Origin of the sequence: Salinisphaera japonica YTM-1, from assembly GCF_003788585.1 — a bacterium.
Taxonomy (GTDB): Bacteria; Pseudomonadota; Gammaproteobacteria; order Nevskiales; family Salinisphaeraceae; genus Salinisphaera; species Salinisphaera japonica.
On record NZ_AYKG01000068.1, the window covers coordinates 1 to 56,527 of the forward strand.

Here is a 56,527-nt window from a genome sequence, read left to right on the forward strand (position 1 = left end):
GCGACAATTCTTTCCGAAACGTCGCTCGCTCGACCCGGTTCATCAATCTGAACTCGACAAAGCCGTCGAATTACTCAATCATCGACCTAGAAAACGGCTCAGCTATCGAACGCCCCACGAAGTGCTCACGCAGAATGGCCGCGTTGCGATTGGAACCTGAATCCACCCTCAGGGACAGAACCCTCAGGGACAGACCACGGTATTGGTCGTAGCAACCATGTTGCCGCCCGACTATCGGTTTTCAAAAAGATACTCCTCGGGCGTCAACGCCGGCGTCGGCGATTCACGAAAGTCACGAATATTCCGAGTGACAATATGGGTGCAGGCTAAAGACTCAGCCGTCGCGGCAACGACAGCGTCTTCGAAATCCGGCCAGTCCAACTTTCTAGCCGCTTCCAACTCGCGTCGAGTGGTACCTGCGACCTCAAAATATTTGAGCAGCCAGTCCACGACGCGATTTGCCGTGGCATCGGATTGGTGTCGCGACACCAGATAGTGAAGTGTGGTGAATGCGTGGGCAGACAGGCTTGCAGGTACATGCCCCTCGGTCACCCGGCCGATAACGGCGGCCGACGCCCCGTAGTGCGGCTCTCTTTTCTGCACGACATCGAGAACAACGTTTAGATCAATGAGAATCACCGGCTGTGCTTCGTGAGGCGACGCTCGTGCATCTCGGCATCGACGTCCATATCGGGCGGTAGCAGACCCGTTATTTCATCTAGCGCTGTCGGCCGCGCTTCGCTATCCAGTAGCCGCATGCGACGAAGATAGCGATCGATAACTTCAGTCACGCTCAGACCGTTCGCTTTCGCATAGCGTTTGACGAATTTTACGTCTTCAACCGGCAAACGAATCGTCAGCTTGGATGTTTCTATGGCCATTACAGTCTCGTACGGCTCGGATCAATAAACTGTACGGCATGTCTGGCTTCGCTGAAAGCCGCGCCTCTTTCCTGGCTACTAAAAAAGCCGCCTCGGTCTCAAGGCGCCTTTTAGATCAACCAACTAACTTGATAATCGCCCTACTCCCACTCAATCGTCCCCGGAGGCTTCCCGGTCACGTCGTAGACCACCCGCGAAATACCGCTCACCTCGTTCACGATTCTTGACGAGACGTGTTCGAGCAGGTCGTACGGCAGATGCGCCCAGCGGGCGGTCATGAAGTCGATGGTTTCGACGGCACGCAGTGCGATGACGTGCTCGTACCGGCGGCCGTCGCCGGTCACACCCACGCTGGAGACGGGCAAGTAGACGGCGAAGGCCTGGCTGACTTTGTCGTACCAGCCAGAGTTGCGCAGTTCTTCGATGAAGATGGCGTCGGCCTTGCGGAGCTTGTCGGCGTATTCCTTTTTCACTTCGCCAAGGATGCGCACGCCCAGCCCCGGGCCGGGAAAGGGATGGCGCATGAGCATGTCGCGCGGCAGGCCCAGCGCCAGGCCGAGTTCGCGGACTTCGTCCTTGAACAGCTCGCGCAGGGGCTCGACGAGGCCGAGTTTCATGTCTTCGGGTAGGCCGCCGACGTTATGGTGGCTTTTGATGACGTGGGCCTTGCCGGTGGCCGAGCCGGCGGATTCGATGACGTCGGGGTAGATGGTGCCCTGGGCGAGCCAGTCGATGTTGGTGAGTTCGGCAGCGTGGGCATCGAAGACTTCGATGAAGGTGTTGCCAATGATCTTGCGTTTGGCTTCCGGGTCCGCCTCGCCTTCGAGCTTGGTTATGAACTGGTCTTCGGCGTCGGCGCGGATGACGTTCAGGCCCTTGTGCTCGGCGAAGGTGGCCATGACTTCGTCGCCTTCATTGAGACGCAGCAGGCCGTTGTCGACGAAGACACAGATGAGGTTGTCGCCGATCGCCTCGTGGATGAGGGCGGCCGTTACCGAGCTGTCCACCCCGCCGGACAGGCCCAGCAGCACGCGCTGGTCGCCGACCTGCTCACGAATACGAGCAACGAGATCGTCGATGATATGCGCGCTGGTCCAGAGCTGGCCACAGCCACAAATCTCGTGCACGAAGCGCGCGAGGATGCGCTTGCCCTGGTGGGTATGGGTGACTTCCGGATGGAACTGGATGCCGTAGTAACCGCGTTCTTCATCGGCCATGCCGGCCAGCGGCGCGCTATCGGTGTTGGCGATGCGCTTGAAGCCGTCGGGCATGGCCTTGACGCGGTCGCCGTGGCTCATCCAGACGTCGAGCAGGCCGTGACCTTCGTCGTTGACGTGATCCTGGATGTCGGCGAATAGCTTGGAATGCCCGCGGGCGCGCACGCGGGCATAGCCGAATTCCTTGACCTCGGAAGTTTCGACCTCACCGCCGAGCTGGGCGGCCATGGTCTGCATGCCGTAGCAGATACCCAACACCGGCACGCCCAGCGCCCAGACCGCTTCGGGCGCCCGCGGGCCGTTTTCGGCGGTGACCGACTCTGGCCCGCCGGAAAGAATGATGCCGTTGGGCACGAACGCCTCGACGTAGCGATCGGCCACGTCCCAGGCATAGATCTCGCAGTAGACGTTGGCCTCACGCACGCGCCGGGCGATGAGCTGGGTGTACTGGCTGCCGAAATCCAGAATGAGGATCTTTTCGGCGTGGATGTCCTGGGTCATCGTGGTTTCCAAGCTCGGTGGTGATTCTTTAGGGCATTCATCCGCAGATTTCGCAGATTGCACAGATTCTGTCTCGGCGTTGAAATTCTTCGCCGGGCTGCTTCTATTTGAAGACATTTATCCGCAGATGGACGCAGACGAACGCAGATGGCGGTTGGGCTGTCGTGCCGATGCGCGTTTCGTGGCGCCTTGCGTGACGGGCTGCGCTTGGGCTTTTCGAAACAGCACTATGTTTTATATCGCCCTATTTCATCTTGTTTCATGATCGAGTGCCAAGTTCAGCCGAGCGCGTACGGGCCTGTGCATTGGCGTTCGACGTATCCTTCTGCTGACTTATTCGCGTTTATTCGTGTTCATTCGCGTACAAGATTTACTTTGAGTCGTGGTGACTAAGTCTCGTACACAATCAAGCCTTGTCTTCAATCTGCGGCCATCGGCGTTCATCAGCGGATAAAAACCGCATCTCCAAACCAGAAAAAGCGCAGAACGAGAGCCGAGCTGCGCTTTTTTCGGGTTCGTGAACAACAGCGCGGATCAGTCCACGCGGTAGTTCGGCGCTTCCTTGGTGATGTTCACGTCGTGGACATGGGATTCTTTCATGCCGGCAGAGGTGATCTGCACGAAGGTGGGCTGGGTACGCATCTCGGTGATGTCATGACAACCGGTGTAGCCCATGGCCGCGCGCAGGCCGCCGATCAGCTGGTGCACGATGCCGCCGAGCGGGCCCTTGTAGGGCACCCGGCCTTCAATGCCTTCGGGGACCAGTTTCTGGATCTCTTCGGACGGGTCCTGGAAGTAACGATCCGCACTGCCCTGATTGCCGCTCATGGCACCCAGCGAGCCCATGCCACGGTAAGCCTTGAACGAGCGCCCCTGGTAAAGCTCGATCTCGCCCGGGGCCTCTTCGGTGCCGGCGAACATGCCGCCGATCATCACCGCGTGCGCGCCGGCAACCAGCGCCTTGGCCAGATCGCCGGAAAAACGAATACCGCCGTCGGCGATGACCGGCACGTCGCTATCGGCGAGCGCGGCCGTGACGTTGGCCACGGCAGAAATCTGGGGCACGCCCACGCCGGCCACGATACGGGTGGTGCAGATCGAGCCCGGCCCGATGCCAACCTTCACGCCATCCACGCCGGCCGCGACCAGCGCCTTGGCGCCTTCGGCCGTGCCCACGTTGCCGCCGATGATCTGTAGCTGCGGATGCGTCTTTTTGAGTTCGCCGATCGTGTTCAGCACGCCGGAGGAATGCCCGTGCGCGGTATCGACCACGACCACATCCACACCGGCCTCAACGAGTGCGGCCACGCGCTCGAAGGCATCCGGGCCGGGGCCGACGGCGGCCCCCACGCGAAGCGAGCCGTTGCCGTCCTTGCAGGCGTTGGGAAAGTCGCTGGATTTCTGGATGTCCTTGACCGTGATCATCCCGCGCAGCTCGAACGCGTCGTTGACCACCAGCACTTTCTCGATGCGATGGGTATGGAACAACGACAGGATCTCGTCGCGGTCCGCGCCTTCCTGCACGGTGACCAGCTTGTCGCGCGGGGTCATCACCTGGGTGACCTCGGCATCGAAGCGCGTCTCGAAGCGCAGATCCCGGCTGGTGACGATGCCGATCGGCTGGCCATTATCGACCACCGGCACACCGGAGATACCGTGCGAGCGAGTCAGCTCGAGCACTTCGCGGATCGTGGCGTTCGAGCGCACGGTGATCGGGTCAGAGATAACGCCGGATTCGTATTTCTTGACCATGCGCACATGGCGGGCCTGTGCCTCGGCCGACATCGACTTGTGAATGATGCCGATCCCGCCTTCCTGAGCGATGGCGATAGCCAGGCTGGCTTCGGTGACCGTATCCATGGCCGCCGACACCAGTGGTATGTTCAGCGTGATACCGCGCGTCAGCCGGGTCGACAGATCGACCTGGCGCGGCAAGACATCGGAATACGCGGGCTGGAGCAGAACGTCGTCGAACGTCAGGGCTTGCTCGTTGATTCTCAGGGTCATAGGCTCACGCAGTGTGCGCGGTGACCGGGGGCGTTATCGTGCCCGTGCCGCCGCAAAGACCGCGGATTATACAGGCAAGATCGCACGCGATCACGCCCGGCCGTTCCCTATCAGCGAGAGCCCATGCGCCCAGGCGATCCGTCTACCGTCTTCACCGTCAGCGAGCTCAACAACGCCGCGCGCGACCTGCTGGAGCACAGCTTCGGCCTGCTCTGGGTCGAGGGCGAGATTTCCAATCTGGCCCGCCCGCGCTCGGGCCACGTGTATTTCTCGCTCAAGGACGGCACCGCACAGATTCGCTGTGCGCTGTTCAAATCCAAGGCGCGACTGCTGCGCGTGGCACTTGAAAACGGCGTGCAGGTGCGCCTGCGCGCACGAGTGAGCCTGTACCCGGCCCGCGGTGATTTCCAGCTCATCGTCGAACACGCCGAGGATGCCGGCGCCGGCGCGTTGCAGCGCGCCTTCGAAGAATTACGCGATCGGCTGGACGCCGAAGGCCTGTTCGCTGCCGCCCGCAAGCGCGCCCTGCCGGTCTCGCCCAAGCGTATCGGCGTGATCACCTCGGCCACCGGCGCGGCCATTCGCGATGTGTTGTCGGTGGCCGCGCGGCGCTACCCGCTGGGGGCGATACGTATTTACCCCGTGCCGGTTCAGGGCCAGGCCGCCCCCGCGGCCATCGTCAAGGCGCTTGCCCTGGCCAATAAACGAGCCGATTGCGACGTGCTGCTGGTGGTGCGCGGCGGGGGCGCGCTGGAAGACCTCATGGGCTTCAACGATGAAGCCGTTGCCCGGGCCATCGTGGCCTCGGCGCTTCCGGTGGTTTCAGGCGTGGGCCACGAAGTCGATGTGACCATTGCCGATCTGGCCGCCGACGTGCGCGCGGCCACGCCTTCAGCGGCCGCCGAGTTGGTCTGTCCGGATCTGAGTGCCGCCACCGAGCGTCTGCCGGCGCTGGAAGCCCGGCTTCGCCAGCGGCTGATTGGCCAGCTGGTTGCCGAGCAGCGGAGCCTGGTGCGTCTGAACGCCCGGCTGGAACGTCAGGCGCCACGTCGCCGCGTACAGATTGCCGCCCAACGATTGGATGAAGCCGAGCAGCGCCTCGCGCGAGTCGTTACCAGCCGGCTGCGCATGCATCGTCAGACTCTACAATTAGTCGAAGACCGGCTGGCGCGCACCCGCCCGGAACAGCGCATTGTGGCCGCCCGTCAGCGGGTGGCGGGCCTGCGGCAACGTCTTGATCGCGTGGGTGTTTCAAGGCTGGACAATGCCCAGCGCCGCCTGGCCGTGGCCATGCGCACACTGCACGGCGTCTCCCCTTTGCAAACGCTGGCGCGCGGGTATGCTATAGCTCGTGATGCCAACGATCAGGTGATTCGCGATGCCCATAGCGCATCGCCGGGTGACCGGATCGCCATCGACCTGGCCCGAGGGCGACTGGACTGCACGGTCGAGGCCAGCCGATCAGACCGAACGACACCGCAACAAACCGAATACCAATAATCGCAGCGTGCCGCGGGTGCGGCGCGTCCAAGTTCAAGGGGTTCAAACGTCAAATCATGACCACTTCGCTACAAGTTCTCACGACGCGCCGGGCGCTGGCGGCCTGTGCTATCGCGCTATCTCTGGGCATGGCCGGCTGTGCGACCGGTCCGCGACTGGTCACGCCGGAACCGCCGCCGATTCCCGAGGGCGGCCCGGCCGTACCGAGCGCCAATGCCTCGGTGCTCGACGCCGGCCAACAGGTGGTTGCCAGCACTGCCGCCGGCAAGATGAAGATCGAGGCGGGGCCCGGTCTTCGCCGCGTGTTCGCCTGGGACAGCCTGCGCCGCGGGGCGATCGTCAACGCGCGCAGCGACGGCTTTGCCAATGCACAAAATCCGGGCCTGACCTTCGACGGCACGCCGAAAGTCTGGGAAGCCGCCAACGGCGTGACCAAGCTGCGTTATGAAGAAGGCGTGCGCAATTACGACAACATCGACGATGCCACGATCTGGATGCAGATCCGTCGGCTGTACTTCGTTTACAACGACGACGGCCTGGTCCTGGGCTGGAACCGTGAAGGCGATGCCCTGCACGTCGAGCTCTGGCAGTTCCTGATCAACGGCGAAAAGCCCACCAGCATGCCGGATTCGCACAGCGATCGAATCACCCGCGGCCCGCTGGTCGTCGAGCCCCAGAAGATGTACCCGCATCTGGTGTTCAAGGACGGCCATACCGAAGAATACGACGCCGCAGCACGCGACAAGTACAACCCGGCCAGCGGTGCGGCGGCCAGTACCTGCAACGGCTTCCAGCAGACACTCAACGGCTGGTTCGGCTGGTTCAAGCAGTGCGATGTCCCCGCCCCGACCGACGAGGCCGACGACACGGCTGGCGTGGCGCCGGCACCTGCCGAGCCGGCACCGGCCCCCGAGCCCAAACCCGAGCCGGAACCGCAGAACGAGCGTGCCAGCATCAAGGGCAACGTGGTCAATATTCGTAGCGGCGCCAGCACGAATAACTACGTCAAGTTCCAGGCCAAGAAAGGCGATGGCGTCGAGATCCTCAAGAAACAGAACGACTGGCGCTATGTGAAGTTCGACGACGGGCGTACCGGCTGGGTCGCCGACTTCCTGCTCACCCAATAGGCCGTATCTTGACGCGGCGCGGCAAACCGCCGACGCCGCGTCATCGACGCTAGATATCATTTCGGCCAGACAAAAAAAGCGGCGCTCATGGAGCGCCGCTTTTTTTATGCGGATTACATGGCCCGCACGCTCAACGACGCGGCTTGCCTCGATCGCGGTCCTTGCCGCGGTTGTTCGAGCGCCCGGCATACGGGTTGTCGCTGTTTTTGAACACCAGCTGGATCGGCACACCGTAGAGATCGAACGCTTTACGGAATTGATGCGTCAGATAGCGCTTGTACTCGGCCGACAGACGCTGGGTCTGGTTGCCGTGGATGACGATTGTCGGCGGGTTCTGCCCGCCCTGGTGAGCAAAGCGCAGCTTGATGCGCCGGCCGTGGATGGCCGGCGGCGCGTGGCCTTCAACCGCGGCCTCCAACGCTCGCGAGAGCCGCGGCGTGGACAGTTCGGCAAACAGCGCGCGATGTGAATCACCCACCGCGCCCAGCAGATCATCCAGGCCGGTGCCGTGCAGGGCCGAGATGAACACCAGCGGCAGGAAATCGAACGAGCCCATGCGCTCGACCAGTTGGGCATGGAGCGTGAGCCGCTCTTTTTCGCTCAAGCCGTCCCATTTGTTGACCGCGATGACCGCGGCCCGGCCGCGCTCGACGGCCAGATTGAGCAGACGAATATCCTGGGCCGACAGGCCGTTCACGCCGTCGATGATCAACAGCACGATCTGGGCCTGCTCCGCGGCCTGCATGGCCTTGACCACGCTGATCTTCTCGATGTGATCGTCCACGCGCGCCCGTCGGCGCACCCCAGCAGTATCGACAATCACATAGGGCTTGTCCTTGAACATGAACTCGCTGGCCACGGCATCGCGCGTGGTGCCGGGCGCGTCCTGGGTCAGCATGCGATCGTCACCCACCAGCCGGTTGACCAGGGTCGATTTTCCGGCGTTGGGCCGGCCGAGCACGGCCAGGCGAATTGCATCGGCCCGATGGGCGGTGACCGTGGCCCGCGGGGGCGGTAGATCGGTGAAGACCTGCTCCAGCAGCAGACGGATCCGATCGCCGTGCTCGGCCGATATCGCCCACGGATCACCCAGGCCCAGCGCATGAAACTCGGCCGCCGCCGACACGCTGGTCTGGCCCTCGCTCTTGTTCACCGCCACGAAGACATGCGCACCGCGCCGGCGCAGCTGTTCGGCGATCGCTTCATCGCCGGCCATGATGCCCTGGCGGAAATCCACCACTAGCAGCACGACATCGGCCTCGGCGAGCGCGGCTTCGGTCTGTGCCAGCGCGCGGGCATCGATATCTTCATCGTCCTGGCCGATACCGCCGGTATCGACCACGATGAAGCGCTGCCCGGCATGGGCACCGTAGCCATACTGGCGGTCACGTGTGACGCCGGGCTGATCGGCCACCAGCGCATCGCGCGAGCGCGTGAGTCGGTTGAACAACGTGGATTTGCCGACGTTCGGCCGGCCGACGAGGGCCACCACGGGCAGCGCTGCCCCGGTTTCGGACATAAGAGAACTCTTGGATTGGCCGGGCTATGAACGAACAAACCCGGCAGACGCGACCGCGCATGCCGGGTGTGTATTATCGACGAGCTGTCGCGCGGCGTCACGCCGCGCATGGCCCGCGCTATCCGTTATTGGGCACGAAGCGTACCAGTGCCAGCTCGCCCTCGGCGCCCAGAATAAGCGCGCGGTTGTCATCGAGAACCACGGGCTGTGCGTTGATGGCCTCGCCGATCGGATGCCCGCGGGCGATCTCGTCGCCGTTGTCGGCTGACAGCCAGTGGACATAGCCCTCGTAATCACCCACGACGACATTGCCATTCATCACCGCCGGCGCCGATACCGAGCGATAGCCCAGCGTGTCGGTCTTCCATTCGGTGTCACCGGAGTCACGAAACAACGACCACACACCGCCGTTTAGATCCGTGGCGTAGACATGGCGGCCATCGATGGCCAGATTGCCCTCGGAGGCGATGTCTTCTTTCCAGCGCAGCTGCCCGCCCTCGCGTTGCAGGGCCACGAGCGCGCCGCCGGCGCTTGCGACATAGATCGTATCGCCCGTGATCAGCGCGTTGCCATCGACATCCACGATCCGCTCGAGCTCCGAGCGCCCGCTGGGCAGCGCGACCGTCTGCAGCCAGCGCTGCTCGCCGGTCGACAGATCAAGTGCGAGCAGCTTGCCGCCGTCGGTGCCGACATAAACCGTCTGATCCACGATGACCGGCGTGGCCGTGCCCCGCAGCGTCAGGTTCGGCACGTTGGATTCGATGGTCCACAGCCGCTCACCCGTCGCCAGATCCAGCGCGGCCACACGGCCATCCACCGTACGCGCCACCGCGATATTGCCGGCGGCTGTCGGGGCAGAAAGCACCTCACTGGCCAGACTGGTCTGCCACAGCGTCTTGCCGTTGGCGGCCGATACGGCCACCACGTCGCCGTCGCGCGTGCCAATCAACAGCGTATCGCCGGCCAGGCCGGGCCCGGCTACGAACTGGTTGTCGGTGTTTTCGTGCCAGACGCGTTTGCCGTTTTCCAGCCGGAACGCGGCCACTTCGCCGTCACGGTTGGCGGTGTATACCAGCCCGCCCCCGGTCGCGGGAACGAATCCGCTTTCAAACTTGCCGCTGCCCTCGCCCGAGTTGCGATGCCAGAGAACCTGCATGTGATAGGCAGGCGCGTTGAGCTCGGTCAGCGGCTTGGGCTGGGCGATGCTCGAGCCCCCGCCACAGCCCGTGAGAAACAACGCACTCGCGGCCACAGCCAGGGCGGCGGGCCAGACGGTTTTAGACAAATACTTCATGACGGGGTCTTGTCCGACGGGGTCAAGGGTTGCGTATCGGCCGTATCAAGCGGTGCCGCGGCACTGGCTTTTTCGACCAGCGGCTGGCGCGCCACGTCCTGCGGTAGCGTGTCCAGCGCGCTCTGGTACGCCTTGTGGGCGGCACGGCGATCGCCCTGGGCCATATGGATATCTCCGGCCAGCTCGTTGTACAACGCATCAAATGAGCCCGGATGGTCATCATCCAGAAGCGCAAGTGCTGCCTTGGCATTATTCTGTGCCCATTCGACGCGGGCCGCACGAACGCCGGCGATCGCGCGGATACCGGCATCGTTGGCGTTTTCGTGTGCCCAGGTCAGCCGCTCGCGGGCTTTGTCGAACGCATCCTGCTGCACATAATAACGCGCCAACGACATCGCGCCGGCCGCGGCATAGGGCGTGCCGCTGTAATCATCCTGCAGCCGGTCGACCTCGTTGACCAGGCCGCCGGTGACGTTATCAGCTTGGATGCCGGTGGCCACCTGGGCATACAGTTTGGCGGCCTCGGTGCTTTGACGGGTTTGGTACCAGTCGTAGCCGTACCAGCCGCCGATCAGCACGATGCCCACGATGATGCCGACAATGGCCGGGCCGGCGTTGTTCTGCCACCAGCGTCTGGCGGTGGCCAGCTCTGCGTTGTCGTAATCGGCCATGCAATCCCCTTGTTGGACTCGAGTCGGCGCGTGCTACGCGCGATTCCTTGTTTTAAGCGTCGAGTAACGACGCGATACGCTCGGCCACGCGATCCAGAGCGACGACTTCCTGATCGCGATCATCCTTGAGCGGCTTGATCTGAATGGTATCGCCTTCGGCTTCATCGTCGGCGAACACCAGCGCCAGACGGGCGCCGCTTCGATCCGCTTTCTTGAACTGTGACTTGAAACTGCCGCCCCCGGCATGCACCCGCAGCCGCAACCACGGCAGACCGTCGCGCAGCGATTCGGCCAATGCCGGTACCGCAGCACTCGCCCGCTCGCCCTGATAGACCAGATACGCGTGCGGGGCGATGTCGTCGACCGGCACATCCTGGGCCTCCATGAGCGCGACCACACGCTCGATGCCCAGCGCGAAACCGGTGGCCGGGGTGGCACTGCCCCCCAACTGCTCGACAAGACCATCGAAACGCCCGCCCGAGCAGACCGCATTCTGGGCGCCCAGGTCATCGGTCAGCCATTCGAAGACCGTGCGCGTGTAATAATCCAGCCCGCGCACCAGCCGCGGGTTGATCGTGTAGTCGATCCCCAGCGCCGCGATACCGTCACAAAGCCCTTTGAAATGCGCGGCCGATTCCTCGCCCAGATAATCGGTCAACGTGGGCGCGCCGGCGATCAGCTCGGCCAGGTCAGGGTTCTTGCTATCGAGTATCCGTAGCGGGTTGCGATCGAGCCGGCGCTGGCTATCGGCGTCCAGCGTTTCATGGTGCGCCGAAAAATAAGCGTGCAGCGCATCGCGATAGATCTGGCGTTCGGCCGGCGTGCCCAGCGTGTTGATCTCGAGCCGCAGGCCGGTGATGCCCAGTTTCTTGAACAGACGCGCGGAAATCGCGATCTGTTCGATATCCACATCCGGGCCGGTCTGACCGAAGGCCTCGACGCCAAACTGATGAAACTGACGCTGGCGGCCTTTCTGTGGCCGTTCATAGCGGAACATCGGCCCGGCGTACCACAGCCGCTGTGTCGCGTTATGCAACAGACCGTGCTGGATACCCGCGCGTACCGCACTGGCCGTGCCCTCCGGGCGCAGCGACATGCGTTCGCCGCCGCGATCCTCGAAGGTATAGAGCTCTTTTTCCACGATATCGGTGGTATCACCGACGCCGCGCTCAAACAGCCCGGTATGTTCCATGATCGGCAAGCGGATCTGTTCGTAGCCATAGGCTGCAAACGTTTCGCCGGCGATACGCTCCAGCGTCTGCCATCGTGCGTTTTCGGCCGGCAACACATCGTGCATGCCGCGGATCGACTGGATACGCTGACTCATCGCGAGAGAGGTCCTTGAGCTATTGGTCTTGTGGGGCGCCGGTGTCGCTGCCGTCATCTCGCGCGGCGACCTCGATATTGGCCACGCTCGAGCCGTTGGTCAGGGCCGCTACATCGACCGGGGTGCCACCGATGGATACGTTCACACCGGGGGCAAAGCCCAGGCGGATCTGATACGGCGCCTTGCCTTCATAGGTCTCGGTCTGGCCGGCCTCGATGATGCCCGAGGCCAGACGATTGCCATTGGCGTCGGTCACACGCACCCAGGAGCGCTTGTCGAACGACAGCTCGAGCCGATTGGCCGGCACGTCTGGCGTGTTTTTGTTGCCCGGCCTGTCGCCCTGGCCGTTCTCACCCGCCTGATTCGGCGGCTGAATACCAAGCGATTGATTGACGTTGCGCCCGCTGGTGGTTTCACCCGTGCGGGCCACTGGGGCCTCATCACCCGGGCCGGCGGCACCGGCCGTGTTCGAGGCCGACTCGCCGGTCACCGGTGGCGTCTGGCCGGCCGTATCGCTTGAACTGTCGGCGGACTCGTCGGCGGTCGGTGCCGCCGTGGTGGCCGTGGTGGCCGTGGCGACCGGCTGGTCGTTATCGTCGGCTGTATCGCTACCCGGCGAAACGAGCAGCATGATGGCCACCGCGGCCACGACGATAACCAGAACGAGCAGCAGCCAGCCGAAGCGCGAGCCGCCCGGTGTGACGTCCGAGGTGATGATATTGACGTTGCTGACCGAGCCGGGTGAAGTCTTTTCCGGCTCACCTGCCCAGGCCGAGTAAGCCTTGGAGATCCGGTCCGGGTCGATATCCAGCACCTTGGCACACTGGCGATAATAGCCACGCGCGAAGACCGGCTGCGACAGCGCCTGGAAATCGTTGTCTTCCAGTGCGTTGATGCTTTTTGGGCCCAGCTTGGTCTGGGCACAGAGATCTTCCACGCTGTAGTCGTGGGCAAGGCGTGCCTCGCGCAACATCTCGCCCGGTGAGACCGAGCTGGCCTTGTTTTCGGACAAACCCGTGGTGGCCGGTGTTTCCGGGCCCACGGGCTGGCTCTGTTCGTCTTCGGGTGCCGTCATGGGCGCGCTTGCTCCAGTTCGCTGCTCGATCGCGGGGCTGCAGATACTGCGTCGTCATAGCGCGTCATGTAGGCGCTGGCAGCAGCCGGATCACCGAGCGCCTTTTCGATACGTGCCGCCAACCTTAGCTGATCGGGTGCCAGTGGCGTGGCGCTGTCGGCCCTCTCAGTAAAGGCCCGCGCTCTCATGTAATCGCGCTCATGGTATGCGATCTTGGCCATCTGCGTCAGGGCCGTGGTCTGATCGGCATTGGCTTCAAGAGCACGCCGAAAATAGTCCGCGGCGCGCTTACGCTTGTTGGCACGCGCCAGGCACAACCCGGCATTGGCTAACGTATCGGCGCGATCCACCGCGTTATCGGAGGCCAGCGCACGGCGAAACATCTCGATACCGCGCTCGGGCTGGTCATGACGGCACAGGAACGCGGCATAGCTGTTATAGACCGCCGGCACGTCACGAACCGCCAGCGCATGCTCGAAGTATCGCTGGGCCGAATGCACGGCGTTGGTACGGTCGCTGATCACCGCCATGCCCCAGTTCGCCGTGAAGTTATCGTCGTCGTAGGACAACGCCCGCTTGAAGGCGGTTCGTGCCCGATCATTATCGCCGCGTCGCAAGTGCTCGGCACCGATATCGGCCGTGGCCTCCGCAGCATTCGCGCGATCCACCGAAGGTCCGGCCGCGCAGCCCGCCAGCCCGACGCCTGCGAGGAGAACCGAGACCAGTGTTAGCGCAACAGGCAGACCGGCTGATCGGCTCATGCACGCTCGGCCGGCTTGCCCTCAACACGAATCGGCACGTCACGAAAATGACGTTTCTGCCGGCTTTTGACACGGCCGACCAGTTGGCCACACGCGGCATCGATATCGTCACCGCGGGTGCGGCGCACCGTTGTGCGCAAGCCGCCGGCATGCAGGCGGTCCTGGAACGCTTTGATATCTGCTTCGGCCGGACGCTCGTAGCCCGAGCCATCAAACGGATTAAACGGAATTAGATTGATTTTTGCGCGGCGATTGGACAACAGCTTGACCAACGCCTTGGCATGCTCTGGCCGGTCGTTAACGCCGGCCAACAACACGTATTCATAGACCACGTGGGCGCGGCGTTCCTTGTTCTCGACGTAGCGATCACAGGCGCCCATCAGCGCTTCGAGCGGGTACTTGCGATTGATCGGCACCAGCTCATCGCGCAGGGCGTCGGTCGGCGCGTGCAACGAGACGGCCAGCGCAACATCGACTTCTTCGCGCAGCCGGTCCATGAACGGCACCATGCCGCTGGTCGACACGGTGACCCGTCGCTTGGACAGGCCAAAGCCATAGTCGTCCAACAGGATACGAATCGCCGGAATGACCTCGCGGTAATTGGCCAGCGGCTCGCCCATGCCCATGAACACGATATTCGACAGCGCCCGATTGCCGTGCACCTGGCCCTGTGCACGGAGGTCGTGCTCGGCCATCCAGACCTGACCGATGATCTCGGCCGTGGTCAGATTGCGGTTGAGACCCTGCTTGCCGGTTGCACAGAACGAACAATCCAGCGCACAGCCGATCTGTGAGGAGATACACAGCGTGGCGCGATCAGCCTCGGGAATATAGACCGCCTCGATCGCGTTATCGGGATCAAGGTCTTCGGTGACCGCCAGCAACCACTTGCGGGTGCCGTCACGGCTGGCCTGCTCACGGATACGTGTGGGCGGCTGGATCGTGGCGATTTCGGGCAGACGCTCGCGCAGTTTTTTCGACAGATCGGTCATCTGGTCGAACTGCGTCACGCCGCGGGCATAGATCCATTGCATGACCTGCTTGGCCCGGAACGCGGATTCGCCATGCGCCTTGAAGAAGGACGACATGGCGTCGCGATCCAGCCCGAACAGGTTCGTGCGCGTGCCCGCCTTGGGCTCGACGTGCTGTCGGGTGTCTGGCTCTACGACATCACTCATGACGTCCTCCTGGGTTGGCGCGCCGGTCGGCGCGCCTTAGCGCGGGCAGACGCCGTCGTCGCCGAAGAAGAATTCGATCTCGTTGGCCGCGGTCTCGGCGGCGTCCGAGCCGTGCACGGCGTTGGCGTCGATGGATTCGGCGAAGTCAGCACGGATGGTGCCGGCTTCGGCTTCGGCGGGGTTGGTGGCCCCCATCAGATCACGGTTCTTGGTAATCGCGTTCTCGCCTTCCAGCACCTGAACCATCACCGGGCCGGAGATCATGAACGACACCAGTTCGTTGAAGAAACCGCGCTCGGAGTGCACGGCATAGAACTGCTCGGCCTGCTCGCGCGACAGATGCATCATGCGAGCACCGACGATCTGCAGGCCAGCGTCTTCGAAACGACGATAGATCTCGCCGATCTTGTTCTTGGCGACGGCATCGGGCTTGATGATGGAAAGAGTGCGCTCGGCCATGGTTACTCCAGACAACAATAAACAGACGGCCACGACGATCGTGACCAAACCGCTATTGTATCTTGACGGGCAACCCCGTGGGTAGCCGAGGGGCTGTTGCCGTTTCGTACGAGCGCCGCGTTGGAGCCCAAAATCCGGCCAGGCAAGGCGCAAGCCGCGGCTCTGGCTGTGCCACGATCAAGGTGAGCCAGCGGCATGGCCAGATTTCGGGCCCAACCCTTCGGGACAAGCGCCCGTAGATTAACGACACGTTGGCAATACAGCGTTCTAGCCCACTGCGCGACAGTGACTGCGCGGCGCGGGCTACGCCTCGTCTTGCCACAAAACAGCGCTTGGCGCGGACTCGCACAGAACGGCAACAGCCCCTCGGGCCTGCAATCAGACCGTGAACGACTCGCCACAGCCGCAGGCGTTCTTGGCCTTGGGGTTGTCGAAACGAAACATACGGTTCAGCCCTTCCGAGCGGAAATCCACCGTGGTGCCGGCCAGAACGTCCATATGCTTGCGGGCCACAATCACCTTGGCGCCGTGGCCTTCGTACACATCGTCTTCGTCGTGCACCTCGTCGGCATAGTCCATGGTGTACATATAGCCCGAACAGCCGGATTTACGAACGCCGACCCGCAGGCCGAGCCCGTGGCCGCGTTTGTCCAGCTGATGCTTGATTCGCTCAGCCGCTGCTTCGGTCACCGATAGCAAGGGCGTGTCGCTCATCGCGGTTTCGCTTGTCTGACTCATAACACTATCGTCCCAGATTCGACGCGGCCGTGGCCAACGCATCGATTACGAGTATGCCGATATGACGCTCGCTGGCCGCCAGATCAAGCGCTGCGGCGACGTCGCCCGGTTTGATCCGGGCCGTGACCTCGATACCGTCTCGCTCGACCTGCTCGCACAGCCAGTCGGCTGCCGCGATCACGGCCGGTGGCCCGTAGGCCCAAAATCGTGCCCTGTAACTGTGGGCGCACACGGGTTGTACAAGGAGCCGACACCAGGCGTCGGCCCCAGGTGTCTGCTGCACGCTCTCATTGTGCCATTGATCGATGTCACTATCGGCCGCGGCATGGGCCGGCGTCAAGAATCGATCGATGACAGCATTGCGGCTACTCATGCCGGCCTGCCGGCCAGGGCGCGCAGCCGCGCTGTTTCTTCGGCCACACGAACCACCACCCGATCGACAGTGGCCTCGTCGATACCGGGCCCGAGCGTCAATCGCAGGCTGGCCGCCGCGGCGTCAACGCGACGCCCCATCGCGCGCAGCACGTAGGATGAGGCACCACGGGCCGCGCTACAGGCCGAGCCACCGGATAGCGCGATATTCGGCTGGCCATGGGCCAGGCCCGTGCGAATCGCCTCGCCGTGGACACCGGCGATGCTCACGTTCACGAACGGGGCCGCACCGATGGCGGCCGGCGGATGATTACGCGTCACCCCGTCGATACACGACAATCCGTGCCAGAGCCGCTCGCCCAGTCGGCGATAGCTGGCCTGCGTGGTTTCACGCTCGGCATCGGCGCCGGCAGCTGCCGCGCCAAAGGCGGCGATCTGGTGGGTGGGCAATGTGCCGGCGCGTCGGCCTTGTTGCTGGCCGCCGCCGATGATCTGCGGCGCCAGCCCCACGCGGGGGCGGCGCCGCACGTACAACGCGCCAATACCCGGCGGGCCACCGATCTTGTGTGCCGACATTGACACCAAGGCGATCGGCGTTGTCGATACATCAATGGCAAGCCGCGTGAGCGACTGGGCCGCATCGATATGCAGTGCCACGTCGTGTGCCTGACAAAGCGCGGCGATACGCGCCACGTCGTGCACAAGTCCGGTCTCGTTGTTGACGTGCATCAACGAGACCAGATCACAGGGCTGGGCCAGCGCCGCCTCGAGCGCGTCGAGATCGATACGTCCCTGCGTATCGACGGCCAGCCAGAACACATCGACGCCCTGCTGTTCCAGCGCCTTGAGCGTATCGCGCGTTGCCGAATGCTCGGTGACACAGCTGATGATTCGTACCGGCCGGCCGGTCGAGGCGCCCCGCTCGGCGAAGGCGGCCACGCCGCGCAGCGCGAGATTGGTGGCCTCGGTCGCCCCGGACGTCCAGACGATCTCATCCGCCTGTGCGCCGACGACATCGGCCAGCTGCGCCGCCGCCGTGGTGATCCGGGCGGCAGCCGCCTGACCTGGACCGTGCGGCGACGACGGGTTACCCAGCGGCGCGGCCAGACAAGCCTGAAGACAGTCGCGGGCGTCGGCTCGCATGGGCGTGGTCGCCGCATGATCGAGATAGATCGCTGTCGTATCGGCGCTCATTACGCGTCTTCGGTTTCGCGCTCGGCCCCCTGCTCGATCCCGGCGGCGCGCACCAGACGTTCCAACTCGTCCTGGCGGCGCTCCAGGGTATCGATATGGTCGAGCATGGCATCGATACCACGGGCGACCGGATCGGGCATGTTCTCGGCCACGCCGTACGTGGCAAACCCGATCCGATCAGCGGTTTCGCGCCGACGATCCTCGGGCTTGCCGTCCTTGCACTTGACCAGCTTGGCCGGCACACCAACCGCCGTGCAGCCGGCCGGCACCTCCTTGACCACCACGGCGTTCGAGCCGACCCGCGCGCCCTGGCCCACCGTAAACGGGCCCAGCACCTTGGCGCCCGCGCCAACGACCACATCATCAGCCAGCGTGGGGTGACGTTTGCCGGGGTTCCAGCTGGTGCCGCCGAGTGTCACACCTTGATAGATCGTGCAGTCGTCGCCGATCACCGTGGTTTCGCCGATGGTCACGCCAAAGCCGTGATCGATGAAAAAACGCCGCCCGATACGGGCCCCGGGATGGATCTCGATACCGGTCACCCAGCGCGAGAAATGCGAAATCACCCGGGCCAGCCACTTCAGCCGGGTGTTCCAGCAGCGATGCGCCAGGCGATGCCACCAGATGGCGTGTAGCCCGGGATAGGTGAATATGACTTCCCAAACGCTCCGCGCAGCCGGATCGCGTTCGAAGATGGCGTGCAGGTCTTCCTTGAGCCGAGCGAACATGCAGGTCCCCAGCGCACCGTCTTGCAGTGCCGTGGCGGCCGGGCCGTGGCCGGGCCGATGATGAAACATTGATCGTCTATGTCAGGCCGAAAACATCACGATCAAGATACCAGCCGCAACACGACCGGCGTGCGCCCGCGCCGGGCCTCAATCATCCGACGCCTGGCGGGCCCGCCGATTGGCGCTACCGCGCGGATCCAGCGAGCGCAGCGCGCCGCGCAGGATATTGGTCTCGACACGATCGGGTGCCGCCCGGTAAAACAGCCGGCGCAGGCGCGTCATCAGCAGCATCGGCTCGTTCGGGTCGAGAAAGCCAGAGGCCTCGAGCACGCCCTGGAGCTGGCCGAACAGGCCTTCCATATCCGCGCCGGTGACCGGCTCATGGCTCGGCGTGGGCGCGATCGCAGCACCCGCCGCCACGCGCAGCTCGTAAGCGACCACCTGAACCGCCGCGGCCAGGTTCAACGAGCTGTAATCCGGATTGGCCGGAATCTGCAGATGCAACTGGCAACGCTCCAGCTCGGCGTTGTTCAGGCCCGCGCGCTCGCGCCCGAACACGATCGCCGCCGGGCCGTCGACGCTTGCCGCCACCGCTCGCCCCGCCGCTGCACGCACGTCGACTAGCGGCCATTCGGTGCGCCGCGAGCGCGCACTGGTGGCAATAGCCAGCACCGTATCGGCCAGCGCCTCCTCCAGTGTCGCCACCACGCGGGCGCCGCTTAGAATATCCTCCGCGCCCGAAGCACGTGACGTGGCCTCGGGATCGGGATAGCGCTCGGGGGCGACCAGCACCAGATCGGCCAGCCCCATCACCTTCATCGCCCGAGCGGCCGCCCCGATATTGCCGGGGTGTTGCGCCCCGACCAGCACGATACGCAGGCGGGCCAGACGATCGGGCCCGCAATCCTCGGGAAGCAGATGAGACGAATCGGCCATGACGGTAACGCACGGATTCGGGAACACGGCCGGCAATGGTAAACTAGCCGTCTTTTAGGCGCTGCCCTGCATGCAACCACTGACCAATATCGCGGTGACCGCCGCGCGCCGTGCCGGCGACGTGATCCTGTCTTATTACCGTCGTGGTGAGACCGGCGAAATTGCGCGCAAGGGCGATAACGATTTCGTCACCGAGGCCGATCACAAGGCCGAGGCCGTCATCATGGACGTGATCGAGCGCAACTACCCCGATCACGCGTTTCTGGCCGAGGAATCGGGCACGATCGGTGAGTCCGATACCGTCTGGATCATCGACCCCATCGACGGCACCACGAACTTCATCCGTGGCATTCCGCATTTCTGTGTCTCGATCGCCTGCCAGGTCAAGGGCGTGGTCGAGCACGCGGTGATCTACGACCCGGTCAAGGACGAGCTGTTCACGGCCGATCGCGGTGCGGGTGCCACACTGGACGGTCGCCGGCTGCGGGTGTCCAAGACCACGCGCCTGCGCGATGCCACGCTCTCCAGCGGCTTTGCCTATCGCCGGCGCGAAGACATCGCGCGTCATATGCCGCTGTACAACCGCCTGGTGTCGGCCTCGGGCGCGATGCGCGGCATGGGCTCGGCCGCGCTTGACCTGGCCTATGTTGCCAGCGGCCGCCTGGACGGTTTCTGGGAATTCGGCCTCGGGCCATGGGACATGGCAGCCGGCGCGCTGATGGTGCGCGCGGCCGGCGGTATCGCCAGCGACGCGCGCGATAACGATATCAACCCGCTGGAGACCGGCAACATCGTGGCCGCCAACCCCAAGATCTACCCGCAGCTGCTGGACAAGATCGCCAAGACGCCAAACGGCGGCTGATAACAAGGCGAGTTTCACCGGCCGACAGAAAGCCGGCACGCTGAATGCTTCGATTCAACCCGGAGCCGTCATGCGCGTCGGCTTTCTTGTTTTTGATGATCTGGAAGAACTCGATCTGCTCGGCGCCTGGGAATTGTTCGGCGTCTGGGCCGATTTCAACGACGGCCCGAGCGAGCGCCTGCTGATCGGCGAACACGCCGGCCCGGTGCGTTGTGCCAAAGGCCTGCAGCTTCTCGCCGACGTGTCACTCGCCGACGGCGGAGCCCTGGACGTGCTCATCGTTCCGGGCGGCTGGGGCACGCGCGCGGCGGCCCTTCGCCCTGCGATCACGGATTTCGTGGCCCACCAGGCCAGGCAGGCCGATGTACTGGCGGTGTGTACCGGCGCATTCGTGCTCGCGGCTGCCGGCCTGCTGTCAGGCCGATCTGCGACCACACATTTCGCATCGCTCGACCGACTCCGCGCGCTTGGCGACGTTGATGTTCTGGAAGCACGCTATGTGCAGGCGGGCAGCATCTGGACGTCCGCCGGGATTTCTGCCGGCATGGATATGACTCTGGCCTATATCGCCCACAAAAGCGGCGACACGCGCGCGGGCGACATACAGCGCTGGGCCGAATATTATCCAGAGACACGACGCTACGGCGGCCAGGCCTTGCACCGCGACATGCCGGCCTATGTCAGCGAGACTAGGGGCTGACTAAAGGCGCCGTAGCGCGGCAAGCCATCGTCTATCGATAACCAGGCAAGCTTTTCGGCCACGAAGGCTTGGCACGTCGGCATGTATCGGTCTGGCGTGCTCATCACGCCAATATAGAAATAAAGCCGATTTGATAGGCGCCGATCCTGGTAGGCCACGGGCGTGCCGCAGTCAGGACAGAACAAGCGTGACACGCTTGGCGTTGCCTGATGCGCGACCGGTCTCGCGCCGTCTGCAAAAGTCAGGCTGGATTCGGCAAAACCGACGAATATCGTCACTGGCGCAGCGGTCGCCCGACGACAATCGTCGCAATGGCAATACGACACGCTCGTCGGGTTCTCTACGCATGTCCAACTGATACGCCCACAACGACACGCCCCGGCGTGTCTTGTTATGGGCGATTCGGGCATCGCGCTTAGCGCGTGACGCGCGCGGCTTTTTCGGCGTCTTCTTCCTTGGGCGGGAAGAGATCGTGGGCATCGATATTCAGCAGCAATGCCAGCGCGCTCGCCACGAAGATAGACGAGTAGGTGCCGGTGACGATCCCCACGAGCAGCGCCGCGGCAAAGCCATGTATCACCGGTCCGCCGAGGAAGAACAGCGCCAGCAGGGTGAGAATCGTGGTGCCCGAGGTCATCAAGGTACGCGACAGCGTCTGGTTGACCGCGGCGTTGACCACTTCCTTGGGTGTGGCCTTGCGCATGCGCCGGAAATTCTCGCGGATACGGTCATAGACCACGATCGTGTCGTTGAGCGAGTAGCCCAGCACGGCCAACAGCGCGGCCAGCACGGTCAGATCGAAGTCCATATGCGTGAACGAGAACACGCCCAGGGTGATGACGATATCGTGTACGAGCGCGGCCACCGCCCCGGCCGAAAGCTTCCAGTGAAAGCGCACGATGACGTAAATCAGAATAGCGATGACGGTATAAAGCAGCGCCAGACCGCCCTTGTTCACGAGGTTCTGGCCGACCTGTGGGCCGATGAACTCCACGCTCTGCAATGCCGCACCCGGCGGCCCAGCGCCGAGTGCGGCCATGACGTTGTCGCCGATGGCTGCACTTTCTTTCTCGCCGTCTGCGGCCGGCAGTCGGATCAGCGCGGTGTCGGCACTGCCGAAATGCTGAACGGTGCGCTCGGTATAGCCGGCGTCATCCAGCGCGCCGCGCACGTCGTTAAGCTCGACCTCCTGCGGATAAGCCACATGAACGACTACGCCGCCGGTGAAATCGATGCCGAAAGTCAGCTTGCCCACCAGCAACGAGCCGATGCTGGCCAGCAGCACGACGGCCGAGACGATCACCGCGTACCGCCCCAGCGCTACGAAATCGATCGAGGTATTGGACTTGATCAGACGCATAGTCGGATATCCCTTAGATCGAGATCTTCTTGAGCCGGGCTTTGCGGCCATAGATCAGGTTGGCCACGGCGCGGGTGCCCATGATGGCGGTAAACATCGAGGTCACGATGCCCAGAGAGAGCGTGATGGCAAAGCCCTTGATCGGCCCACTGCCAAAGCCGAAAAGCATGAGAGCGGCGATCAGGGTGGTGATATTGGCATCGAAGATCGAGGTGAAGGCCTTGTCGTAGCCTTGCTTGATCGCCGATTGGGGCGCACTCCCGGCGTCGAGCTCTTCGCGTATGCGCTCAAAGATGAGCACGTTGGCATCCACCGCCATGCCGATGGTCAGCACGATGCCAGCGATACCGGGCAGCGTGAGCGTGGCCTGAAGCAACGACAGCGCCGCTACCACCAGCACCAGATTCATCAGCAATGCCGCATCGGCAATAATGCCGAATAAGCGGTAATAGATCGCCATGAAAAGCACGACGACCAGAAAGCCGACGATGACCGCGTTACGGCCCTGTGCGATGTTGTCGGCACCCAGGCTCGGCCCGATCGTGCGTTCCTGCACGATATTGACCGGTGCCGCCAGTGCGCCCGCACGGAGCAGCAGCGCCAGGTCATGAGCCTCACCCTGCGCCAGGCCAGTGGTCTGGAACCGTTTGCCGAAAGCGCTCTGAATATTGGCTATACTGATCACGCGCTCGTCAGTCGTCGGGCGGCTGATCTTCTTGCCGTCCTCGTAGCTGGTCTCGTACCGGGTTTCGGTATAGAGCACGGCCATCGGGTCGCCGACGTGCGATGACGTCACGTCGTACATATTGCTGGCGGCCTGGCCGTCCAGCGTGACAAACACCGCCGGCTGGTTACTCTGCTGGTCGAAACCGGCCGAGGCATCGACCAGCTGATCGCCCGAGGCGATGACATCGGCCTGCAAGAGAATCGGCTGGCCGTCATCGGTCTTGAACAGTTCGCTGTCGCTGGGCACGTTACCCGTGCTCTCGGCCTGCTGCGCGTCGTGCGCCTGATCGACCAGGCGGTATTCGAGCGTGGCTGTCTTGCCCAACAGACGCTTGGCCTGGGCGGTGTCCTGCACGCCGGGCAGCTCGACCACGATCTGATCCTGGCCCTGGCGCTGCACCAATGGCTCGGCCACGCCCAACTCGTTGACACGATTACGCAACGTCGTGAGGTTCTGCTCCAGCGCGAAAGCCCGAATCTCTTGCGCACGAGCGTCACTGAGCGTGGCCACCAGCGTATCGGCCTCGGTGCCCGGCTTGAATTCGAGATTGGCAAACTGGCTCGGCAAGGCGTCCTCCGCCGCCGAACGCGCAGCGTCCGTGGGGAAGATCACGCGCACGCTGTCGCCGTCCTGATAGGCCCGGCTATAGCGGATATCGTTATTGCGTAGATAAGCCGGCACATCACGCGCGTAGCGCTCGTAGGTGTTGTCAAACACCGCGTCCATATCGACCTGGAGGAGGAAGTGCACCCCGCCCCGCAGATCCAGGCCCAGCGACATCGGCTCGGCGCCGATGGCCCGCAGCCAGCCCGGCGTGGAGGGCGCCAGGTTCAACGCCACCGTATAGTCGTCGCCGAGCTTGCGCTTGAGCGCGCCGGCCGCCGCCAGCTGTGCTTCGGTGCCGGAAAAACGGGCCAGCAGCCGATTATCCTCCAGACGCACGCTCGTGGCCGCCAGATCGTCGTTGCCGAGAATCGTCTCGACCCGGTCAACGAGCGCTGGGCTCGTGGTCTGATTATCCGCTGCCGAGACCTGCACGGCCGGCTGCTCGCCAAACACGTTGGGCAAGGCATACAACAGCCCGACGACCAGCACGACGAGCAATAACAGATACTTCCACAGCGGATAACGGTTCATGACGCCCCGTTGGGATAACGATGAAACAATGAATCAGACACGACGCGCGACCGGAGCCGGCTTACAGCGCGTCGAGCGTGCCCTTGGGTACGACGCTGGTGACCGAGGATTTCTGTACCCGCACTTCCGTGCCCTGGGCGATCTCGACCACAAGGAAATTCTCGCCGACTTCGCGGATGCGTCCGGCCAGCCCGCCGGCAGTGACGATTTCGCTACCCTTGTCCAGCGATTCCAGCAGCTTCTTGTGCTCTTTCTGACGCTTCATCTGCGGGCGGATGATCATGAAATACATGAACACGAAGAACACAGCGACCATCAGCACGGTTGGGATGATGCTGCCGCCCTGGCCGCCGCCGCCCTGTGCGTAGGCGTTGGAAATCAGAAAATCCATCTTGTCTGCCCTTCAGAATAAATCGTGGCGAGATCCACGAGATTGATCGAAAAAAGACGTCATCGAGTGTCAAGTGGCAACGACCATGCAAGCCATGCTGCTACGGGCCTCGAATCGAGCGCCACAGTATGCCACAGGCCCAAAGCCGGCCCGCTACGCCCAGCCGCCATGTGCTGCCTGAGGCGTGCCCGCGCCCTCGGCGCCGGTGAAGAAATCCCGCTGAAAGCCTGCGTAGTCGCCGGCCTCGATCGCGGCCCGGATACGGGCCATCAAGCGCTGGTAATACGCCAGGTTATGCCAGGTGTTGAGCCGTGCGCCCAGGATCTCGCCGCAGCGATGCAAGTGATGCAGGTAGGCCCGGCTATAGTGCGTACAGGTGTAGCAATCACAGGCCGTATCGAGCGGACCGGTGTCGAACTTGTGTACGGCGTTCTTGATCTTGACGATCCCGGCGTGGGTGAACAGATAGCCGTTGCGGGCGTTACGCGTGGGCATTACGCAGTCGAACATGTCGATGCCATAGCCCACCGCGGCCACCAGGTCGGCTGGCGTGCCCACCCCCATGAGATATCGGGGGGCATCGTTCGGCGTCAACGGCAGGATGTTATCCAGCACCGCGGCCTTGTCGTCCCAGCCTTCGCCGACCGACACGCCGCCGATGGCATAGCCGTCGAAGCCGATATCCACCAGGGCTGCCATCGATTCGGCCCGCAGATCCGGATAAATGCTGCCCTGGTTAATACCGAACAGCTTGTTGCCCGAGTCACCGTGCGCGGCGCGACAGCGCGCGGCCCAGCGCATGGACAGCTGCATGGAGGCCGCGGCCTGGTCCTTGGCAACCGGAAAATCGGTGCACTCGTCCAGGCACATCACGATGTCCGAGTTCAAGGAATGCTGCACCGCGATCGAACGCTCGGGGGTGAGAAACCACTTGGCCCCGTCGAGCGGCGAGGCAAACGCCACGCCTTCTTCGGTGAGCTTTCGCATCTCGGCCAGACTCCAGACCTGAAAACCGCCGGAGTCGGTGAGAATTGGGCCGTGCCACTGCATGAAGTCATGCAGCCCGCCGTGCGCGTCGATGATATCGGTGCCGGGACGCAGCATCAGGTGATACGTATTGCCCAGCACGATCTCCGCGCCCAGACCGGCGACCTCTTCGGGCGTCATGCCCTTCACGGTGCCGTAAGTACCCACGGGCATGAAGGCCGGTGTCTCGACCGTGCCGTGCGGCAGATGCACACGACCGCGCCGCGCATTGCCCGACGCGCGAATGGATTCATAGATCATGGGCGCGGAGTGTAGAGCGTGGCCTGCGCGGCGTCGATGCAAACTCGCACCGTGTGCCCGTACGCTAGACTAAACCCGCCTGCTTATTCGCTGACCAGAGTGATGTTGTCAATGCTCGATCGTGTCGTGTTCGTCTTATCGCGCTCTTTCATGCCCGGCCGCGTTGCGCGCGCGGCCAGCCTGGCCTTGTGTCTGGGCGCCGGTGGTAGCGCGCTGGCCGCACCGATGGCGCTTTCCAACCTGGCCTCGCTGAATCGTCATGCCCAGGTCAGCGCATTCGTGATGAAACTCTCGGATCGCTCGGTGATCGCCGAACTCAACGCCAACCAGCGGCTGCGCCCGGCCTCGGCCAGCAAGCTCTATGCCGCCTCGGCCGCGCTGCAGCAGTTCGGCCCGGATCATCGCTTCACGTCGCGTTTCACCAGTCAGGCGCCCATCGCCGGCAGTACGCTCAACGGGGATCTGGTCTTCGTTGGCGGCGGGGACCCGGCGCTGGATACGCCCGCACTGCGTACGCTCGTCGCACGCCTGTCCGGGCGTGGTATCAGCACGATCACCGGCGATCTGGTCATCGATGACGGCCTGTTCGGCCCGGTGCCCTGTCTGACAACGGATCGATGCTCGGCCCAGCGACGGTCTTCGCATGCCTACAGCGCACCGCTATCGGCGGCCGGCGTGAATTTCGGCACCGTGAACGTCACGCTCTATCCCGGCGAGTCGCCCGACCAGAACAGCCGCGTGGTGTTGCAACCGGCCGAGCTGCCGGGCTATCGCATCGATAACCGCGTGGATACCGTGGCTCGTGGCGGCAATGCCGGCGTATCGGCGTGGCGTACTTATGAGTCCGGCGTGTCGACTCTGCATCTGCGTGGCAACCTGCCGGTCGGCTACGGCGCCTACGATTTCCAGCGGGGTGTGACCGGTCCGGCACAGGAGACCGCCAACATGCTGGCCACGCTGCTGCGCGAGGCCGGTATCCGTGTCCAGGGCGCCGTGCGCACCCAGAGTACGGATTACGACAGCCACGGCGCGCTGCTGGCCCGGATCGAAAGCGATACGCTGGCCGAGCAGCTCATTCCGATGCTGGCCTACTCCAACAACTACATGGCCGATACCTTGACCCTGGATGTCGCGGCGGACAGTGGCTACAACCTCCCGTTGACCCTGCCACGCGCCTCCCAGGCGCTCGAAGCCTTGGCCGATCGGGCCGATGCCTTTGCCTACGGCTCGGCCGGCAACGGCTCGGACGCGGCCTTCACGAGCGGCAGCGGCCTGTCGTTGGACAACAATATATCGGCCCGCGATCTCGTTGCCCTGCTGGACTATATGTATCACCAGGACGCGTTGTTTCCGGCCTTCTACGGTGCGATCCCGGTGCCGCTATCGGCGCCGTCGCGCACGCTCAAACGCGGCAATTTCGACTTCCAGACCCGTATCGTGGCCAAGACCGGCACGCTGTCCGAGCCTGTGACGGTGCGCGCGCTGGCCGGCTATCTGCGCCTGTCCGACGGCGGTTTCGCCGCCTTTGGCATTCTGATCAACGGCACGAAAGATGACCCGGCGTTGACCTATCAACAGACCGTGACCGCTTATCAGCATGATCTGGAGGCTATTCTGGCCGCCTACTGATCGTCTCGGGCAAGCCGTTTCAAGCGTTGCCCCAGGCAAGCCTTGCGACAGCGCGCACGATGGGTATACTGCGCGCTGTCGCGCCCGGGTGGCGGAACTGGTAGACGCGTCGGATTCAAAATCCGATTCTGGTGACAGAGTGCGAGTTCGAGTCTCGCCCCGGGCACCATCAACACCTCCAAGGACGTCCATAATCGTCCAAAATCAAGCCCGAATCCAAGCGATTACGGGCTTTTTTAATGCGCCAAGTTCCAGAGGAGTCTATTGCCATCCGGGGGTATCTGGGGGTATTTTTGGGGGTACCAGATTGAAGACCGCTTAGAGATACCCCCAGCCATGGTCCTCACCGCCGTCCAGGTTAAACAAGCCAAGCCCCGCAAGAAGCAATACAAGCTTTCGGATAGCGGCGGGCTTTATCTGCTCGTCAGACCCAATGGCGGCAGATACTGGCGATTGAAATATCGCTTTCACGGAAGAGAAAAAACACTCGCTTTCGGCACCGCGGAGGACCTCTCGTTAGCCGACGCCCGCTCGAAACGAGACGAGGCGCGCAAGCAGCTCATCGATGGCAACGATCCAATGGAGCTTAAGCGGCGGGCCCAGGAAACAGCCAAGGCCCGTCAGGCAAATGCATTCGAAACGATTGCCCGCGAATGGCACGAGCACAAACGTCCAAGATGGAGTGAAAAACACGCCACGAAGGTTATACGCTCGATCGAGAATGATGTTTTCCCGGCGCTTGGCAGCCGACCTGTGGCCGAGATCACTCCGCCAGAGGTACTGCGGGTAATCCGCACAATCGAGGAACGCGATGCTCTGGATTACTCCCATCGCGTTCTGCAGCGCATCGGCATGGTGTTCCGATATGCCATTGTCACGGGCAAGGCGACCTATAATCCCGCTTCGGATCTCAAGGGTGCATTGAAAACCCGTAAGGCGCGACACCATGCCGCGCTATCTCGCGATGAACTACCTGCATTTCTGCAGGGCCTCGATACCTATGATGGGCATGTAATCACACGATACGGCCTACAGCTCATTGCTTTGACCTTCCTACGTACCGGCGAGCTACGCGCTGCTCGGTGGACAGAGATCGATATCGAGCGCGCTGAATGGCGCATACCGGCCGAACGCATGAAGCTCGGCGATGAACATATCGTGCCGCTGTCCGAGCAGGCCATAAAAGTATTCGAAACGTTAAGCGAAATCACCGGCCGATATGAGTATATCTTTACCGGCCGGAACAGTACGTTGCGCCCCATGAGCGAGAATACGCTGCTCTACGCACTATATCGCATGGGCTATAAGCGCCAAACGACGGTTCACGGCTTTAGAGCGACCGCCTCGACCATTCTTAATGAGAGCGGATTCAACCGAGACGCGATAGAACGCCAACTCGCACATGCGGAGGGCAATAAAGTCCGCGCCGCATACCATAGATCCGAATATCTGGAGGAGCGCCGTCAGATGATGCAGTGGTGGGCTGATTACCTCGACGATTTGAAACAACGCTCCAAGGTCACGCGGCTTCGCGCTTAGCGCATGCTGAGCTAACGCAACAACAGGTCCCTTGGTTAGGAGGATTAGATCAGCCATGACGCCACCATAACGATATTTGAACCGTTCAGCCTGACAGGCAAGCTCGAGCTATTCTCAAAATCCGGATAGGGGGCGCCATAGCGCCCCCTATCCGGATTTGGCGTTGGACTAATATTGACGCCGTTCGATGCCCATCCTTTTATCCGCTCAGCCAAGTCCACAGGTTTGATTTACCTGTCCGGGGAAGCTGAGCTAGCTGTGTAAACCCACCAGATTGTTCACAGACAGCCCGAGTCGGCTAATCGGTGGCTGGTGATCCAAGCTGGCATGCGGTCGGTGCCAGTTGTAGTCGTGCAGCCAGTAGGGCAGAACCGCCGCGCGTTGCGCGGCGTTTTTGTAGGTATGCGCATACGCCCATTCGTGCAGCGCCGTCTGGATCAATCGCTCGGCCTTGCCGTTGGTACGCGGCCGATAGGCACGCGTGCGCCGGTGCTTGAGCCCGAGGCGCCGACAGACTTTGGCAAATCGGCGTGAGTGATAGCAGGCGCCATTGTCGGTCAGCACAGCCGAGAAGCGCACGCCCAAGCCTCGGTAATAGCGCAGCGCGGCGATCAACGCTTGCCTGGCGCTGGTCGCTTTTTCGTTGGGCCAGATCGTGGCGTGTGCGACCCGGCTGTGGTCGTCGATGGCGACGTGGACATAATCCCAGCCCGCATGGCGTGAACGACCGGCCTGCCGGTCGCCGGTGACGCGATGTCCGGGCCGATCAAAGCGTCCGAGTTTCTTGATGTCCAAATGCAACAGGTCGCCCGGCGCGTCGTGCTCGTAGCGGGCAGCCGGCTGGCGGGGCTCGAGCGCCGCCAGGCGGTTGAGTCCGACCGAACGCAGCACGCGTGAAATCGTGCTGACCGGCACGCTGGTGGCCCGGCTGATCTGCGGGTAGATGTGCCGTTGACGCCGCAGCGCGATGATCTGTTCACGCCGATGTGCCGATAACTGATGGGGACAGCGCCGGGGGCGGCAGCTGCGATCAAACAGAGCGGCCTCACCGTCCAAGCGATAGCGGCGCAGCCACTTGTAGGCGGTGCGGGCACTCACGCCCATAGCCTGGGCAGCGTCGATCGGGTGCATGCCCTGATCGAGTACGCGCTCGACAAGCAGCACTCGACCTCGAAACGTGAGTCGCGCATTATTGTGCGTGTTCATCCGGGTCGCTCCTTTGGCTTCAGGATTTGAGCACCCATCAGCTTCAGGGACAGTGGCTCGGATGAACAATCTACTGAGAGGTCACAGCTAGCTGCGGATGTTCCATTCGTATCAACGCACTTCATAGTCCCATTGGGCATGAAACGAGACTGCTCGGGTCTTTATCCGGCCAGCAGGCTAGATCAATACTGCTGAATTATCGTTTCAAGTTATAGCCGAGCGGTCTTATGCGGGCTGGACTTCTTCACTAACCGGCAAACAAGGCTTTTTCATGACAAATGGCGTACAGCTCCATTTGCCCCTCCGATGTCCTTGCTCACATCTCGCTTCTTTAAGTAGATATGGGCTCAACGACATCGACTTCCGCCGCACTGTACGGAGCACAAAACCACTAAGACCCGTCGGCATGGGGAAGATGAGTCATGCCCACGACACCCGAAGAGCCAAGCACCGGACACAAGGTGTTTTACCGTCCAATCGAAGCCGCGCTCCGGTGGAGCGGACTACTGCAATACGAGCAACGGATTCTCGAGCGCATCGGCACGCGGCATCGACCGAAACCCGAGGACTTTCCCGAATGGCCGACCTTGCACCTGAACGCCGAACGCATCGTCGACGCCCTCGCCAACGGTGATCTAGCCTATGGGAAAAACGGCATCACGTACCACGATCCGACGCTGCTCGACTCGCCCGACCTGACCGTTCGCCACGTGGATCTGAAGGCCTGGATGGCCCATTTCTATCCGGCCGAGAAACCCAGCTTTCTGTTCAACGCCGTTGAACGTCGTTTGTGCCCCACCGTCAGCAAAGACACGGTGCAAACCTTACTCGCCGATCGGGAGGCTTTGAAAATCCGCTTGGCCGACCAAGCGAAAGTCTCGGAACGGCTCCAGATCCAGCTCGATACGCTTCGCCAAGCACATGAAGCCGACGCAAGACAAGCCAAACAGGCTCAGGAGCCCAGCCCGCGTAGTGAGTCGGCCTACCTGAATATCATCGCCGGCTTTCTCACCTTATTACTCGGGAATTCACCGGCCGGCCGACCCTACTCGAGCTTTAACACGCAAGAGGCTGTGATCAGCGCCATGATCGCGCACCACGGCGACCAACTCGGCATATCCCAAAGCACGCTAGAGAACAAATTCGCCCAGGCAAAGCGGCATTTGCGGGCTGATTGAAGCGCACTTACCCCATTTGGGGTCGGCGACACCCCATTTACGGTTTTCTTTGCCGCCGAGATCTATTGAATAGGGATCACGTCCTAACAAGGCCAAGGCGCCTCAAGGAGTGATCTCCATGTCCGAATCAACTGCATCTACCGCTTCTGCCGAGCGTCGCATCCTGCGGCGTCCCGAGGTCGAGGCCAAAACCGGCTTCAAGCGGGCCCATATCTACAACCTCATCAAACAAGGCCGATTTCCCAAGCCCATGCGCCTTGGCGTGCGCGCCGTCGGCTGGGATTCGCTCGAAATCGAGGCGTGGATCGCCGAACGGCTTAACGAGCGCGTCTGATATTGCTCCGTCCGAGAGCTTCGAGAGGCACCGCTATGCATATGATCGCCATCGCCTCCAGCAAAGGCGGGGTCGGCAAGACGACCTTGACCGCCAATCTGGGCGGATTTCTAGCGCTTGCAGGTTATCGCGTCCTCATGGTCGATGCGGATATCCAGCCCACGCTGAGTTCGTATTACCCGTTCGATTATCATGCGGCCAGCGGGCTCTACGATGTCGTCACCGCGGGGACGATAGAGACGGCGATCAGCCGCACGAGCCTACCCAACCTGGATATCGTTATCTCGGACGATCCGGAGGGACGGCTTGAAAACTGGATCCTGCACACCCCCGATGGCCGAATCCGGCTGCGCCGTGCGCTCGCCAATGTCGATTACGACTTTGTCCTGATCGATACGCAAGGCGCGATCGGTCCGTTGCAGGATATCGGTGTACTCGCCGGCGATCTCCTGCTCTCGCCGATTCCGCCGGAAATCCTGAGTGCGCGGGAGTTCGCCCGCGGCACCCTGTCCATGCTGGAGCGTTTGCGGCCCATGCACATGCTGGGTGCGCCCGTCGGGCCCCTGTACGGGCTGTGCTATCGCATGGACCGCACGGTCGATGCCCGCCTGGTGGCGGACACGCTGCGGCAATCGACGTTTGCAGAAAGTCGGGGTGATATCTCGATCCTCGATACCGTGGTACCGGCCACAGTGGCCTACCGCGAAGCCGCCAGTGCCCAAGTCCCAGTCCATGTCTGGGAGCCTCACCGTCGCGCTGGCACCGCACCGGCCGGGCTGGAGACCATGACGGCGCTCGTTCGCGAGCTGCTACCGCGAGTCGGCACGGCATCGGCGGGAGGTCGGCCATGAGTCGCAAGCGCCCCACCGCGGACCAGATGGACCAATTATTGTCACAGCCTCATTTTCGGCGCGACGACCCGAAAGCCAGCACCGATCCGTCCCATGCGCCGGTCACGACGACGCCGATGTTGGTCGACGTCGACCAGATCGTGCCGTACGACCGTAATCCGCGCCGCAGCCCGAACGATAAGCGCGAGAAGCTCAAGGCTTACATCCGAGAAACCGGATTCAACCAGGTTCTGACGATTACGCAACGTCCCGACACCGACCAACCCGGGTTGTACATGATCGGCGTCGGCGGCAACACGCGGTTGCTCATTATCCAGGAACTTTGGCACGAGACGGGCGACGCGCGTTTCGAGCAGGTGTGGTGTCAATTCCAGCCCTGGACCGGCGAGACCCAGACGCTGGTGGCCCATATCCAGGACAACGATCTCCGCGGTGACCTGACCTTCATCGATCGCGCGATCGCGGTCCAGGAATTAAGAGCGATGCTCAAGGCCGAGTCTGGCGAGTCATTGTCGCAGCGGGCCCTACGCGATCGACTCAATGCGCTGGGCTATCAGATCGGCCGGACCATGATCGGCTGGTACGACTATACGGTCGACACCCTGTATCCGCTGATTCCGACCGTACTGCAAGCCGGTATGGGGCGGACGACGATCGCCAAGATCCACGAACTGCAGCGGGCCTTTGCCAAGGCCTGGGCGTCGTTAGAACTCGGCGACGCCGACGAAGCCCATAGTCTGTTCGAGCAAACGCTACAGCGTCATGACGGCGACATGCTGGATCTCGACGCCCTGCGGCGGGATCTCGAGGAAGAACTGTCCATCAGTGCGGACTGCGACATGCAACGCGCCAGTCTCGAGTTTGGGGGCGCCTTGTATGGGCGTTCGGATTCCAAAGTTGAGGCGGCGCCGACGTCGAATGCGACCGATCAACCGACCGAAGGCGAGTCATCGAACGGATCCACGACAGCGCCCGCCAACGAGACTGAGTCAACACCGTCGACAGACACCGGGTCGTCGCCAAATCAAACCGCATCGGCGACGACCCAGTCCACGGATCCCACCGACGCGAACGATCACAAGCGCTCTGCCCCGCCGGCGTCGACAGGGGGTACGGCGGAAAAAAAGCCGGCCGAGGACGCCGCTTCACAGAGCGGCAACGCCGCGACACGTTCGGTGGAAGGGTCATCCGGTACGGATGCTCTGCCCCACGATCTCAAGTCGCTACGCGCCCGGACATGGACGCTGGCCAGCCGTATTGCGCAGGGCTCGCGGCTCGGGGACGTGGTGCAGCCGCTCCAAACGGGTCTCGGATTCCTGGTGGGCCCGATTCCCGTCGAGGTTCAGCAATCCTGGCATCCCGACATCGGTCGCAGCGCCATGTGCGTCTGGTGGCACCTGGCCACATTGGCCGAGCAATTCGCCCGTCACGGGCGGGCCTGCGAGGTCATGCCGACGGGTTGGACCAATCGGCCCATCGGCCAAGCCATGCGCCAGGCCCGTGACGGACAGCAACCATTTTCACGCTGGCAGTGGGAACAAGCCGATCGCGATCTGTTCGCGGACGTGCCGCCGCTTGAGCCCAACGATATGGGCCCGGTGCTCTATCAAAGCTGGCCCGACCAACGTTGGGCCGATTGGATCCAACTCGTCGACACCTATCGGGAGATTTATCGCGCCACCGACGAGACGCCTTGGGGGGAACAGTAATGCAGACCAACGAATCGAATCTCACGCTCGCCACACTGATCTATGCCACCCATTGCCTGGAACAAGGCGATTGGGCGGTGTTGCGCGACCTGAATTTTGGTGAGCGGCACTCAAGGCGCTGCAGTTTTCCGACTTCCTGTCGGTGGCCGGGCGCATGGACGGCCATGTGCTGGATATCCGCCTTGACCGCGAGCGTTTCTGGCTCGTGTTGCAAGAAATGAAAGCCGAACGCGCCGCCGAAAAGCTCAAGACAGAGCTCGTCTGTCGCGAGGCACCGGTCGACATGATGCGGCAATTGTTCGGCATGACCGATGGCCAGTACACCGCCCTGCGCCGGCGCTGTCGCCGCGGACGGCGCGGCGCCGGGCGTCCGGCCGAGCCCGACACCGACACCATGAACACGATCTGGCGCGCCTGGCATCACCGGATGAACGGCAAAGCGCCCGCCTCGGCCGACGAATGGCTGAGGCTGTCCGATGACACCGGCACGGATTGTCGCACACTCTGGCGCTTCATCCGCGGTGCGAATGTATTAGAGCGCACATCATGAGCGGCGACCGGCCCCACCGGAACGACACGCTCGATTCCTATCTCAAACAGGCCGCACACGATCTGGCGCAATCGAACAAGGCCCTGGGCGATGACGCCGAGGGCCTTTTGTTTTTGGGGGTGTGGCACCAGAGCTACCCCGCCATCCTCGTGCGGGATCCGTTTCTCAGTGACAGCGCGAAGGTTCAGTTTTTGCTTCTAATGCAAGAATCGAGCCAGAAACCGCACGACGCGATCGCCATGCCGTCTCTGACGCATACCGCCCAGGTGCTGGGTCACGGTCGACGAACCGTGCATCGCGATCGCACTCTGCTGCGGATCTGTCGCTGGATCAGCCAACACAAGCGCGTACGCGATCGCCGGGGGCGCTACTGCGGCAGTATCAACGCGATTCACAGCGAGCCCTGCGCGCTGGCCGATGCCAACCGACTCGACGCCACGTATTTGCAGCTGCTCGATCGCAGCAAGGGCGACGACGACCCGTATATCCGCAACGCCGCGCTCGCCGCGCTGGCGAGCATCGATCAGGCTCTGAATGCCGGGCACGATCCGCTGGAACCACCGGACCCAATGAATCGACGCATCGAGGCCGCGAAAGCCGTGCAGAGCGGTGGGGGGACGTTCTTCGATCTGCTGATGCCGGAAGGCGGCCGCATCGCCAAGCAACATGATCCCAATAGCGCTGGCCACACTGTGGCCACCTCACCGAGAACGCCAAAATCTGCACTTGGGCAGCCCGAGCCCACTCATCCAAGTGCAAATTTTGTCGACAAATCCGCTCGCCACACTGTGGCCACCCCGTCTGCTGGTGCAAATTCTGCACCTGGATACCCAAGTGTAAATTCTGCACCTGGAGCGTCACAGCCAAGTGCAGATTTTGCACTTGGATCACAAGTTGTTGAAAATAAAAACGATCGGTTGAATTATCCACAAAATACAAAATTTGCACTTGGACCTACTTGTAGTAGTAATACAACTACTACTAACAAGAATGAACCAGAGTCTGCGCGCGCGAGTCGATCGAGCAGCCGGGCGATCGATTCTGGCAAAAGCAGTCCGCCGAACTCAGCGACGCAAGCCGCCGATGCCCTTCGATGGCCCGAGGCATTGCCCGCGAACGAGCGAACGCTGATCGAACGATCATTCGCGTCGATGCAGCTGACCGGCACGCAATGCCAGGAAGTGCTGGATGCCCTGGCACGCAAGCTCCAGGATCCGGACAACCCGATGCGCAGCCCGGTGGGCTATGCCGTCGCGCTCTGCAAGCGTGTCCGATCGGGTACTTTCCAGCCCGTCGGCGCGCCGCCCCGCCCATCCGGCACGGGTGGCAGCGGCGATGACAGCGGACCGCGTGGACCGCGGGGCGAATTGACCGAACTCAGGCGCCAGATCCACAACCTGCAGAGCGAGATCAAGGGATTCGACGACAACCTCATCCCGTTCGCCCATCCCGAGAGTCAGCCGCATCTGGAAGCCCAGCGGGACCGGCTCTGTCAGGAACGCGACGCGCTCAAACAGCGTTACCAGGCCTTGCGGGGCGAGGATGGGGCGTCATGTCGCAAGCAAGCCTGAGTGCTGGCCACAGTGTGGCCAGCCGGCGAACGGCCCCTGCGACCCGCGTTGCGTCGGGTGGCGCTGAACCGATCGCGATGCGAGATCGAACGCCCGTAGTGGATTCGATCGCAAATCGGTGGACACGTGATCGGCGGATTGATCGAACCCGAGTCGCCACGGCCGGGCAGACGCCGCACCGCGACGAGTAGACCGAACAGCCCATTTTCGCCGCCATCGTGCTGGCCACAGTGTGGTCAGCCCATATGCAAAAAATCCGTCGCCCCGCAGCCGGCGTTTTCTGCTGCGATACCGGCCATGCCGGATTTACTGTTGGTGGGGAACGCCCTATTCGCGACAGGCCGTCGCCTAAGCTCGGAGTCACCCATGAGCGAACCTTCCCAAACCACCGGGCCGGCGATCGTGCCCGGACGGCTGCGCAATTTTGTCGAGATGACCATCCAGACCCGTCAGGCACAACGGCTGGTGCAGGGCCGACGCGGTACCGACGGCAAACCGCCGATCATCGGTTTGTATCGCTATGGCGCCATGGTGCGCACGATCTGGTCGGGTGCAACCCGCGACGATCCCTACGCCGACTGGGTTCTGCTGCAGGTCGAGCAGGCACTACATGAATCCAAGGACGAGATCGCGACCTTGAAGCAGACCATCGAAGCCGACATGGCCCGGGTGGCGGCGATGAAGGTGGGCCTGGCGCATTCGCTTGAGCCCGCGAGGGTCGAGCTCACCTTTTCCAACCCCTACGGCTACATGGGCGCTTGGCTACTCGCTGATTTCGATGAGCTCGTGCTGGCGGTGCTGACGGCGCGCCATGTCGGGCTGATCAATCGGGATGCGTCCGAGCGCATGCTCGGCGAGGGCGGTCGCGCCGTTCGCCGGGCCTATGCCACAGCCCAGGGGTACCGGGCGACCGCGGTCAAGCGCGAAGATCTGCGCGGCGGCACGCGGCGCGCCGAGCGCGCCCAACAAGCCATGGGGGAACTGCCACAGGCCGTGCTGGACGGTGACCTCCGGCCCGAGCACGCACCGGTAATCGAGGGCGTGCAGCCGTCGAACAGCCACAGCGACGATGCTGGCCACACTGTGGCCAGCCACGATGACGCGGCGACGGATGAAGCGACTGACACAGATCCCACGACCGACGAGCGTGGTAACGACGATGCGTCGTAGGCAAGCAATCGGCTCAGTTGAATCTGACGAAGCCGTGGCCGGCCGATTTGACGTAGCCCCTTTAAAGGGCCCTTTAAGGGTAAGGGAGGCGCGCCAGCGTCTGGCGGCCCTCGAGCAGGTGATACGGGACGGCGAAGCCGAGGGAACCCGGCTATGTGAATCATTCGGCAAACAGTTTCCGACGGCCCCGGCCAAGATCGTGCGATACAACGATCGGAGCCTGACGTTTTACCGCTGGCGCCAATCCAGTGCCCGGCGGTGGGGCAACCCAAGCACGACGGCGATCAGTCTGACGGGCCAGGCCGGTCGGGCGTTGCTGGCACGCGTTCCGATCTCGGCACGTGGTCACTGGCTCAATTACGAGCGTCGGCGCATCTATCTCAATATGCGCCTGTCGACGGCGTCCTATGAACTCTATCGCCTGCAGGACTGGCTCGACGGTCTGGATGCGATCAAGGCGATCGAACGCGACGGCCTGTCGGTCGATGCGCCTGACAACCAGAACGAGCGCGGATAACCCATCACGCCATCCAAGACCGGACCCATCCGTTCGGCCTAACGATCTGAACGAACATCGACGGGTATTCCGAGGGTGGCCACACTGTGGCCACCCATGATTCGAGCGATGACCGGGCGCGACAACGGAGCGGACGATGCCGCGACTGAACATGCCTGATGAATGGGACCGCGCCGAACTCACAGGACGTATGTATGAAGCCATCGACCTTGAGACGGCCATTCGGGACGGGCGCTTCGCCTCCTTGGGCGAGCTCGCGGATTGTCTCACCGATCAATCCGAACTCATGAACCAAGCGCTTCGATGCCGGACTTGGATCATGCACGCGGACAAGCCCGGTTGCCCCGATCTGCATCGGACGATTGCCCGAACGCGACCGCGCGCGCGTTCGCCGATCTAAATTCCGCGCGCCATCCGCGTGATTCATTGTTGTACCGCAACGCGCTCAGGACGAGGCTGATGCTGTCGAATAGCGACACTCACCCTGACTAACGGAGCGAACCGATGTCGAACTTATTTACCGCTCGGGGCAATCTCGCTGCGGCCCCCGAACTCAAGACGGTCACCGTCAACGGCGAAGACCGCCAGGTCGCCGAAATGCGCCTGTATTGCGATCGTGCCGTGCCGGACGGCGACGGCGGTTTCAAGGACAAGGGCGGATTTTGGCTCAATGTATCGCGCTGGGGCATCGCCGGTACGCATGCCGCTCGCGTGCTCGATAAGGGCGATCGCATCAAGGTCGAAGGCACGCTGGTACAGAACAGTTGGGAGAAGGATGGCGACAAGTTTTCCCGGCTCGAACTGACGGCCGATGATGTCACCCTGGATTTGTCACGCGTCGAATCGATCGCGCGCAAGCCGCGAAACCGACCGACGAACGGAACCGATGACAGTGCTGGCCACACTGTGACCACCCCGGAAGACGGCGCCCAACACGCCGCACCCGTCGGTTGATTCGTCCCATAGCCCGAGAGCTGATGCGCTGGCCACAGTGTGGCCAGCCTGATTTTCGGCCCGTTGGATACCGGAGGACACCACTATGACCCCTGGAAACGCTGCGCCCCACGCCCGATCGTGTCGCGCGTGCGGCTGCACCGACGCGGACTGTACCGGCTGCGTCGAACGCTCCGAGCAACCGTGCTATTGGGTGGGACCCGACTTGTGCTCGGCCTGTGACGATTGGGCTGGCCACACTGTGGCCAGCCGAGCCAACGCCAACCGGCAAGAACAACCCTTTAATCATCATGCAATTCACGATGCGCGGAATCATCTCGAAAATTTTTAAGGCGCATCGCAGCGCGCCGCCTGGCGTGGTCATCAGCGAGACTGATATCGACGCTGTACTTAATCATTTGCGGCGTCTGCCTTATCGGACGGCAACGCCCGCGAGTTGGGACAGACAGCGCCTTTTGCTCCTGATTCGCGAATGCATCGGAAAGAAACCCGTTATCGGGCAATTCAATGAGATCGCACCGGGTGTGTTCGCTGTTATCAAGCCGATGGGCGTGGATCTGACGAATTACCACGATTCCCACGGTCGGTACCAAGTCTGGCTCATGATTCGATCGTGGGGAACGGACCTGGCTCGGATTACCGATCTTTAAGGCAAATGGCAGGCTGGCCACAGTGTGGCCAGCCTGCTCGCCGGACGGCGCTTGCCCCTTACAGAAGCACCCAAGATCGGCGAATATGTGCCTATATTAAGCAAAATTGAGTCGAAAAGTCGATTTCTATCCGGTATCAGGTGTGGGAAGCGAAATTACACGCTAGGCTGCACCCATTTTTCCGCTCGCAGTGCAGTCGGGCTGCGATGCTGTCGGCGTCACTCATTCCCGACAGACCCATGGCTGGCGACACCGTCTATCTCTGCGAAAAGCCGTCCCAGGCCCGCGACATCGCCCGGATCCTCGGCGCGACCCACAAGACCAAGCACTATCTCGCCGGTTCCGGCGTGACCGTGACCTGGTGTTTCGGCCATCTACTGGAAATGGCCGCGCCTGATTGCTACGGCGACGAGTACAAACGCTGGTCGCTAGATACGCTGCCGATCATCCCGGACCCGTGGCGCCTCGATGTCCGGCCCAAGGTCAAGGCGCAGTACAACGCCATCGAACAATTGCTAGGCAAGGCTCGGCATGTCGTAGTCGCGACCGACGCCGACCGCGAGGGCGAAACGATCGCCCGCGAGCTCTTGGATCGCTGCGCGTACCGGGGCCGCATATCGCGGCTGTGGCTGTCCGCGCTCGATGACGCCAGTATCCGCAAGGCCCTGGGCCGCCTGAAAGACGGCGCCGAGACCGAAGCGCTCTATCACGCCGGCCTCGGCCGGGCCCGCGCGGATTGGCTGGTCGGCATGAACCTCACCCGCGCCTATACCGCCATGGCGCGCTCCCAGGGCCACGATCGGCTACTACCCGTGGGCCGGGTCCAGACACCGACGCTGCGGCTTGTCGTCGATCGCGATCGTGCGATCGAATCATTCAAGCCGGTTCCGTATTGGGATCTGGTGGCGACACTGGCGACCGATGCAGGCGAGACGTTCGACGCCCAGTGGCAGCCGCCGGCGGACATGACCGACGCCAAGGGCCGCTGTCTCAATGAAGAGGCGGCCCGACGCATGGCGCAACAGATCGAGGGCGACGCTGCCCGAGTAACAGCCGCCGAAACGACGCGCAAGCGCGCGTCGGCGCCTTTGCCTTACGATCTCGGCACGCTGCAGCAGGACGCCAATAAAACCGCTGACATGGGCGCACAGGCCGTATTGAGCACGGTGCAGGCGCTGTACGAGACGCACAAGGCGGTCACCTATCCGCGAACCGACTGCCGCTATCTGCCGACCAGCATGCAGGGTGAAGCGGATGCCGTGCTTGACGCGATGGCGCGCACCGACCCGCGGGTGGCGGGCGCAGTCGAGGGGGCGAATACGTCGCGCCAGGCGCGCGTGTTCAACGACGGCAAGATTACGGCGCACCACGCCATGATCCCCACGACCGAGCCGGCCGATCTCGGCCGGATGTCCGACACGGAGCGGCTGATCTATCGGATGATCCGGACACGCTATCTGGCGCAGTTCTATCCCGATCACGAATACGACCGCACTGTCCTTGCGCTCGACATGGGCGGCGCGGCGTTTCGCGCCACCGGCAATGGGGTCGTCGTTGCCGGCTGGAAGGCTGTCACAGGCCATGCCGGCGCCGATGAGGCGGATCAAGCCGGCAATGCGCGTCTGCCGATAGTGCGCGAGGGCGACCGCTGCCCGGTCCAGGGCGCGGCGGTTCAGGCCAAACAGACCCAGCCACCGGCGCACTACACCGAAGGCACATTGCTTGCGGCCATGAAAAATGTCGCCTCGCTGGTGACGGACGAACGGCTCAAAAAGATCCTCAAGGACACCGCCGGCCTGGGCACCGAAGCCACACGTGCCGGCATCATATCCACGCTGATCGAGCGCCGGTTTCTGGCCCAAAAGAAAAAGAAACTGGTCGCGACCGACGGCGGCCGGGCCTTGATCGACATGCTCCCGCGGGCCATCACGAACCCGGACACCACGGCGGTATGGGAACAGGCCCTGGATGAAATCAGTGCTGGGCGCATGACGCTCGATGATTTTGTCACGCGGCAAACGCAGTGGATACACAAGGCGGTCAGCCAAGTGCAGCAGCATGGTTTGAATGTGCCGCAAGGCATCGCAACCGGGCCGCAGAAGCAATGTCCCGAGTGCGACAAGCCCATGCGCAAACGCAAGAGCCGGCACGGGGCGTTCTGGGGTTGCACCGGCTATCCGGACTGCAGGGCCACCGTCCAGATCGGCGGCGGCAAGAAAGGCCGCCAGAAGAAACAGGCGACGTGACCCGCCGCCTTGGTGTTCCGGGACCGGGAATCCGAGCGGGCAATCAACAATTCAGCGCGAACCGCGCTGAATTTTCTGTTGTTCCCGCCCTGATCCTGCGCCAGTTTGAGCGCGAATCCTTGGCGGAACGAATCATCATGCACCGGTCACAATTGACGAGTCCGCGCACACCGACCGTACTCGCGGGTCTGACCGCGCTGCTGCTGGTGTTGGGCGGCTGCGCCAGCACACAGGCGCACGCGCCGGCTCATCAGGCGTCAACCGGCGCACCGGCCACGCCGGATCTCTACGCTTTGCCCTCGGACGTTCCCACGGCCAATGTCGTGCGCACCGGCCGTTATCAGCTGGTCCCGCTGGCCCCGACCTCCGGTCAGCGGGATCTGCTGCGCCAGGCCGTGTCCATCGATCTCCCCCAATCGATGCATCTCACGGTCCGCGACGGCCTGGAACATGCGCTGAGGGATTCCGGGCTGCGTCTATGCCCCCGCCAGGCGCAGACCGGCTTCTTCTCGTCCCCGTTGCCGGCCGTGCACCGCGAGCTCGGGCCGACAACGCTATCCGACGCCCTGCAGGTGCTCGCCGGCCCGGCCTGGCGCCTGCACGTCGACTTCGCCGATCGCACGGTGTGCTTTAGCCGCCGCGCACAGCCGGCGGTCGCGGTGACGCGCACGCCGTACCCGACCCGCGACCGCGGCCCCGTGTCGGCGCGAGAGTGATCGCGTCGCGCCCGACAACGGCGACCGTTTCGTTCCCATACACGAGGCCCTGACCATGCGATACCGCACCCTTCCGATCGCCCTGATAATCGCGGCCTCGCTGACGCCGGTCGCCGGCTGCAGCGATAACGACGGGTCCGCCAACGATCAAAGTCAGGGCACAGACCTCGCGGCCGAGCAGAGCGCGGATTCGTCAGGCCAGACGTCAGACAACGGCTCGCAAGACAGTTCGCCGATTCCAGTCAATGATCCGAACAAGACCGCCGACACGGCGAGCACATCACCCCAATCGAAACCCGCGCCGCCGGCGCCGGACCGGGTCCAGCAACTGGCCCAGCAGATCGCCAGCATCAAGCAGGCCAATCAGAAGCGCCTGGATCAACAGGCCCAGCGCATCGATGCGCTCGAGCAACAGGTCGCCGCGCTGACCAAGCGCCTGCGCCAACGGCCGCAGCCGACATCGGCACACGCGAAGCCGGACCAGCAAAAGACCAACCCTGCCAAGACGCAGGCGCCGGATGCGGTATTCCCGCAATCGAGCGACAGCGCCGCGTCACGGGAATCCAAATCGGACGCGGGTCAGTCCGCCGATGCAAGTAACAACGACGAATCAGCCGACGACAGCGACGGCGAACCTGCTTCGTCTGATTCCCCGCCTGCATCAGGCAACGTCACCGGCCCGAATATCGTCACGCACTGCCCGGCCCACGGTGACGCAGCCGATCAATTCGATGTGTTCTTTCAGGCCGCGACCGGCGACGCGCTGGATGCCGCCGCCGATCAGGTCCAATCGGCCGGGCTGTCGGATTGGTTCGCCCGCGCACGCACCGGCCGGCTCTACGTGGGCCGTTACGGCAATTGCCCGCTGGCCGCACGTCGTCGCGACGATGTGCATGAGCGCACCGGCCTGGCACTGAATATCCGGGCAGTCGCCCCGCATCACGCGGGCACATCCAAGAGCACGGATCACAGCCCCGCGCACGACGACGGCGCGGCCGACAACGCCGCTGCGTCGATCCGACGCGCGGCCACTGAACCGGTCCAACCGGTCGTGACCAACGCGCCCTTCGAGGTCATTGGCGTCGAGCTGCGCGGTACGCATCACTTTCTCGGCGTTGCGCCGCACGGCGTCTCTCGTCTGAGTGGCGTGACGTGGCTGGCGCCCGGCAATGCCTATGGCACCTGGACACTGCGCGCCATTCGCACCGATGCCGGGACCGCCACCTTTGCGCATGGCGGTCGCACGATCGCCGTGGCCCTGCCGCGGCGAGGTTGAGCCATGCATCGACACCGGATAAGCCGCGGCGCGCTGGCTCTTGGTATGGCCGCGGCAGTGAGCCTGCCTGCCGCCGCACAGAACCAGACGGCGCCGGCCATGCTCAAGCGGGCCGAGACCACCGACCGGGCCACCCAATCACGCCAGACGCGCGAGACCGCGATTGCCAAGCAGCGGGCCAAGCAGTGGAATCTATCGGTCACTGAATGGGAGCGCTACAAGACGCTGCTCAAGGGCATCGACGGCTATCGCTCCGACAAGCTGGATCCGTTGACCGAACTCGGGATCCGGGCACGCTCGCGTGCCGAACGGCGGCGTTACGCGCGCAAACTCGCCCGTGTCGAGCATGACCGAGCGCAGCGGATCATGGCCTTTCAAAAGACCTATGACCAGGTCTTTTCGCAGCTGTATCCCCAGCAAACGCCGGTCAACGCGGATGGCATGACACAAGCCCTCATGTCGGGCCAGCAGACCGCTGCCAAGCTCGGTCTCGATGGATCGGCGCGCAAGGCCGTGTTCGTGCGCCTGCATGACTGCAACGCCTGTCGCACCAGGGTCAAGCAGCTAGCCGCGGCCGATACGCCGATGGACATTTTCGTCGTCGATGCCGATTCCGACGATGCGATCCGGTCCTGGGCGATGGCCGTCGGCCTGGATCCCAAGCGCGTGCGCGGCGGCACAATTACGCTCAACCACGCGCCGAAAGCCGTGGCCAAACAGCTGGCCGACGAGTCACTGCCGCGCGTGATCAATCGCTGATCCCATGCGGGCCCGGCTGCTCATCTGGCTGGTCTGCGGCGTCGCCCCGGCGGCGATCGCCGCCGGACACACCGTGCCGACGGCGTATGCGAACGCCGCGCACGCGCGCCAGGTACCGCCTAGAATGCTCTATGCCCTGTCACTGACCGAATCGGCGGCGACGCTGTCATTCGGTCGCCGGCCCTGGCCGTGGACGCTCAACATCGCCGGCCGCGGCGAGCGCTATGCCAGCCGCGACGCGGCCTGCCAAGCGCTAACGGCCGCGCTCACGCACACGACAATCGTCGACGTCGGCCTCGGCCAGCTCAACGTGCATTGGCAACAGAGGCTGTTCGGAACCGATGGCCGTTTCGCCGATCCCTGCGCGGCACTCAATCCCTACGCCAACCTGGATGCCGCGGCGGCGATTCTGTATCGCTGCCACGAGCGGACCGGTGGCAGTTGGATCGTCGCCGCGGGCTGCTATCACCGGCCGGCCGGCGGCCCCCCGGCCGCGCGCTATCGCGACGCCTTCTCTCGGGAACTCGCGCGACTGCGCGACGACGGCCTGCGGGTCGCGACCGGACACACACCCGGCCCGCCCCCTATCGGCGCCCAGCCGGCCGCGGCGGTCGGAACGAAGGCCGAGAACCCGTCCACGGCGACCGCGAGCCGCGTGACCTGGATCAATCCCACACACGACAACCGGAGCAGCCATGGGCTTGACTAGCCGAACGCTGTCATGGGTCTTGATCGCGAGCGTGGCGCCCCTGGCGTCGGCCCAGGCCGGGCTCACCGTGATCGGCGACCACGGCGGACAATCGGCGCGTGCCTACTACGCCCCGATCGCCGGGGCCGGCATCGATGAACAACACGCCTACAGCGCGCGCGCCGAAGCCATGAGCCGCGGCCCCGTCAAAGAAGCGGATCTATTGCCGGTCCAATCGAATCGACTCACGCCCGGCGCGGTAACCGCCCGCAAGCTCACGCTCCCGTCCGGGATGACGCCGTTTTTTATTATCGGTGCGGACCGGATGTCGTTGCGCTGGATCAAACAGCGCGCCGCCCGCCTGCGCGATCTGCACGCCGTGGGCCTCGTGGTCAACGTCGGGTCCGCCGCTCAATTGACGCAGTTGCGCGCGGTCGGCGGCGGCCTGGTGATGCGACCCGTGGCTGGCAACGACATCGCCCGGCGGCTGGATCTGGCCCATTACCCCGTGCTCATCACACCCAAAGGAATTCAGCAATGAGCCAACACGCGAGACAACCCATCGATCTGTACCGCGTTTATCACCATGACGCCGAGGCGGCGACACGGTTTCTCGGCGACGTTGTCGACATCGTCGACCGCGTCGAGCAAACACTGGGTTATGAGGGCCTGTCATCGGCCGCGCTGCAATGGGAGACCGCCGATCTGTATGCCCTGCAGCGGCTCGCCCTGCGCTATGCCGAAACCGCGCTCGACAAGAGCGACTGGATCACCCTGCATCGTTATGTCGCCCAACTGGCGGTGGCCGACGGCGCCCAGAGTCCATGGCCATGGCAGGCCATGGATCTGATGGGTTTCGCGCTATCCGACTACCTGGCGGATCGTCCCGCTGCCGGCGATCCGCTGTTGCACGAGATCGTCGCTGTCACCCGTCAGGGCGCGGCTGACGCGATCCATGACGTGTATCGGCGCTCTCGTTGCAATCTCTATGACGCGATCCGCAGCGACCGGGCACAAGACGGGATGCTGGATGATCTGTGTGAGACGGTCATCGCCCGCCGGCCCAATCGAGCCACCGAGACCCCGGCGGGGACCTGATGGCTTCGTCGCACCCCATCGAAGCCAATCTCCGGCCGGCGGTCGAGATCTATACGGCCTATGCCTGCGGTCTCTGTGCGTTTGCCTGCGTGGTCTCGCCCTGGATGCTGGCGCTCGCCCCGAGCGTGGGCTATGGCATGGCCGCTGCTTTTGGGGTCTTCGGCGGCCATCGGTTCATCCAGGCCTGGCGGATCGTGCGCTATCGGCGCGGTATGCGCCGTCTGCCGCGTTTCGCGGTGTCATCGCGTCAGATCCCCGTCAGCAAGCGTTATCTGTGGATCGGCCGGGGATTTGAGTGGCAGGTTCAGCACACCCGCCGTCTTTATGAATCCCAACAGCCGGAAGCACAACAGTTTCTACGCCCGAGTCGGATGTATCGCACGGCCCGCGCCCTCGAGGCGCCGCTCGAACGCCGGCATCTGACCTGGTTCGTGGATGCGCTGCGCGCCGATACGATCTTCAATCCCGTCCGTCCGCTGCCACCCGTGGGTGGGAATCCGGTCTTACACGCCGTCGAGCCGAACGAGACCGACATTTACATGCCGCTGGCCGATCGAGGCGGGCATACCCTGGTCCAGGGTACGACCGGTGTCGGCAAGACCCGGCTGGCCGAAGTATTTGTGACCCAGGACATCCGCCGCCAGATCCATGGCGGCGAGGTCGTAATCGTCATCGACCCCAAGGGCGATGCCGATCTGATGAAACGGATGTATGTCGAGGCCCAGCGCGCCGGCCGGCTCGACGCGTTCCGCGTGTTCCATCTCGGCTATCCGGAGGTCTCGGCCCGTTACAACGCCGTCGGCCGCTTCGGCCGGATCTCGGAAGTAGCCACGCGCCTGTCCGGCCAGCTGTCCGGCGAAGGCAACTCCGCGGCCTTTCGCGAGTTCGCTTGGCGCTTCGTGAATATCGTCGCCCGTGCCCGGCACGCGCTCGGGTACCGGCCCACCTACGAACAGATTCTGGCCGACGTGGTGGCGATCGACGAGCTCATGATCGAGTACGGCAGGCATGCCCTGCCCGCGGTCGACGAAACAGCCTGGCAACAGATCATCGAGATCGAAGGCGGGCTCAACGAAAAGAAAGTCCCCCGCAACATGCAGGGCCGGAATTATCGCGTGGTCGCGATCGAGATCTATCTGCAGCGCAACAAGGTCGCCGATCCGGTTCTCGCGGGCTTGAGATCCGCGGTGCGCTACGACAAGACCTATTTCGACAAGATCGTGGCCTCGCTGTTGCCGCTGTTGGAAAAACTGACCACCGGCAAGACCGCCGAGCTCCTGTCGCCGGACTACAACGACATCGACGACGAGCGGCCGATATTCGACTGGCGCCAGGTCATCCGCCAGCGCGGCGTCGTCTACGTCGGACTCGACGCGTTGTCTGATTTCGAGGTCGCCCAGGCCGTGGGCAATTCCATGTTCGCGGACCTGGTCTCGGTGGCCGGTGATATCTACAAGCGCGGCGTCGACGACGGCCTGCCGGGTGCCGATCCCGACAGCAAGCCGACCATCAATCTGCACTGCGACGAATTCAACGAGCTCATCGGCGACGAGTTCATTCCGCTCATGAACAAAGGCCGTGGTGCCGGCATCCAGATCACCGCCTATACCCAGACCCTGTCCGACATCGAAGCAAGGCTGGGTAACGCGCCCAAGGCGCGCCAGGTTATCGGCAACTTCAACAACGTCATCATGCTGCGCGTGCGCGAGGAAACCACGGCCCAGCTGCTCACGCGTCAGCTCCATCAAGTCATGGTCAGCCAGCGAATGCTGGTCTCGATGGCGTCGGATAACTCCGATGTCGACACCGATACCGATTTTTCCTCAAGCGGGGGCGATCGCGTGTCGACCCAACAAGTCCCGATGCTCGAGCCGTCCGACATCATCAGATTGCCCAAAGGCCAGGCGTTTGCACTACTCGACGGCGGCACGCCATTCAAGATCCGGATGCCGCTGCCCAAAGCCGAGGACTCGGCCGAATTACCGGCCGATCTGTCCGAGATCGCCGAGCGCATGCGCGCGCGCTATCAGACCGCCGATCACTGGTGGGCCGACGTCGCGCCGCCGCCGATCACCATCGACAACACATCGTCCGGGCCCGCACCGGCACCGGCTGCCGCGGACAGCCCACCCGAGGTAGCCCGTCCGGCGGCATCCCAGGTCAGCGCGTGGGCTGGCGACGACATCCATGACGCCGCGCTCGATATCGACGACGAGGATTGATGATGACCACGTCCCGTGAGTCCCATCCGGCGAAAAAACGCCCGACCTGGTTCGGTTGGGCGGTCGGGTTGCCCTTCCGGATCGTCGCTGTGGTCGTGGTCTCGATCCTGACCTCGATCGCGGTCGAATGGGTCGGGATCTATGGCGGCTGGTGGGCCCAGCCGGGCGCGGGCCACGCCCAGGGGGTGCTCACCCACGAGCTCGGCTGGATCGATACCCAGTTCACCCGATCGCTGATTTTCTCCCATCCGGTCGAGATGGCCCGCACGGTCATCACCACGGTCTACGACGCGGTGTTTGTCTGGACCGGCATCGCGCCTTGGTTAGGCGCGCACACGAGTAGCGGCGGCGTCTCGCAGACGATCGCCACCTACGGCCAAGCCGGCATCGATGTGTCGCTCGTGGTCCTGGTGCGTGTTTTCATTCTCACACTCACTGTGCCCCTGTTCGTGATGGCCGCGGCCGTCGGCATCGTCGACGGTTTGGTCCGGCGCGACCTGCGCAAGTTCGGGGCCGGCCGCGAGTCGGCGTTCATCTATCACCACGCGAAACGACTGACCGGCCCGGTGTTCATCCTCGGTTGGCTCATCTATCTGTCCGTGCCGTTCTCGGTCAATCCGAACACGTTTCTCGTGCCGTGCGCGGCCCTGTTCGGCCTGCTGATATCGGTGACGACCGGCTCGTTCAAGAAATATCTCTAGGCCGGTCATGACGGCGTTTGGCGGCCCCGGAAAAATTACGACAACCGCGCGCGGAATTTTTCCGCACACCGCGCGAGTGCTTTGTAACGATGCGCTCGACGCTTTGCCATCGACATCGAACGAGGCCGACGACGTGACTGATCGCAACCGATCCAGAATACGGCTTGCTCTGACTGCTGCACTGACGCTCGGTGTGATGGCGCCGGCCAGTCTGTTTCAGGCCGCAAGCGCGGCCGAGCCGCGCGATCCGATCCAGCGCGAGGACATCGCGCTGATCGAAAAACAGTTGCAGCGCATTGATTGGGTCATCAACCGCCTAGCTGCGCGACAGGATCAACAGTCCGGTCGGCGCGTGATTCTCGATGTCGACCGGTTGCGCTCGGATGTGAATGACATCCGTAACGGCCTGCGCGCGTATCTCGCCCCGCCGCGGCTGCCGCCGCGACAGCCGGCGCCGCTGTCCGGGCAATACCTGGCCCGGCATTCCGGGGCGAACCCGTGAGCCCGACCGCGGCCTTCGACAACGCCGCCGGCGGTTCGACATCGACCATCGCGGTAATCGCGGTCGGCGTAATCGCCACCGCCGTCTTGCTCTGGGCCGGCTGGGCCCTGTTGTCGGTGTATCTCGGCTGGGCACGAACCCGCGTTGATACGCCCATCGCACAGCGCGCCGTGGTGCGCATCGTCGCGCTGACCCTCGTGATCCTCTGGATCGCGCTTTCCAACCTCTGATCTACGGGAGAACCGCATCATGCAACGCATCACCCAGCTCACGGCTTTTTTCCAGCAACTGGCCCTGGCGCGAACGCTAGGCAACGCCGTATGGCAGGTCCGGCGGCGTCTATCGATCGCGTTTCTGGCGCTGGCCACCCTGCCCCAAGTGGCCCTGGCCGATCTACCCAGTATCGAGCAACCGAGCAACGGCGGCGGAGGCGGCAGTCTCTACGACAACATCCAGGGCTATCTCGCCGACGCCGCGGTCCTGCTCGGCCTGATCCTGACCACGGCCGGTTTTCTGGTGGTCGCCGGCAGTGCGCTCGGCAAATTCCGCGAAGCGACCAAGCGCGGTGAATGGGGCGAGTTCATCACCGTGGTCGTGGTGGGTGTCGTGCTCGTCGTGATCCTGATCTGGCTCGCCAACAAGGCAGCCGACATTCTGGCGTAAGTCGCTGACTCTTATGCCAGATCAACACACTATCACGTTCGTGCCAACGCGGCTCAACAAGGCCCCGATCGTCTTTCGTGGCATGACGGGCCGCGAGGTCGGCCTGGTGTCGATCGGCGGTCTTTTGGCCGGCATCCCGCTGGGCCTGATCGGCTGGTGGGCGATCGGCATGATCGCGATGTTGCCGACCGTGATGTTTGGGTTCTCCGGCATCGCGGTCTGGTTTGGCGGCACCCTCATGCGTCGGTTGCGCCGCGGCCGGCCCGAGACCTGGCTGTATCGCCGCCTGCAGTGGTTCGCGGCCCAGCGCGGTTTCAACAGCGCCGGCCTGATCATCCGGACCGCGACCTATCGGGCCCGCCGCGATCGCAGTTTTCATACCGGAGATCCCCTGTGAGCAAGTTTCGCCACGGCAACGCCTCCCGCGACGCCCATATCAATTCGCTGCGTGTGATCATCGCGGTGCTGGCGATCCTTTTGTGCGGTGCGGGCTACGGCTGGTATCAGGCCCCGCAGAATCTGACCATCCACAATCCGCCGGATCTGCGCTCAGGCTCGACCCGTAAGTGGTGGGAAGTCCCACCCTCCACGGTCTATTCGTTCGGTCTGTATATCTGGCAACAGATCAACCACTGGCCCAAGGACGGCAAGGTCGATTACAAGGCCAATCTGCAACGCTATAGCGCCTATTTGACGCCCAGCTGCCAGACCCAGCTCGCCCGCAACTACCAACGGCGCGTCCATCGCGACGAGCTCGATGATCGCGTGCGCACGCTGCAGGAGATCCCCGGCCACGGCTACCAGCCGGACGACGTCACGATTCTCGATCGTGATCATTGGGTGATCTCGCTCAACGCCGAAATCAACGAATACCTGCGCGGCACGCCGGTCCGCGATCTGTATATCCGTTATTACCTGCGGGTCGTGCGCGCCGACGTCGATCCGGAAACCAATCCCTTCGGCCTGCGACTGGATTGCTTTGCCAAGCCGGCGGTGCGCCTGACCTGGCCGCACAAGACACCGGATTCCGAGACCACCGACATCAGCCCGGCCGAGGCCGGTACCGAGGAGGATGCATCCTGATGCAACCCGTCCACTCAATCGATCGCGGCCACTGGCGCGCGCTGTTGGGCGCGCTCGTGGCAAGCCTGATGGCGGTCACGAGCGCCCACGCGACCGATATCCGCCACTGGAAGCGCGAGCCGATCGACATCAAGCTGCCGGTCGGCACCGAGCGCATCGTGGTCTTCGGTCATGAAGTCCGCGTCGGCCTGCCGCCCAACATCGCCAATCCCAAGGTTCTGCGCGTGCAGTCGACGGGCGGCGCGGTGTATCTGAAAGCCAAAAAGCCATTCGATACGCAGCGCGTCCAGGTCCAGGACATGCAAACCGGCCAGATCCTGTTGTTCGATTTGTCGGCCGTTCCGCAGGCGAGTCACGAGACCGTGAAAATCCAGGTCGATCGTGATTCGACAGCGACCTCCAGCGGTTCCGGCGACTCCGATCAGGCGACAAGCGATTCAGTGCAGCACAAACCGGTACCGGCCGAGGCGTTTCCCGGCGGCTCGATTCACCAGGGCGCGCCGATACCGGTGGCGCTGGTCCGGCATGCCGCCCAGGCGTTGTATTCGCCGCAACGGATCGTCGCCGGATCCAACCGCATCCATCGGATCGCGGTTGAACACCGTGGTATCTCCGGGTTGTTGCCGGCTTATCCAGTGGCCGCCAAACCGCTCGCCGCCTGGCGCGAAGCGCCCTACACGGTGACCGCGATCGAAATCACCAATCGCGATCCCAACCGAACGTTCCGATTGGATCCGCGCAATCTCGCCGGCGACTTCTACGCGGCCAGTTTCATGCACGACACGGTCGGGCCGGCCGGTCGGCTCGCCGATACCACGACACTGTTCACCGTCACGAAAAACGGCGCATTGGCCGATGCGTTGACGCCCCCGGCCGGCGACCTGGCAACGGAGGCCGACGATGCAGATTAAGTCCAACGCGCTGCTCAAGTTCGGCGTGCCGGTGCTGGTTGGGATCGGCGTGGTCCTTGGTCTGCGTTCCTGCCTGCACCACGACAGCGACCCATCAACGACAGCCGACACCAGCCAGCCAAAGGCCACGCGCCAGCTGACCGAGAGTGAACGCAACATGCTCGGCGTCGAGGCGGACAGTCCCAAGGACACGGTCTCGACGCTCGTTGCCAAATACCAGCAGATGCAGCAGCAGCTGGAAGACTCGCTGCAGCAATCGGAAAAACTGCGCGAGCAGAACGAACAGCTGGCCGAGGACAAACGCAATATACAGGGCGCCATCAGCAATGCCCTGGCCAAGCAGCAATCGGAAAGCCGACATCAGCGCGACTCGCTGGTGGATTCGTTGACTCGCAAGATCTCGAATCTGAAAGCGACGATCGATATCGGGTCCAACGACGACAACGGACAGAATAATGATATGCCGGTCGGTCTCGGTCTGCACGGCGAGAAACCGGCCGGTACGGCCGGCGGTCTGTCGTGGGTCAATCCACTGGAAGTCAGCGCTGCGAATTCGGGTGCGACGGACGGCAACGGTGGATCCGACAACGGCGGCTCGGCGTTTTCGACCGCGTTCGCCTCCGGCAAGCAGGCCGTGAAGTCAGCCGGCGCGCAGGCCGACCAAGCACTGTCCGGCAACGACAACAAGGCGGCGGCCGGCACGCCGGTCTATACCGTGCCGAAAAACGCGACCCTGGTGGGCTCTGTGGCCATGACGGCCCTGCTCGGCCGCGTGCCGATCAACGGCTCGGTGACCGATCCCTACCCGTTCAAGGTGGTCATCGGACCGAAGAACCTGACCGCCAACGGCATCCAGCTGCCCGAGCTCAAGGGCGCGATCGTGTCCGGGACCGCCACCGGCGACTGGACGCTGTCCTGCGTGCGCGGGAAAGTGAAATCGATCACGTTCGTGTTCGCCGACGGCACGGTACGCACCGTGCCGAAGTCGGATGAGCCCGGCGAAGGCGGCTCGAATGACAGCGACGATGACGATATCGGTTATCTGTCCAACCCCCAGGGCGTGCCCTGTGTCGCGGGTACGCGCAAGACCAACGCGCGTTCCTACATTCTGACCAGCCTGCTGCTGTCGGCCGGTGCGGCCGGCGCCAATGCCTATGCCGGTGGCGAGACCACCACCAGCGTCTCGGGGCTGGGCACCACCACGGGTGTGACCGGCAACGTCGGCAAGTACATCGCCGGTTCCGCGGCCTCATCGGGTCTGAACGAAGTCCGCCAATGGATCCAGAAGCGCTTCGGCCAGACCTTCGATGCCGTCTATGTCCCGCCGGGCCAGGCCGTGGCGGTGAACATCGACAAGCAGCTGCCCATCGACTACGAACACCCAGGACGGAAGGTGCATTATGCGCATCCCGCACGCTCGAACGGCCTCGATTAGCGGGCTCGCATTGGCCGCGGCCCTGGCCGTGTCCGGATGCGCGACCTCGCAGGATGAACTGTTACCGACCAATGGCACGACCATGGCCGGGATCTGGCAGCGCGCAACCATCGGCAGCGGTGTGACGCGCCGTGCCGGCGACAGCGACGGTGATCACACCACCGATCTGCAGCATGCCCGATCGGCGCTGCGCCGGCCAGTTGCGCCGGCGAATCTGATCGCCGAGCGCAGCGCCTATACGCGCACCGCGGCCAACGAGATCCACAGCCAGTTTTCGCGCCTGCCGAATCCGGATCTGACGCTCTATATCTTCCCGCATTTGTCGGGCGGAACCAGTGAACAAGTGCCGATACCCGGCTATACGACGATCTTTCCACTGTATGACCGGCCGCACTATGGCCAGCCCGGCGAGCGCACCGCTTATCAGCCGGTGACCGACCCTGGGAGCGCCGCGCGATGAGCACGCCCGTCGATGCGTTGCTTGGCCCCCTTTTTAAGTTGTTGCCGAGCAATCGATCCCAGCAGGATTCCGATGCCGGCGGCGAAACGCCGCAGCCGGATCCGGTCGACGACTCGAACGGTCAGCGCGGCCAACCGCGGGGCACGCCGGTCACGCGCGGCGAGATCAAGGACTCCTACGAGCGCGGGCCGTCGTTTTCCCGCTATCTGCCCTTCGTGGAATACCTGCCTGATTCCGGCTGTTTCCTGCTCGAGGACGGCGTGTCGGTCGGGGTCGTCGCCGAGATCCGGCCGGTGCCCACCGAAGGCCGCTCGCAGGATGCGCTGTCGGCCGTTCGCGATCAGATCGAATCGGGCTTCCAGGACGCCTTGCCCGAATACGACAACCATCCCTGGATCATTCAGATCTTCGCCCGCGACGAGATCGATCCGACCCACGATGTAAACGCGTTGCGGGCCCATACCGCGCCGCATCTGGCCGATGATGCGTTCACCCAAGCCTGGCTGGATGGCATGGCCGATCATCTGCACACGATTTCCCGGCCGGGTGGGATCTTCCATGATGATCAGATCACGAACACCCGCTGGCGCGGCCAGACGCGCCGCGTGCGGCTCCTGCTCTACCGCTGGCTCGGTTCAAGCAATGATGCACCGGTCGCCGAAGACGAGGCCAACCGGGTCTATGACCGCCTGGCCGCCGCCTTGTCCGGCTCGGGCGTGCATATCGATCGCATGGACGGCGCCGCGTTCCACCACTGGCTGTTGCCCTGGTTCAATCCGGCGCCGGCCTCCGATCGGCAGAATCCGGATCCCTTCTATCAGCGTGTCGCCTACCCCGGCGACGACGAGATCGGTCAACTCGCGCACTACGATCTCGGCGAGGACGTGATCCACAACAATCCGGTCGGTGATGTCGAGTCCGGGGTCTGGACCTTCGACGGCCTGCCGCATCGCGCCATTCCCGTCGAGGAAATGCGCCGTGCGCCCGATATTGGCCATATCACCGGCGAGATGGCGCGCTCCAGGGGCCAGGCCTACAACGCGATCATGGATCAGCTGCCCGAAGACACGATCATGGCGCTCACGATCGTGGCGACGCCCCAAGAGCCGTTGGAAGATCATATCAACCGGCTGCGTCAAAAAGCGGTGGGTGACAGCGTCAAGGCCACCCAGGTGCGCCATGACTGCGACAAGGCACGCGAAATGCTGGCCGAACAGCACAAGCTGTATCAGTACGCCCTGACCTTTTTTATTCGGGGTGATAACGACGCCGATCTGCGACGCCGCACGCTCACGCTCACAACACAGCTGCAACAGGCCAAGCTCAAGCCGGTAGCGGCCGAGGATGAAGTCGCACCGCTGAACACCTATCTGCGCTGGCTTCCGATGGCCTATGACCCCGCCGAGGACAAGCACGGCTGGTATACCCAGCTGGCCTATGTCCAGCATCTGGCCAACTTGACGCCGTTTTTTGGCCGCTCGCGCGGGACCCAGCATCCGGGGCTGTCGTTTTTCAACCGCGGTGGCGGTACGTTCTCGTTCGATCCGCTGTCGCTCGACGATCGCGCCAAGAACGGCCACATGTTCATATTCGGGCCGACGGGCGCCGGCAAGTCGGCGACGTTGAATGCGATCTTTTCCCAGGTCATGGCGCTGCGCCGCCCGCGACTATTCATCATCGAGGTCGGTAACTCCTTCGGCCTGCTGGCAGAAGATCTCGAACGCCACGGTCTGTCGGTGAACAAGGTGCGCCTGGCGCCGGGGGCCGCCCCGCCGCTGCCGCTGTTCGCCGATGCCCATCGCCTGCTCGAGGCGGATGCGGCCCAGGCGCGCAGCGTCTATGACCGCGCCGACGAACGTCACGCGGATGAGCCGGCGGTCGTCGAGGTGGATGACGAGGACGATGAAGCCGAACGTGACCTGCTGGGCGAGATGGAGATCACGGGTCGCCTGATGATTAC

Annotated in this window: 59 protein-coding genes and 1 tRNA gene (1 of these 60 cut by a window edge); 37 read left to right on the plus strand and 23 right to left on the minus strand. The window is 63.4% G+C overall.

The window, feature by feature from the left end; all coding sequences use genetic code 11:
- Positions 1 to 231 precede the first annotated feature (231 nt).
- The 3 genes from SAJA_RS14155 to guaA all read right to left on the minus strand — a co-directional run bounded on the left by SAJA_RS14155 (position 232) and on the right by guaA (position 2,599).
- Entirely contained in the window at positions 232 to 639 is a 408-nt protein-coding gene (locus SAJA_RS14155) for a type II toxin-antitoxin system VapC family toxin (protein WP_123659328.1), read from the minus strand.
- Positions 636 to 881, minus strand: a complete 246-nt coding sequence (locus tag SAJA_RS14160; protein WP_123659329.1) for a DUF6364 family protein — start codon at positions 879 to 881, stop codon at positions 636 to 638. Before SAJA_RS14160 ends, SAJA_RS14155 begins: the two co-directional genes overlap by 4 nt.
- 140 nt (positions 882 to 1,021) lie before the next feature.
- A complete protein-coding gene (gene guaA / locus SAJA_RS14165; RefSeq protein ID WP_123659330.1) occupies positions 1,022 to 2,599 on the minus strand; it encodes a glutamine-hydrolyzing GMP synthase in 1,578 nt (525 codons plus the stop codon).
- Here guaA and SAJA_RS15185 point away from each other — a divergent pair.
- On the plus strand, positions 2,586 to 2,864 hold the full coding sequence (locus SAJA_RS15185; RefSeq protein ID WP_184999912.1) for a hypothetical protein: 279 nt from the start codon (positions 2,586 to 2,588) through the stop codon (positions 2,862 to 2,864). The two genes, guaA and SAJA_RS15185, sit on opposite strands and share 14 nt — an antisense overlap.
- A gap of 269 nt (positions 2,865 to 3,133) precedes the next feature.
- Here the strand turns inward: SAJA_RS15185 and guaB are convergent, their stop codons facing one another.
- Positions 3,134 to 4,600, minus strand: a complete 1,467-nt coding sequence (guaB, locus tag SAJA_RS14170) for an IMP dehydrogenase (RefSeq protein WP_123659412.1) — start codon at positions 4,598 to 4,600, stop codon at positions 3,134 to 3,136.
- A 129-nt stretch (positions 4,601 to 4,729) separates the two neighbouring features.
- Here guaB and xseA point away from each other — a divergent pair, with 129 nt between their 5' ends.
- Complete coding sequence (xseA, locus tag SAJA_RS14175) at positions 4,730 to 6,106, plus strand: exodeoxyribonuclease VII large subunit (protein ID WP_123659331.1); 1,377 nt, start codon at positions 4,730 to 4,732, stop codon at positions 6,104 to 6,106.
- Positions 6,107 to 6,162: 56 nt separating this feature from the next.
- Positions 6,163 to 7,233: an SH3 domain-containing protein gene (locus tag SAJA_RS14180; RefSeq protein ID WP_123659332.1), complete on the plus strand. Its 1,071-nt coding sequence runs from the start codon at positions 6,163 to 6,165 to the stop codon at positions 7,231 to 7,233.
- A 130-nt stretch (positions 7,234 to 7,363) separates the two neighbouring features.
- Here the strand turns inward: SAJA_RS14180 and der are convergent, their stop codons facing one another.
- The 13 genes from der to SAJA_RS14240 form a co-directional block, all read right to left on the minus strand.
- On the minus strand, positions 7,364 to 8,752 hold the full coding sequence (der, locus tag SAJA_RS14185; protein ID WP_245963342.1) for a ribosome biogenesis GTPase Der: 1,389 nt from the start codon (positions 8,750 to 8,752) through the stop codon (positions 7,364 to 7,366).
- A 118-nt stretch (positions 8,753 to 8,870) separates the two neighbouring features.
- Positions 8,871 to 10,046 (minus strand): outer membrane protein assembly factor BamB, encoded by a 1,176-nt coding sequence (gene bamB / locus SAJA_RS14190; RefSeq protein ID WP_123659333.1) that lies wholly within the window; start codon positions 10,044 to 10,046, stop codon positions 8,871 to 8,873.
- A complete protein-coding gene (locus SAJA_RS14195) occupies positions 10,043 to 10,717 on the minus strand; it encodes a YfgM family protein (protein ID WP_123659334.1) in 675 nt (224 codons plus the stop codon). The genes bamB and SAJA_RS14195 overlap by 4 nt, the downstream gene beginning before the upstream one ends.
- 52 nt (positions 10,718 to 10,769) lie before the next feature.
- Entirely contained in the window at positions 10,770 to 12,044 is a 1,275-nt protein-coding gene (gene hisS / locus SAJA_RS14200; protein WP_123659335.1) for a histidine--tRNA ligase, read from the minus strand.
- A gap of 19 nt (positions 12,045 to 12,063) precedes the next feature.
- Positions 12,064 to 13,119, minus strand: coding sequence for a RodZ domain-containing protein (locus tag SAJA_RS14205; RefSeq protein WP_123659336.1), 1,056 nt, complete (start codon positions 13,117 to 13,119; stop codon positions 12,064 to 12,066).
- On the minus strand, positions 13,116 to 13,880 hold the full coding sequence (locus SAJA_RS14210) for a tetratricopeptide repeat protein (RefSeq protein WP_123659337.1): 765 nt from the start codon (positions 13,878 to 13,880) through the stop codon (positions 13,116 to 13,118). Before SAJA_RS14210 ends, SAJA_RS14205 begins: the two co-directional genes overlap by 4 nt.
- The gene (rlmN, locus tag SAJA_RS14215) at positions 13,877 to 15,058 is read right to left on the minus strand and encodes a dual-specificity RNA methyltransferase RlmN (protein ID WP_123659338.1); all 1,182 of its coding nucleotides are present in this window, start codon (positions 15,056 to 15,058) and stop codon (positions 13,877 to 13,879) included. Before rlmN ends, SAJA_RS14210 begins: the two co-directional genes overlap by 4 nt.
- Positions 15,059 to 15,094: 36 nt before the next feature.
- Positions 15,095 to 15,517 carry a nucleoside-diphosphate kinase gene (gene ndk / locus SAJA_RS14220; protein ID WP_123659339.1) on the minus strand — a complete coding sequence of 141 codons (423 nt, stop codon included), beginning with the start codon at positions 15,515 to 15,517 and terminating at the stop codon, positions 15,095 to 15,097.
- Positions 15,518 to 15,895: 378 nt separating this feature from the next.
- The gene (locus SAJA_RS14225; RefSeq protein WP_342777556.1) at positions 15,896 to 16,255 is read right to left on the minus strand and encodes a HesB/IscA family protein; all 360 of its coding nucleotides are present in this window, start codon (positions 16,253 to 16,255) and stop codon (positions 15,896 to 15,898) included.
- A 4-nt stretch (positions 16,256 to 16,259) separates the two neighbouring features.
- A complete protein-coding gene (locus SAJA_RS15570) occupies positions 16,260 to 16,628 on the minus strand; it encodes an iron-sulfur cluster assembly scaffold protein (protein ID WP_342777557.1) in 369 nt (122 codons plus the stop codon).
- Positions 16,625 to 17,821, minus strand: coding sequence for a cysteine desulfurase family protein (locus SAJA_RS14230; RefSeq protein ID WP_123659340.1), 1,197 nt, complete (start codon positions 17,819 to 17,821; stop codon positions 16,625 to 16,627). The genes SAJA_RS15570 and SAJA_RS14230 overlap by 4 nt, the downstream gene beginning before the upstream one ends.
- Positions 17,821 to 18,549 (minus strand): serine O-acetyltransferase, encoded by a 729-nt coding sequence (gene cysE / locus SAJA_RS14235; protein WP_123659415.1) that lies wholly within the window; start codon positions 18,547 to 18,549, stop codon positions 17,821 to 17,823. Before cysE ends, SAJA_RS14230 begins: the two co-directional genes overlap by 1 nt.
- 147 nt (positions 18,550 to 18,696) lie before the next feature.
- Positions 18,697 to 19,485 carry an RNA methyltransferase gene (locus SAJA_RS14240; RefSeq protein WP_123659341.1) on the minus strand — a complete coding sequence of 263 codons (789 nt, stop codon included), beginning with the start codon at positions 19,483 to 19,485 and terminating at the stop codon, positions 18,697 to 18,699.
- Positions 19,486 to 19,555: 70 nt separating this feature from the next.
- On the opposite strand from SAJA_RS14240, the gene SAJA_RS14245 reads away from it, so the two are divergent.
- Positions 19,556 to 20,347: an inositol monophosphatase family protein gene (locus SAJA_RS14245; RefSeq protein ID WP_123659342.1), complete on the plus strand. Its 792-nt coding sequence runs from the start codon at positions 19,556 to 19,558 to the stop codon at positions 20,345 to 20,347.
- A gap of 70 nt (positions 20,348 to 20,417) precedes the next feature.
- Positions 20,418 to 21,047 carry a DJ-1/PfpI family protein gene (locus SAJA_RS14250; RefSeq protein WP_123659343.1) on the plus strand — a complete coding sequence of 210 codons (630 nt, stop codon included), beginning with the start codon at positions 20,418 to 20,420 and terminating at the stop codon, positions 21,045 to 21,047.
- On the opposite strand, the gene SAJA_RS15625 is transcribed toward SAJA_RS14250, so the two are convergent.
- The 5 genes from SAJA_RS15625 to tgt all read right to left on the minus strand — a co-directional run bounded on the left by SAJA_RS15625 (position 21,023) and on the right by tgt (position 25,949).
- On the minus strand, positions 21,023 to 21,457 hold the full coding sequence (locus SAJA_RS15625; RefSeq protein ID WP_123659344.1) for a GFA family protein: 435 nt from the start codon (positions 21,455 to 21,457) through the stop codon (positions 21,023 to 21,025). The two genes, SAJA_RS14250 and SAJA_RS15625, sit on opposite strands and share 25 nt — an antisense overlap.
- Before the next feature lie 5 nt (positions 21,458 to 21,462).
- Positions 21,463 to 22,407, minus strand: a complete 945-nt coding sequence (gene secF / locus SAJA_RS14260) for a protein translocase subunit SecF (RefSeq protein WP_123659345.1) — start codon at positions 22,405 to 22,407, stop codon at positions 21,463 to 21,465.
- Positions 22,408 to 22,420: 13 nt separating this feature from the next.
- The gene (secD, locus tag SAJA_RS14265) at positions 22,421 to 24,271 is read right to left on the minus strand and encodes a protein translocase subunit SecD (protein WP_123659346.1); all 1,851 of its coding nucleotides are present in this window, start codon (positions 24,269 to 24,271) and stop codon (positions 22,421 to 22,423) included.
- A 61-nt stretch (positions 24,272 to 24,332) separates the two neighbouring features.
- A complete protein-coding gene (gene yajC / locus SAJA_RS14270; RefSeq protein ID WP_123659347.1) occupies positions 24,333 to 24,662 on the minus strand; it encodes a preprotein translocase subunit YajC in 330 nt (109 codons plus the stop codon).
- 153 nt (positions 24,663 to 24,815) lie between these two features.
- Positions 24,816 to 25,949: a tRNA guanosine(34) transglycosylase Tgt gene (tgt, locus tag SAJA_RS14275; RefSeq protein ID WP_123659348.1), complete on the minus strand. Its 1,134-nt coding sequence runs from the start codon at positions 25,947 to 25,949 to the stop codon at positions 24,816 to 24,818.
- A gap of 150 nt (positions 25,950 to 26,099) precedes the next feature.
- On the opposite strand from tgt, the gene dacB reads away from it, so the two are divergent.
- From dacB to SAJA_RS14290, 3 genes are all read left to right on the plus strand, one after another.
- The gene (gene dacB / locus SAJA_RS14280) at positions 26,100 to 27,578 is read left to right on the plus strand and encodes a D-alanyl-D-alanine carboxypeptidase/D-alanyl-D-alanine endopeptidase (protein WP_184999915.1); all 1,479 of its coding nucleotides are present in this window, start codon (positions 26,100 to 26,102) and stop codon (positions 27,576 to 27,578) included.
- Between the two features lie 82 nt (positions 27,579 to 27,660).
- A tRNA-Leu gene (locus SAJA_RS14285) sits at positions 27,661 to 27,747 on the plus strand.
- A gap of 167 nt (positions 27,748 to 27,914) precedes the next feature.
- Positions 27,915 to 29,117 carry a tyrosine-type recombinase/integrase gene (locus SAJA_RS14290; RefSeq protein ID WP_123659350.1) on the plus strand — a complete coding sequence of 401 codons (1,203 nt, stop codon included), beginning with the start codon at positions 27,915 to 27,917 and terminating at the stop codon, positions 29,115 to 29,117.
- A 252-nt stretch (positions 29,118 to 29,369) separates the two neighbouring features.
- Here SAJA_RS14290 and SAJA_RS14295 read toward each other — a convergent pair whose 3' ends face one another.
- Positions 29,370 to 30,323, minus strand: a complete 954-nt coding sequence (locus SAJA_RS14295) for an IS481 family transposase (protein ID WP_123659351.1) — start codon at positions 30,321 to 30,323, stop codon at positions 29,370 to 29,372.
- Positions 30,324 to 30,745: 422 nt separating this feature from the next.
- Here SAJA_RS14295 and SAJA_RS14300 point away from each other — a divergent pair, with 422 nt between their 5' ends.
- The 29 genes from SAJA_RS14300 to SAJA_RS14445 form a co-directional block, all read left to right on the plus strand.
- Positions 30,746 to 31,501: an ATP-binding protein gene (locus tag SAJA_RS14300; RefSeq protein ID WP_123659352.1), complete on the plus strand. Its 756-nt coding sequence runs from the start codon at positions 30,746 to 30,748 to the stop codon at positions 31,499 to 31,501.
- Between the two features lie 118 nt (positions 31,502 to 31,619).
- Positions 31,620 to 31,835, plus strand: coding sequence for an AlpA family transcriptional regulator (locus SAJA_RS14305; RefSeq protein WP_123659353.1), 216 nt, complete (start codon positions 31,620 to 31,622; stop codon positions 31,833 to 31,835).
- Between the two features lie 35 nt (positions 31,836 to 31,870).
- Positions 31,871 to 32,686 carry a ParA family protein gene (locus tag SAJA_RS14310; RefSeq protein WP_123659354.1) on the plus strand — a complete coding sequence of 272 codons (816 nt, stop codon included), beginning with the start codon at positions 31,871 to 31,873 and terminating at the stop codon, positions 32,684 to 32,686.
- Positions 32,683 to 34,395 carry a ParB family protein gene (locus SAJA_RS14315; protein ID WP_123659355.1) on the plus strand — a complete coding sequence of 571 codons (1,713 nt, stop codon included), beginning with the start codon at positions 32,683 to 32,685 and terminating at the stop codon, positions 34,393 to 34,395. The genes SAJA_RS14310 and SAJA_RS14315 overlap by 4 nt, the downstream gene beginning before the upstream one ends.
- Before the next feature lie 118 nt (positions 34,396 to 34,513).
- Positions 34,514 to 34,945: an STY4526/YPO1902 family pathogenicity island replication protein gene (locus SAJA_RS14320; protein WP_123659356.1), complete on the plus strand. Its 432-nt coding sequence runs from the start codon at positions 34,514 to 34,516 to the stop codon at positions 34,943 to 34,945.
- The gene (locus tag SAJA_RS14325; protein ID WP_123659357.1) at positions 34,942 to 36,516 is read left to right on the plus strand and encodes a hypothetical protein; all 1,575 of its coding nucleotides are present in this window, start codon (positions 34,942 to 34,944) and stop codon (positions 36,514 to 36,516) included. Before SAJA_RS14320 ends, SAJA_RS14325 begins: the two co-directional genes overlap by 4 nt.
- A 366-nt stretch (positions 36,517 to 36,882) precedes the next feature.
- Positions 36,883 to 37,686, plus strand: coding sequence for a PFL_4669 family integrating conjugative element protein (locus tag SAJA_RS14330; RefSeq protein ID WP_184999917.1), 804 nt, complete (start codon positions 36,883 to 36,885; stop codon positions 37,684 to 37,686).
- Positions 37,664 to 38,203 carry a hypothetical protein gene (locus tag SAJA_RS14335; protein WP_184999918.1) on the plus strand — a complete coding sequence of 180 codons (540 nt, stop codon included), beginning with the start codon at positions 37,664 to 37,666 and terminating at the stop codon, positions 38,201 to 38,203. The genes SAJA_RS14330 and SAJA_RS14335 overlap by 23 nt, the downstream gene beginning before the upstream one ends.
- A gap of 136 nt (positions 38,204 to 38,339) precedes the next feature.
- On the plus strand, positions 38,340 to 38,603 hold the full coding sequence (locus SAJA_RS14340) for a hypothetical protein (protein ID WP_123659360.1): 264 nt from the start codon (positions 38,340 to 38,342) through the stop codon (positions 38,601 to 38,603).
- A 104-nt stretch (positions 38,604 to 38,707) separates the two neighbouring features.
- On the plus strand, positions 38,708 to 39,157 hold the full coding sequence (locus SAJA_RS14345; RefSeq protein ID WP_123659361.1) for a single-stranded DNA-binding protein: 450 nt from the start codon (positions 38,708 to 38,710) through the stop codon (positions 39,155 to 39,157).
- A 218-nt stretch (positions 39,158 to 39,375) separates the two neighbouring features.
- A complete protein-coding gene (locus SAJA_RS14355; RefSeq protein ID WP_221180268.1) occupies positions 39,376 to 39,807 on the plus strand; it encodes a hypothetical protein in 432 nt (143 codons plus the stop codon).
- A 239-nt stretch (positions 39,808 to 40,046) separates the two neighbouring features.
- A complete protein-coding gene (locus tag SAJA_RS14360; RefSeq protein WP_123659363.1) occupies positions 40,047 to 42,053 on the plus strand; it encodes a DNA topoisomerase III in 2,007 nt (668 codons plus the stop codon).
- 137 nt (positions 42,054 to 42,190) lie between these two features.
- A complete protein-coding gene (pilL2, locus tag SAJA_RS14365) occupies positions 42,191 to 42,769 on the plus strand; it encodes a PFGI-1 class ICE element type IV pilus protein PilL2 (protein WP_123659364.1) in 579 nt (192 codons plus the stop codon).
- A 55-nt stretch (positions 42,770 to 42,824) separates the two neighbouring features.
- Positions 42,825 to 44,045, plus strand: coding sequence for a hypothetical protein (locus tag SAJA_RS14370; protein ID WP_123659365.1), 1,221 nt, complete (start codon positions 42,825 to 42,827; stop codon positions 44,043 to 44,045).
- A gap of 3 nt (positions 44,046 to 44,048) precedes the next feature.
- Positions 44,049 to 44,804 carry a TIGR03759 family integrating conjugative element protein gene (locus SAJA_RS14375; RefSeq protein ID WP_123659366.1) on the plus strand — a complete coding sequence of 252 codons (756 nt, stop codon included), beginning with the start codon at positions 44,049 to 44,051 and terminating at the stop codon, positions 44,802 to 44,804.
- A gap of 4 nt (positions 44,805 to 44,808) precedes the next feature.
- Positions 44,809 to 45,513, plus strand: a complete 705-nt coding sequence (locus SAJA_RS14380) for a transglycosylase SLT domain-containing protein (protein ID WP_123659367.1) — start codon at positions 44,809 to 44,811, stop codon at positions 45,511 to 45,513.
- Between the two features lie 19 nt (positions 45,514 to 45,532).
- Positions 45,533 to 46,033: an integrating conjugative element protein gene (locus SAJA_RS14385; RefSeq protein WP_221180269.1), complete on the plus strand. Its 501-nt coding sequence runs from the start codon at positions 45,533 to 45,535 to the stop codon at positions 46,031 to 46,033.
- Positions 46,030 to 46,590, plus strand: a complete 561-nt coding sequence (locus tag SAJA_RS14390; protein WP_123659369.1) for a hypothetical protein — start codon at positions 46,030 to 46,032, stop codon at positions 46,588 to 46,590. The genes SAJA_RS14385 and SAJA_RS14390 overlap by 4 nt, the downstream gene beginning before the upstream one ends.
- Entirely contained in the window at positions 46,590 to 48,812 is a 2,223-nt protein-coding gene (gene traD, locus SAJA_RS14395) for a type IV conjugative transfer system coupling protein TraD (RefSeq protein ID WP_123659370.1), read from the plus strand. Before SAJA_RS14390 ends, traD begins: the two co-directional genes overlap by 1 nt.
- 2 nt (positions 48,813 to 48,814) lie before the next feature.
- Positions 48,815 to 49,513, plus strand: coding sequence for a TIGR03747 family integrating conjugative element membrane protein (locus SAJA_RS14400; protein WP_123659371.1), 699 nt, complete (start codon positions 48,815 to 48,817; stop codon positions 49,511 to 49,513).
- 7 nt (positions 49,514 to 49,520) lie between these two features.
- A complete protein-coding gene (locus SAJA_RS14405) occupies positions 49,521 to 50,015 on the plus strand; it encodes an integrative conjugative element protein, RAQPRD family (RefSeq protein WP_123659372.1) in 495 nt (164 codons plus the stop codon).
- Entirely contained in the window at positions 50,012 to 50,245 is a 234-nt protein-coding gene (locus SAJA_RS14410) for a TIGR03758 family integrating conjugative element protein (RefSeq protein WP_184999920.1), read from the plus strand. The genes SAJA_RS14405 and SAJA_RS14410 overlap by 4 nt, the downstream gene beginning before the upstream one ends.
- 19 nt (positions 50,246 to 50,264) lie before the next feature.
- The gene (locus tag SAJA_RS14415) at positions 50,265 to 50,678 is read left to right on the plus strand and encodes a TIGR03745 family integrating conjugative element membrane protein (RefSeq protein ID WP_123659374.1); all 414 of its coding nucleotides are present in this window, start codon (positions 50,265 to 50,267) and stop codon (positions 50,676 to 50,678) included.
- Positions 50,679 to 50,691: 13 nt separating this feature from the next.
- Entirely contained in the window at positions 50,692 to 51,075 is a 384-nt protein-coding gene (locus tag SAJA_RS14420) for a TIGR03750 family conjugal transfer protein (protein ID WP_123659375.1), read from the plus strand.
- Complete coding sequence (locus SAJA_RS14425) at positions 51,072 to 51,761, plus strand: PFL_4703 family integrating conjugative element protein (RefSeq protein ID WP_123659376.1); 690 nt, start codon at positions 51,072 to 51,074, stop codon at positions 51,759 to 51,761. The genes SAJA_RS14420 and SAJA_RS14425 overlap by 4 nt, the downstream gene beginning before the upstream one ends.
- A 44-nt stretch (positions 51,762 to 51,805) precedes the next feature.
- Entirely contained in the window at positions 51,806 to 52,672 is an 867-nt protein-coding gene (locus SAJA_RS14430; protein ID WP_221180270.1) for a TIGR03749 family integrating conjugative element protein, read from the plus strand.
- On the plus strand, positions 52,662 to 54,107 hold the full coding sequence (locus SAJA_RS14435; protein WP_123659378.1) for a TIGR03752 family integrating conjugative element protein: 1,446 nt from the start codon (positions 52,662 to 52,664) through the stop codon (positions 54,105 to 54,107). The genes SAJA_RS14430 and SAJA_RS14435 overlap by 11 nt, the downstream gene beginning before the upstream one ends.
- Positions 54,073 to 54,567: a TIGR03751 family conjugal transfer lipoprotein gene (locus tag SAJA_RS14440; RefSeq protein ID WP_123659379.1), complete on the plus strand. Its 495-nt coding sequence runs from the start codon at positions 54,073 to 54,075 to the stop codon at positions 54,565 to 54,567. Before SAJA_RS14435 ends, SAJA_RS14440 begins: the two co-directional genes overlap by 35 nt.
- Positions 54,564 to 56,527, plus strand: partial view of a conjugative transfer ATPase gene (locus SAJA_RS14445; RefSeq protein WP_123659380.1) — the 5' portion only. Its footprint extends 910 nt past the window's final position; 1,964 of the gene's 2,874 nt are visible here — the first part of the coding sequence; the start codon lies at positions 54,564 to 54,566; its stop codon lies beyond the right edge, outside the window. Before SAJA_RS14440 ends, SAJA_RS14445 begins: the two co-directional genes overlap by 4 nt.

Coding starts and splice junctions, on each gene's coding strand:
- SAJA_RS14160 (WP_123659329.1), bottom strand. CDS start 881: ATGGCCATAGAAACATCCAAGCTGACGATTCGTTTGCCGGTTGAAGAC.
- SAJA_RS15185 (WP_184999912.1), top strand. CDS start 2,586: ATGTCCTGGGTCATCGTGGTTTCCAAGCTCGGTGGTGATTCTTTAGGG.
- guaA (WP_123659330.1), bottom strand. CDS start 2,599: ATGACCCAGGACATCCACGCCGAAAAGATCCTCATTCTGGATTTCGGC.
- xseA (WP_123659331.1), top strand. CDS start 4,730: ATGCGCCCAGGCGATCCGTCTACCGTCTTCACCGTCAGCGAGCTCAAC.
- SAJA_RS14180 (WP_123659332.1), top strand. CDS start 6,163: ATGACCACTTCGCTACAAGTTCTCACGACGCGCCGGGCGCTGGCGGCC.
- der (WP_245963342.1), bottom strand. CDS start 8,752: ATGTCCGAAACCGGGGCAGCGCTGCCCGTGGTGGCCCTCGTCGGCCGG.
- bamB (WP_123659333.1), bottom strand. CDS start 10,046: ATGAAGTATTTGTCTAAAACCGTCTGGCCCGCCGCCCTGGCTGTGGCC.
- SAJA_RS14195 (WP_123659334.1), bottom strand. CDS start 10,717: ATGGCCGATTACGACAACGCAGAGCTGGCCACCGCCAGACGCTGGTGG.
- hisS (WP_123659335.1), bottom strand. CDS start 12,044: ATGAGTCAGCGTATCCAGTCGATCCGCGGCATGCACGATGTGTTGCCG.
- SAJA_RS14205 (WP_123659336.1), bottom strand. CDS start 13,119: ATGACGGCACCCGAAGACGAACAGAGCCAGCCCGTGGGCCCGGAAACA.
- SAJA_RS14210 (WP_123659337.1), bottom strand. CDS start 13,880: ATGAGCCGATCAGCCGGTCTGCCTGTTGCGCTAACACTGGTCTCGGTT.
- rlmN (WP_123659338.1), bottom strand. CDS start 15,058: ATGAGTGATGTCGTAGAGCCAGACACCCGACAGCACGTCGAGCCCAAG.
- ndk (WP_123659339.1), bottom strand. CDS start 15,517: ATGGCCGAGCGCACTCTTTCCATCATCAAGCCCGATGCCGTCGCCAAG.
- SAJA_RS14225 (WP_342777556.1), bottom strand. CDS start 16,255: ATGAGTCAGACAAGCGAAACCGCGATGAGCGACACGCCCTTGCTATCG.
- SAJA_RS15570 (WP_342777557.1), bottom strand. CDS start 16,628: ATGAGTAGCCGCAATGCTGTCATCGATCGATTCTTGACGCCGGCCCAT.
- SAJA_RS14230 (WP_123659340.1), bottom strand. CDS start 17,821: ATGAGCGCCGATACGACAGCGATCTATCTCGATCATGCGGCGACCACG.
- cysE (WP_123659415.1), bottom strand. CDS start 18,549: ATGTTCGCTCGGCTCAAGGAAGACCTGCACGCCATCTTCGAACGCGAT.
- SAJA_RS14240 (WP_123659341.1), bottom strand. CDS start 19,485: ATGGCCGATTCGTCTCATCTGCTTCCCGAGGATTGCGGGCCCGATCGT.
- SAJA_RS14245 (WP_123659342.1), top strand. CDS start 19,556: ATGCAACCACTGACCAATATCGCGGTGACCGCCGCGCGCCGTGCCGGC.
- SAJA_RS14250 (WP_123659343.1), top strand. CDS start 20,418: ATGCGCGTCGGCTTTCTTGTTTTTGATGATCTGGAAGAACTCGATCTG.
- SAJA_RS15625 (WP_123659344.1), bottom strand. CDS start 21,457: ATGCCCGAATCGCCCATAACAAGACACGCCGGGGCGTGTCGTTGTGGG.
- secF (WP_123659345.1), bottom strand. CDS start 22,407: ATGCGTCTGATCAAGTCCAATACCTCGATCGATTTCGTAGCGCTGGGG.
- secD (WP_123659346.1), bottom strand. CDS start 24,271: ATGAACCGTTATCCGCTGTGGAAGTATCTGTTATTGCTCGTCGTGCTG.
- yajC (WP_123659347.1), bottom strand. CDS start 24,662: ATGGATTTTCTGATTTCCAACGCCTACGCACAGGGCGGCGGCGGCCAG.
- tgt (WP_123659348.1), bottom strand. CDS start 25,949: ATGATCTATGAATCCATTCGCGCGTCGGGCAATGCGCGGCGCGGTCGT.
- dacB (WP_184999915.1), top strand. CDS start 26,100: ATGCCCGGCCGCGTTGCGCGCGCGGCCAGCCTGGCCTTGTGTCTGGGC.
- SAJA_RS14290 (WP_123659350.1), top strand. CDS start 27,915: ATGGTCCTCACCGCCGTCCAGGTTAAACAAGCCAAGCCCCGCAAGAAG.
- SAJA_RS14295 (WP_123659351.1), bottom strand. CDS start 30,323: ATGAACACGCACAATAATGCGCGACTCACGTTTCGAGGTCGAGTGCTG.
- SAJA_RS14300 (WP_123659352.1), top strand. CDS start 30,746: ATGCCCACGACACCCGAAGAGCCAAGCACCGGACACAAGGTGTTTTAC.
- SAJA_RS14305 (WP_123659353.1), top strand. CDS start 31,620: ATGTCCGAATCAACTGCATCTACCGCTTCTGCCGAGCGTCGCATCCTG.
- SAJA_RS14310 (WP_123659354.1), top strand. CDS start 31,871: ATGCATATGATCGCCATCGCCTCCAGCAAAGGCGGGGTCGGCAAGACG.
- SAJA_RS14315 (WP_123659355.1), top strand. CDS start 32,683: ATGAGTCGCAAGCGCCCCACCGCGGACCAGATGGACCAATTATTGTCA.
- SAJA_RS14325 (WP_123659357.1), top strand. CDS start 34,942: ATGAGCGGCGACCGGCCCCACCGGAACGACACGCTCGATTCCTATCTC.
- SAJA_RS14330 (WP_184999917.1), top strand. CDS start 36,883: ATGAGCGAACCTTCCCAAACCACCGGGCCGGCGATCGTGCCCGGACGG.
- SAJA_RS14340 (WP_123659360.1), top strand. CDS start 38,340: ATGCCGCGACTGAACATGCCTGATGAATGGGACCGCGCCGAACTCACA.
- SAJA_RS14345 (WP_123659361.1), top strand. CDS start 38,708: ATGTCGAACTTATTTACCGCTCGGGGCAATCTCGCTGCGGCCCCCGAA.
- SAJA_RS14360 (WP_123659363.1), top strand. CDS start 40,047: ATGGCTGGCGACACCGTCTATCTCTGCGAAAAGCCGTCCCAGGCCCGC.
- pilL2 (WP_123659364.1), top strand. CDS start 42,191: ATGCACCGGTCACAATTGACGAGTCCGCGCACACCGACCGTACTCGCG.
- SAJA_RS14370 (WP_123659365.1), top strand. CDS start 42,825: ATGCGATACCGCACCCTTCCGATCGCCCTGATAATCGCGGCCTCGCTG.
- SAJA_RS14375 (WP_123659366.1), top strand. CDS start 44,049: ATGCATCGACACCGGATAAGCCGCGGCGCGCTGGCTCTTGGTATGGCC.
- SAJA_RS14380 (WP_123659367.1), top strand. CDS start 44,809: ATGCGGGCCCGGCTGCTCATCTGGCTGGTCTGCGGCGTCGCCCCGGCG.
- SAJA_RS14390 (WP_123659369.1), top strand. CDS start 46,030: ATGAGCCAACACGCGAGACAACCCATCGATCTGTACCGCGTTTATCAC.
- traD (WP_123659370.1), top strand. CDS start 46,590: ATGGCTTCGTCGCACCCCATCGAAGCCAATCTCCGGCCGGCGGTCGAG.
- SAJA_RS14400 (WP_123659371.1), top strand. CDS start 48,815: ATGACCACGTCCCGTGAGTCCCATCCGGCGAAAAAACGCCCGACCTGG.
- SAJA_RS14405 (WP_123659372.1), top strand. CDS start 49,521: ATGACGGCGTTTGGCGGCCCCGGAAAAATTACGACAACCGCGCGCGGA.
- SAJA_RS14415 (WP_123659374.1), top strand. CDS start 50,265: ATGCAACGCATCACCCAGCTCACGGCTTTTTTCCAGCAACTGGCCCTG.
- SAJA_RS14420 (WP_123659375.1), top strand. CDS start 50,692: ATGCCAGATCAACACACTATCACGTTCGTGCCAACGCGGCTCAACAAG.
- SAJA_RS14435 (WP_123659378.1), top strand. CDS start 52,662: ATGCAGATTAAGTCCAACGCGCTGCTCAAGTTCGGCGTGCCGGTGCTG.
- SAJA_RS14440 (WP_123659379.1), top strand. CDS start 54,073: ATGCGCATCCCGCACGCTCGAACGGCCTCGATTAGCGGGCTCGCATTG.